Genomic DNA, 57,671 nt, shown 5'->3' with positions numbered 1-57,671 from the left:
GGCCCGTCTTGATCATACTTTGCGATTCTATAGAGATAATACATCACTAGCTCTTTTGAAGTTAGCTTTCCAGATTCCATTTCATTTTGAATATCTTGAATTGTTAATTCCTTTTTTAAGATTGGATTAAACTGAATTTCCATTTATATTCTCCCTTATATGAACTTTTTTTAGCATATACCCCTTACTTTTTCAATTTTTCATCTCAACACATCCTAAATTAATATCCCTTTAAAGAAATTCAATATCCTTATTTAAACACCTTTAATTTCCCGAAAAATAAAAAAAGTCTGAAACGGATTAGCCTTCGCTTCAGACTCTTACATTACTGTGCGTATACTTCATCTAATAAATGTAAAAACTCACCTTGTTTTCCAGCTAATTCAGGGCATTTTGCAATATCAACCCATTCGTAGCAAAATACTAATCCTTTATCTTCCTCACCAGCACTTACAATATGTTCCCAAGTATCCTTTACATCTGTTAGTAAAGTTACATGGAAAAAGTGGCGTTTTTCATACTCCTGTTTTTCTTTCATATGTATAATGTAATCTGCTAAAAAACGCTCTATGCATAAATGACGCAATCCGGATTCTTCCTGTACTTCACGCAATATAGCAGCTTCTAACGTTTCACCTTCATCAACCGTTCCCCCTGGCACTTGAATACCAGCTTCATGTATATCACGATGTTTAAAAACAAGTAATTGCATAACCCCCTCTTGTTCTCTTGTAATATATGCATGTACTTTTTTCTTATATAACATCGTCATTGTACGTCTCTCCCCTCAATTGTTCACTCTGTTACTTCTTCAAGTGTCAGTTGATTATCATACAAATATGTAGCTTGTGGATTTCCCACATACCTTACGTGCCATGGTTCATACCGATAGCCCGTAATCGTTTCTTTCGCTTTTGTGTATCGAACCACAAAACCAAATTTATGGGCATTTTCAGAAAGCCACTGACCTTCTTTCGTTTCCCCAAAAACTGTCTCTAACTGAAATTTAGCAGATTGAGACGTAATATCCATAGCTAGTCCAGTTTGATGCTCACTTGTGCCAGGAACCGCGCTAGACATTGCTGTTTTTGCTTCCCCGTCTTGTTTTTTATACATCGTATTTAATGCTTTTTGTCGATCAAAAGATCTAAATCCAGAAACTGCAAAAAGAAAAATACGCTCGTTGTCAGCCTGCTGAAACATATCCTCAAGCGCCCTCGCTGCCTCTTTTCTCATCTTTTTCTTTTCTTGATCCCCTTCACTAGAGTAGCGCACTTTCGGAATAACTAAATCTGGCGGTCTATACCCATCTGGTAAACGCCTACTTTTATTTACAAGTACAAGCATTGAATTCGGATTATTAATTACCGCAATATCCCCATCCATATTAGCAATCGTTTCTTTCGCTTTCGGAAATATGCTATTTACACTTACTTCCCGCGCCTGCTTATCCTTATACATTTTATAATTGATTCCTGCTACTCCAATAATAATTATTGCAGCTACAATACCAAGTAGTGCCCATCTTTTTTTCATATAACGACCTCTTATTTTAATAATTTGGCCATTTCATACTCATCGATGCCCTTTCCATCGATAATAAGAGCAGCTTTTTTGACACCTTCTTTCTCAAATCCAGCTTTTTTATATAGTGCCTGAGCTCTTGTATTGTGGGCCATTACTGTTAATTCTAAACGCCATACATCATGTAATTTTGCCCACTTCTCAACCTCTTTAAACAATCTCGTCCCAATACCTCGCCCGTTATACTCTTGTAAAATACCAATTACAATGGTTGCCACATGCCTCTTTCTTTGAATGTTATTTCCATTCACTAATATAAAACCTACTATCCTCTCATCTTCAACTGCTACAAATATTGTTGCATATTCATTTTCTATAAAGCGATGGATCATTTTTTCTTGTTGCTCAGCTGTAGTTTTTCTTTCTCCTGGTTCATATAACATAAACTTCGTTTCTTCATCTAATTGCTTACTTAATTGCAAAAATGATGATGCATCTTCTATTTCGATCTCCCTAATCACTTCAATCACCCTACCAGTTTCATCATAAAAAGTTTTCCTTATAAAAAGATTTTCTCTACTTTCCTGAAAATCCCTTTGTAAATCTCCTGCTATAAATTGACAAATTTCGATATTACTATAACAACGACAAATTATGTCTATTCTGTGACGTCTCATCATTACAAAGAAAAAACGCAAGCATTACACTTACGTTTTTTCAAAAATACTGTGAATTCCTCCTCATCAGGTGAGGTCTCTCACCAATTTAAATTTCACTTTATCCATTCACTTTTTCTGCCTGCCAAAAATATTCACCAAATGCTTTAGCAAGTGCATCAATTGATCGATTCAATTCTTCCTCTGTATTATCTACACCGCCAACTTCTATTAATATCGCTTGTCCTGATAGGTCTTGATTATAGATTCCATTTCCTGTCTGGAACCCTTTTTGAATGACCCCACGGCTCACTCCTGGATATTTCTTATTAATCGCCTCATGTAAAGCTGTCGCTAATTGTAAGTTTTTTTCATAGTTTTTATTTCCTTTCCCTACTACAAATGCAAGCTTTGCATATGATTTATCTCCAATTGTTTTTGTCGTTACATTCTTTCGGGCACTATCACGATGCAAATCAAAAAAGTATTGAAGATCTTTATTTCCAGCCATAGCTTGCTGCACAATTTCTCGTGACATTTTATACGAACTATTACTGTTTAAACCTTTACTTATTAACTTTTGACCAACATCACTCTTATCGTTAGTAGCCCCAATCCCTTCACCTTCTAGTTGTTCACGGAAACGATCTCCTAATATAGAAATATTCGACACAGAACTCGTTGCTTTATTCGGATTCGGGTCATTCGTTAAGTTAAGTAAAGGTAAATAAGATTCCCAGCTATGTGTATGATAAATAAACGCAACTTGTCTCTTCCCAGTCGTTTGGGACGGCTGTTTTTTCTCTTTATTCGTATCTTGTTTAGGTGCTTGTCCAGTTCCACTAGTCCGTTCCTTCACTACTTCTTCAAGAGGAACACTCGACTCTATCGGTAAGTTAGAATAATTTGTACCCTCACCCGCAATAACAATTTCTGTATCGTACTTACCAAATCCCGGGAGCTCTTTCCCGACAAAACTGCGTACATCATTAAAGCGAATATTTGTAGCCATAGAAAAGAGAAAAGAAGAAATTGAAAAATCTTGATTCAAATTTCGATACTCCTGTGTAAAATAATGATTCTCTTTTCCAAGTACATACATGTAACCATTCATCGATAACTCATTTAACCAATTATATAAATACGTTGACTTTGTCTCTTTCATAGAGGTTACCATCAGACTAATAAGAAAAAAAGTCGCTAGCACTGTAGTAATAACAAATAAAACTAACTTACGCATATTTGTAAACTTCATAAAAAAAAAGCCCCGATTCATACTATCACCTCTCTATTTCAAGTTATGTACAAGCCCTAGAGAATAGACCGTTAAAATTTCGGCTATATTGTTAATGAGGTGAAATGAATTGAAGCTATTAATAGGAATATTACCAATCGCTCTATCATTCATTTTTTATTTGTCCGCTAAGCAACCAAAAATCTCTATTGTGCTACATATTTCTGCGTACTTGGCACTATATGTACTTGGTACAATTATTTCCATTAATATATACGATGTTTTAATACAAGATTTAGTTTTCATGACGAGCATTCATGGAATTTTACTGAATCCATTTTTCCTTATTGCAGGAGCGTATATAGGAACATACACTTTGTACCTACTTTTGTCTCACATTATTATGAAAATAAAAAATGGAGCGTAATGAAATGCAACCACCATTTATCTGTCATACATGCAAAAAAAGAATTGTGAGAAAGAAAGACCTTATTACAGCCACATGGTACTTCCGCTTTTATTTATTCCACAGTGATTGTTTTAAACGACAGCAAGTGTTCGTCTCACGATTTCTCCCTGTGAATACACTTTTCAATTTCTTTCTTATTATATATGGACTTATTTTTGGCAGTATTCTTATGATTACAGAACCATCTATTATTTGGCTGACTTTCTTTTTTCCTATTTTTTATCGGTTTCTTTCTTATTATTATGTTGAACGTTTTTTCTCTACATAACGCGCAGACTGACCTCTCGGAATACTTAAACATTCCCACTCATTTTCTTTTAACATCTTCCCAATGTAAATAATCTGACCAATATGCAATGCATAATGAGAAATTTGCCTTTCAATTGCTTGCATGACAGTATGTGCTTCACCGCGAATGTATACCGTCTTCAATAAGTGTTCCGGCGTTAAAGTATTCATCGTATTAAAAACATATTTCCATCCTTCTTGCCAAGCTATAAGGGTTTCTTCTTTTGAATGATAGCATCCTTCAAATTCACCATCTCGATTACGATCTGTTTTTTCACCATCAGACGTTAAAAAATCCGTCCATCTAGAACGCATATTACCGTGCAGATGCTTAATAATAATCGCTATACTATTTGTTTCTTCATGAGAAGACCATTGTATTTGTTCATATGATAATTGAGAAAGTGCCCGTTCCCCTTGTTTCTTTGTTGCTTTAAAGTTCGAAATCGCACATTGCAAATATTCTCGTCCGATATCCATATTAGCCCCTACCTTCACCCTAGCTAATTTTTGTTCCATTTGGCAATTCCATATTAGGCTGAAGTAACACAACATCATCAGCTTCAGGAACACCACCAAGCACAAGCACTTCTGATTTGAATCCAGCTACACGCTTTGGTGGAAAGTTTACAACAGCAACGATTTGTTGACCGATTAAATCTTCTGGAATATACCTTTTCGTAATTTGAGCACTTGACTGCTTTATCCCGATTTCTCCAAAATCTATTGCTAGTTTAATCGCTGGTACTCTCGCTTCTTTAAATTCCTCTGCATGTATTACAGTTCCAATTCTCAAATCCAAATTTAAAAAATCTTCAAAATTAGCCATTTATCATTCCCCCCAATTATTACTTAGACAAAATACAAAAATCCCCTTCAAAAAAAGAAAGGTGCCTAAGCACCTTTCTTTTGTAATTCACTTGATTCATTTGATTTATAGAAGAAGAAACCGAGAATCCCGCCAATACATGATGGAATTAACCATCCGATTCCTTCGTTATATAACGGTAACATTTGTAGTACATTAGAAATCGCGTCAATTTTAATTTTCGCACTTTCTAAACCGTTAAAGAAACTAATTAACAATGCACCTAAAATAGCTCCAATATAAATTGTATTACGCTTCCCAATCCACTTATGGAAATACGAAAGTACGATTAATACAATTGCAACTGGATAAATGATCATTAACACAGGTAATGTTACTGCGATTAATTGTGTTAAACCTAGGTTAGATACAATTAAACTAAATACACATACCATTGTTACAATCGTTTTATGCGAAAGTTTTGGGAATAAGTTTGTAAAGAAACCTGCACACGCAGATGTTAACCCAACAGAAGTTGTTAAACAAGCGAGTATAATAACAAGCCCTAATAAAATTTTACCACTCGTCCCATATAGCTCATTTACAACATTCGTTAAAATAAGGCCACCGTTTTCTGAGATACCAAGTGATGTACTTGTTGAACCAAGATAAGCAAGTGATAAATAAATTAACGTTAAACCAAGTACAGCAATAATACCTGATACTACTGTTATTTTTGCAATTTGACTACTCTCTTTTATCCCTTTAGAGCGGATAACTTGTACAACGACAATTCCGAATACGAGCGCGCTAATTGCATCCATCGTTAAATATCCTTGAATAAATCCACCAAAGAAAGCATTTTCTTTGTAAGCAGCTAACGGCGCAGCTGGCTCTCCAATTGGATCAATAATTGCCTTTCCGACAATAACAGCGACAATTAATACTAATAATGGTGTAAGAAACTTTCCGAACCAATCCACTAATTTAGATGGATTTAATGATAAATACCACGTTATTCCGAAGAAAACTATCGTGAAAAGAAATAGCATGTACCACTCTGAAACCATTGCCTCTGATAAAAACGGCTTCATACCCATTTCAAACGAAACAGCTCCAGTACGAGGAATCGCGAAAAATGGTCCAATTGCTAAATAACTAATCAATGGGAAAATAAACGCAAATATAGGGTGGACTCTAGAAGATAGCGCTTTCAAGTCCCCCTCTACAAACGCGACAGCTGTTACAGCTAGTAGGGGTAATCCGACTCCCGTTACAAGGAATCCTATTGTAGCAATCCAAACATTCTCTCCTGCTTGTTGACCTAAAACTGGCGGAAAAATTAAATTTCCTGCTCCTAAAAATAATGCAAATAGCATTAAACCAATTGCTACCGTATCACCTGGCCTTAAACGTCCTTTCATGCTCTTCATTTGCATAGCACTTTTTCATTGTTTATCTCTATATTTTACAATATGCTATGCATCCTCCTCTCTGCTCAAGATGATAAAATATGCCCCTTACAAAGCAGTGTCTTTCTCCATAATTTCTCCATTCCCCTTATTTTTACTCTAATCATTAATACAATTATTATTTTGAATTTTGATTTTTTTGAATTTTTAAATCATTAGAGTGTTATTACGTGGAGTGTAGATGTCAGACCTCTTTGTTTTTATCACACATATAGTAACATATTTAGTTGCAAAATAAAAACATATTTTCAAATTGATTTTTTTGAAAATCGAAATTATCTACATTTTTTATTCTCTTACACAAATATTGTTACAATCTCACCTATTATTCGATTGTTATTTTCAAATAACTTTATACACGTAACATACAAAAGCCATCTAATATATAATTAGATGGCTTTTGTATGTTACTCTATCGTTTCAACTTCACGTGGATTTTTCATCTCTTCCACATACACAACTCTAAATCCGTGATCTTCTAAATCTTTCAATAATGTCTCTAATTCACCGTCGTTAAACTCTTCTCCTAATGTAAACATAATTCTACGAACTAATAAGGCATCATTATCAAAAGTCATCAAACTTTGAATACCAGTGTATTTCTTTAAAACTGTCGATAATTTTTGGATTGCTCCATTGTAGTCTTGCGTTCCAATCATGACAGAGTATTTACTAGAGTGAACGCCCCATGCATCCTCTAATAACTCAAAAACTTTTTTATGCGTTAAAATTCCAAGGAAAACCCCTTTTTCGTCAACTACTGATAAATAAGGCAATTTTTTTATTGTAAAAAATACTTTAAAGAAAGATGAATCTTCTCTCACAAATCCTTCTTTATCGTTTAATAATTGTATTACACTCTCATCAAGTGATCCTTTATATTCTAAAATATCTACTTTATATATATTCCCTAAAAATTTCTCTTTTTTTTCATCTAAAACTGGTACACAGCGATACCCCGTTTTATTTAAATGCTCTAACGCTTCCCCAATCGTAATCGAACTTGAGCACAGTAAAACTTCCCTTTTCGGCACGTAATTCCCTTTAATCCTCATAAAAAGCCTCCTTATGTTAAAATACTTTCTGTGCCATAACTATATTATATTTTCAGAAAAAAATAAATAATTTATTTTATTTTTCTGAAAATTATTCATTTTCTTGTCATAATTTATTCATGAATCCTTCACTTGTATATTTTTGCTATCAAATCTTCTCTCTGAATTACTAAATGAAAAATATATTGTAACTTCTTTCAAAAAAAGCTAAAATAAGAATAAGAATTTTCTGAATATTCTAAGAGTAGGTGGTTATATGTCCTTATTACGCTCACATATATGTAAATTTATAATTGGTGTTATTGTTATTTTTGCCATAAGTCCTATTCCAGCTCTTTTTATTACACACAATTACTCTTATCAAAATGGATTTATTAGCATTTTTCAAAACTTCGCACAGCTTTCTTCTATATCAATTCCAAAGGTTGATTGGATGCATGAATCTATCTTTTTCTCAGCAAACCAAATGATACATACTTCTAATCATTCAACACCATTATTCCCTTACATATGGGAAATATATTTTATATCGATTGTTCGTTTTACTTTTACCCTTGCGATCGGATTTTTCATAAGTTTGGGTATCGGCCATTTATTTTTCAAAGTACCTAACTCGTTTAAAAAGTTTACTATTGTATTGAAATGGATACCTTACTCTTTTTGCACTGTAGTATTACAATGTTCAGTCTTATTACCACTTCTATACATCGCACAATTTATAAACCTTCCTTACTACTCATCATTTATCATCGTATGTAGTACTTCCATGATTATCGTTATGCAAGCAGTAAAAAAATGGATTCCTTTCTTAAAAAACACAAATGAATATGAAATAAAACATGATTCTTTTCTTGTAGACACATTGTTTTTAGCGCTTACTTCAAATCATAAATCAATTTTAGGTTCCATTATTCTTTCATTCGTTTTTATGGAATGCGTTTTTCATGCAAATGGTCTGTTACAATTTATCGTTCAATTTGGCGGAAATTCACCCATAATTGTTACAATCGGCTTATTACTACTCTATATCCCATATAGCATACTTTCTTTCCTTCAAACACTATGGACCACAAACTACTCCAAGCAACAGTCATACACTTTAACGAGAAGTGTTCCAAAACCTTAATTTAAAATAACCCTCTATAATCTAAAAGTAGGGGGTTATTCCTTTTGTATAGCGGACAAAATAACAGCAAATTCAAAAACTATTACAGAAACATACCAATATTTACCCTTTTCCTTTGACTATTCTTTTCATTTGGATTTATTATAAAAGTATAACATAATTGCAGGAGGTGACATCTTTATTCCAAACCTTGGAATGGAGAACACGCTTGGACATATTAAATATTTTTCTCATCTTTGTACTTATTCTTATTTCTGGCTTTTTCGTTGCATCAGAATTCGCTGTTGTAAAAGTACGAAAAAGTCGAATTGACCAACTTGCAAATGAAGGTAATAAACAAGCTTTAGCTGCAAGAAGCGTCCTATCTAATTTAGATGTTTATTTATCAGCTTGTCAGCTCGGAATTACAATCACTTCTTTAGGGCTTGGTTGGCTTGGTGAACCGACTGTGGAACATATACTACGACCGCTCTTTGAAAAAATTAATATTACTGGAACAATGGCTAACACTTTATCTTTTGTTATTGCTTTTAGTGTTATTACATTTTTCCACGTTGTATTAGGTGAATTAGTTCCAAAGTCTTTCGCAATTCAAAAAGCAGAAGCAATCACACTCAAATTTGCAAGACCGCTTATTTTATTTGATAAAATTATGTATCCATTCATTTGGCTACTCAATAGTACAGCTATATTTTTCACAAAACTACTCGGATTAGAACCTGCGAAGGAAAGTGAACTTGCTCATTCTGAAGAGGAATTGCGACTCATTTTAGGTGAAAGTTTTAAAAGCGGTGAAATAAACCAAACCGAATATAAATATGTAAATAACATTTTTGAATTTGATGATCGAGTTGCGAAAGAAATTATGGTTCCTCGTACCGAAATGATTTGCTTGTCTACTGAAAATACGTTAGAAGAAAATATGGATATCGTCGCTACTGAAAAATATACACGCTATCCAATCATTGAAAAAGATAAAGATGATATCATTGGGATGATCAATACGAAAGAAGTATTCCATGATCAAACGAAAGGTATTTATAAACCACTTGAATCTTATATACATCCTGTTCTAACTGTATTTGAAACAGTTCCAATTCGTAAAACGTTAGTCCACCTTCAAAAAAATCGCGTTCAGATGGCAATCGTTATGGATGAATATGGTGGTACTGCCGGACTTTTAACGATGGAAGATATTCTTGAAGAAATCATTGGAGAAATTCAAGATGAATTCGATGCTGATGAATCACCTATGATTGAAAAGCGTACACCTAAGCTTACTGTTTTAGATGGAAAGGTGCTTATTTCTGAAGTAAATGATATGTTTGGCCTACATATTGATGATAGTGATTTAGATACAATCGGAGGATGGCTTCTCTCTCAAGCAGTTGACTTAAATATTGAAGCTGGCTATTCCATTGAATACGCTGGTTTTCAATTTAAAGTATTAGAACTTGATGGACATCAAGTCAAAAAAGTTGCTGTACATAAACTAGATATTAAAAAGGAGCTATAAAGTGACTGTTTTATTAACAATTTGTATCATTGCCTGTTTCGTTGTTTCATTTCTCGCCTTTATTTATCCAATTATCCCTGGCATACTAGCTGTCTGGGCTGGATATTTGATTTACCATTTCGGTATAAATGGAGGCGAATTAACAACTTCTTTTTGGATTATTCAAGTCATTTTCACTCTTTTCATTTTCGTTGCTGATTTTATTGCAAATGGATATTTCTTAAAAAAATACGGTAGTTCTAAATGGGGTGAACGTGTCGGAATGATTTCTATCATTGTCGGCTCGTTCTTCTTCCCACCATTCGGACTTATTATCATACCGTTCTTATCAGTATTTATAACAGAACTAGTACATAAAAAATCGCCAAAAGATGCTTTTCTAGTTGGAGTCGCTACTGTAGTTGGTTTTTTAAGCAGTACAGTAGCGAAAGCAATTCTCCAAATCATTATGATTATCATCTTCTTGTGTTATATCATCTTTTAACCATCCCGACTTCGGGATGGTTTTTTAATATGCAATACCTACTCGACTATTTTCATATATATTTTTCTTACATAGATCCCATGCAAAGTGTGCTGTATCACCCACTGTAATTTTTGATCCACCCTCTGGCAATATATCTTTTTCAGTTCGATATACCTCTGTCGCCTCACCATCTATTAAATGTGTCGGACAAACAACTGTCCAACATAAATTATTACTATTACTTAGTACCTTATATGCAGCCAAATGATCTTCCGCTGCCGTTGTCGTTTTCCTTTTTGATTCCGTTGATTGAAAACGATATAAATTTAGATCTGTTCTTGCTTGTAAAATACCAGCTGTTCCTATTGTTATGATCCTACGAACCCCATCTTCTTCCATTTTCTTTATAATTTGTGGCATACTCTTCGCTAATGTTCCATTTTGATCCGTTCCAAGTGCACTAATTACTATATCACTTCCTTCTATCGCTTTCTTTATATCATTTTCGTTCAATACATTCCCTTCTATCACTCTTAACCTTTCATGTTGTATTTCTATTCTATTTAAATCACGCGCTAATGCAGTCACTTCAGCTGAATCCTTTAATGCTAAATTAATTATGTTTGAACCTACTCGTCCTGTTGCTCCCAATATACATACTTTCATTTGTTTTCCCCCTCTTTCATTCTCTTTCTATTTTTCAATAATCTCAGTCAATTTACAACAAAAAAACTTCCTCATATATAAGAGGAAGCTTTATTATTACTTTATTTCTTTTCTTTAGAATCAGTAGACTTCTCGGTTCCGCTTGTTTCTTTATCCTTTTTGTCCTCTTGTTGTGTTGTTGTGTCGTCTTCTTTCTTCTTGTCCTCACCTTTACTACAACCTACCATTAATAAAGAACTTGCAAGTGCCATAGCAGTTAATGATTTAACCCATTTGTTCATTTGCGTTTCCTCCTTGTGATAGAATATGTACAACCTCATATTACTCTCTATTTTTAAAGGAGAGATTGAAAAACAGTAAATATACGGTAAATTTTTGTAAATTTTCCGATAACAAAACCTAATTTTAATTTATATATTTCATTTCCAATCGATACACAATAAAACTAGTTTTTTCTCTCAATAGACGTAAAAAAAACTAAGGCGCATACCATTTCGCCTTAGTTTCTCATGCAAACTTTTCATTTTCATATAGATGTGTAATCTTATATTCCTTCTTCATAACATATTGCCACACACTATAAGCGTAACGGTTCATTTTCAGGAAACAATTTTCCAAAAATGAGCGAAACTCTGGGTTAGCAACTTCCACTGCAACTTGAGCAAACTTTAAAGCTAATCGTTTCAAATGCGCAATATAACTGGTTGCAATATGAATATCCCCTGTATATTTACTAACTGTTTCCTTTCCCATTTCATGCAAATCAAACTCCATTGTTTCACAGGTTATATGCTGCACATTCTCTCCTTCTTGAAAATTTACTTGTTCATTATATGCTTGTAACATATATGGTAAATGGTGCTGTAATAGATTTTTTAATTCTTCGTCTCTGACCTTTCCAGCATACTCTCCAACCTTGTATATTAGCATATAACTATATTTCATTAATTCTTTCATACAGTCCATTAAAGCGCCTCCCTTCTCTTTTGTCCATATACTATAAATATGATGCTAAAACATTCGCTATTCTCGCTAAAAACCAATCCCATCTACTAATTTTCTCAAAATCTTCTTCAGAAAATCGTTTTGATTTATGAAAGTCTACCTGTAATCGACTCCATACTTCATCAACAACTGTTTTATCATATATGATACAGTTAGACTCACAATTTAAATAAAAACTTCTATTATCAAAATTCGCTGTCCCAATATCAACAATTTCTCCATCAATAATTGTTACTTTCCCATGAAAAAATCCATTTCGATATTGATAAATCTCCGCTCCAGCATGTAACATATCTTTCAAATATGGATAGGCAGCTTGTTTTAACAATATGGCATCACTTTTAAATGGCACGAGAATTTTCACATTAACACCACGATTTAATGCAGCTTTTAACTCTTGCACCATTTCTTTACTTGGTACAAAATATGGTGTAGCGATAATTAAAGACTTTTTAGCCTTTTTTAAAAGTGCCCCATACTTTTCCCATAAGCCTTTTCCATTTGAAAATAAATATTGATATTTCACATTCCCTAATGTAGGTATACTTTCATGTATAGGCATTTTTTCTCCTGTATCTTCTTTCCAATCTTCGGCGAACTTTCTTTCCATATCCGCTGCACCCTCACCATGGATGCGCACGTGATAATCACGCCATGGCCCAAACTTTGGATTTTGTCCAAGGTACTCCTTTCCGATATTAAAACCACCGACGTATGATACCTTTCCATCTATCGTAACAATACGTCTATGATTCCGTTGATGCAAAGAATAGAACACATTTTTCAGTTTCGGTTTTTTACTAAATGTAAACTTCACACCGTTTTCCTTTAATCGGCTAATTACCTTTTTCTTCAGCTTATATCCACCTATCCGATCGACTGACAATTTCACTTCTACTCCGCTAGATGCTTTTTTCTCTAATAACTGTAAAAACTCTTGGCTTATTTCATCTTTTCCTACAATATAAAAATGGATATATATATACTTTTCTGCATCGTTTATATCCTCAAATAATTTTCTATATAACTCTTCACCGTTCGTATATAATTGAAATTCACCTAATCGAACTTGTCCTAATTCATATTCACTAGCCATTTCCTTCCCCATTTCCACATCGATGTTCATCCAAATGAATACACCTATTAAACAAAGGATTATAGCGAAAAAGTGCTTCATGGATAAATTCCTTTCTCCACTTACTGTTATTTCTATATCTTCCCTTTTTTATTACATTATCATTCAAGAAAATATGTCATTGCATGATATATGTCCATATCAAACAATAGCTCATTTGCATATTGTATGTTGTATCTTAAAATAAAAGGAGGAAATAACAATGGGCTTCGCACATGGTAATGGATTTGCGCTATTAGTCGTATTATTTATCCTCTTAATCATCGTCGGTGCTGCTTGCTTCTGCTAAGTAGCTACTGTCATATGATATGTGGATGAAAAAACTATAAAAGCGGACACCTATTTTTAGGTGTCCGCTTTTCATTTTAAAACCATTTCCGACTGCTATAGTAACTTAAATGGCTAAATATTCATCTCAAAAGGTTAACAATGTGGCTACTTTCTTACTCTCTGCCTTACGTATATGACGCTGTTCTGCACGTAACACAGCAATACGATGTAATTCTTTCTCTTCTTCTGTTTCAGGGATAACACGCGGTACTGGAACTGGATTATTTTCCTTACTAAGTGCCACAAAAGTAACGAATGACGTTGCCGCTATACGCTTCTCACCTGAAATTAAATCTTCAGCTACTACCTTCACAAACACTTCCATCGAAGTTCTTCCCGTCCAAATTACGAAAGATTCATAACTAACACAATCTGAAGAACGAACAGGATGTAAGAAATCGACCCAGTCCATAGATGCTGTGACACATTCCTTTCTCGAATGTCTGGATGCTGAAATAGAAGCAACCATATCCATCTCCGCTAATATCTTCCCACCAAATAGCGTGTTATGATCATTTAAATCTGTTGGGAATACTCGGCTCGTTTTGAACACCCTTGACTCATTGGCTGTTTTCCCCTTTACTTCTGTCATTGTTATCACCCCTTTAATGATTTATCCCTAATATTTCAATAATCACTATACTAAATGAACTACACGTTTAATATTAACAACATTCAGAACTTTTAGTCCACAAAAAAGAACCGATTTTATCAATCGGCTCCTCTAAATACATATTGTTCTTTCGGCTGTTCAACTTTATTCCATTTTGTTACTTCTAATACAGGAATATTCGCATGAAACGGCTGATAAAACTCAGTAGTTATCTCTCCTTCTACTTGAATCCAGTCATCATTATTCCACTCTACGCCTTCTGGCTTTTTCACTAACATACCATACACACCAGAATCTGCTACGCAATGTATAATACCGAAACGGAATAAGAAGTATTGTTCTTTTTTAGAAGAATCATCCCTAAAAACAAACCCTTTAAAAGATAATTTTTTCCCAGTAAACTCGCCAGGATAATTATAAATTGTTTCCATACCCTTTAGGAAGTCTTCATCTTTCAAATTAATATTGTCTTTCGTAACAAACTCTTTCTTCCCTTTTTCCATTACACCACGGTATCCTTCTTTCCCGTAATAAATGCTCGTATCAGGTCTTAGAAATTGTCTTGTCATAAATGGATCCTTACTTTCTGCTTGTGCAACAGGAAAGTGAAATCCTTTCGCTTTAACAATATCCGAATCTAACGTCGCAATTGGGAAAAATAACCCTGAGATAATTGGAAAACAAAACAAGGAGTACGAAAATGCTTTTTTCCACCATGTATTCTCATCTTTTGAATGATCATGCCCGCAATGGCTATGGTCACAACTGCAATCATTTTTCTCTTTTTCCTTTTGGTGCTCTTTTTGGAAAACGACGATAATTTGTATAATCGTTAAGAAACCTAAAATAATTGCTGCTGTTGTTGATAAATAGGCATACTTCATATTGATATACTTCGTAATGTTACCGGAAATATGAAGCTGCGCAATTAATATTGTAAAACCTAATAATATATATGCTCGAAACATAACCTACCACCCCATCGCATAAATGAGTAGTGAGCTTGCATAAACAACAAGAGTAACTGTAACTATAACAACAATTACAAATTTAGTTTTAAATGTCGCAAGCATCATAAACATATTTTTAATATCCACCATCGGTCCGTAAACGAGGAACGCGACAAGTGAAGCTGTTGAAAACGTACTTTGGAACGAAGAAGCGATAAATGCATCTGCCTCTGAACAAAGTGATAATATATAAGCAAGTCCCATCATAACAGCTGATGAAGAAAACGGACCTTGTCCAATAGCAAGAAGTGTTGAAGTTTGTACAAACGTTTGTACCGCTGCTGCAATTAACGCACCTAGTACTAAATATTTTCCCATTGAGAAGAATTCCTCAACAGCGTGTGTACATACATCCCACATTTTTTTACGCAGTGGACGCTTATTATTCACTTCTGGGAAGTGATCATCTCTTAATTGATGTTCTTTAAACATAAAGGATAATATAATTCCAACGATAATGGCTACGATAATCGCTACAATAGAACGATACCATACCATGTGCATACTACTCCCAAAGGCAACATAAGTAGCAAATAATACAACTGGATTAATAATAGGTCCAGTTAACATAAATGCAATCCCTGCGTATGGTGGAACGCCTTTTCCAATTAATCGTCTTACAATCGGAACAATTCCACATTCACAACCTGGAAACAACATACCTAAAAAAGTAGCTAATAAAACAGACAGAAATCGGTTCTTCGGCATCCATTTTGCCACCATATCTTCTGTCACGAACATTTGAATGAATCCTGAAATAAATACACCAATGAGCACGAAAGGAAGTGCTTCGATCAATATGGAGATAAAAATTGTATTCATTTGCAGGAATGCTTTCGGTAATTGAAACAATTCCATGATGTATTTCCTCCAACTTTTCATTAACAATATGTAATTTTAACCCCATTTCATTAATTGAACAAGGTTTATATGGCATACATACCCTTTATATACATTACATTGTACAAGTTATATTCTATTCAAAATTTGAGATTTCATAGCAAAAAAGCTGCTCTAGCGTAGTTATATAACTATGCTAGAGCAGCTTTCTTATCGTTAAAAGTAACGTTTCTTCCAAAAAACAAAAGCTAACGTGAAAGATAGTGTTACACATATGATGAGTACAATTACAAAACCGTGGGCTTCCCCTTCAAACGGAACCTTTACGTTCATTCCAAAGAAACTAGAAACCATCGTCGGTAAAGATAAAATGATCGTAATTGACGTTAACAGTTTCATAACACTATTTAAATTATTTGATATAACGGAGCTAAAAGTATTCATCATTCCACTTAAAATGTGACTATATATTTCCGCCATTTCAATAGCCTGTTTATTTTCAATTAATACATCTTCTAATAAATCTTGATCGTCTTCATACATTTTTAAAAATGTACTATTACGCATTAACTTTTGAATTACAATTTTATTAGCCTTTAATGACGTTGTAAAGTATACTAAACTTTTCTCAAGGCCTAACAATGTGAAAATCTCTTTATTTTTCATTGACTGATTTAATTGATGCTCTAAATCAATTGTTTTTCGATTTATTTGCTTTAAGTATCTTAAATAATAAGTAGAAATCGTATATAAGAGCTGAAGTGCAAAGCGCGTCTTCTTAAACGTATAAAATTCTTTAATACGTTGATTAATAAAACGTTCAAAAATTGGATTCTCTTCTAAGCAGATTGTAACAAAACAATCCGGCATCACAATCATACCTATTGGAATCGTGTCATAAATCGAATTTCCTTCTTCATCATGTCTAACTGTCGGAATATCCACGATAATTAAAGTATTATTGTCTTCCTTTTCAATACGAGAGCGTTCTTCATCATCCAAAGGGTCTTTAATGAAATCTAAGTCTACATTTAAAGTTTGTACTAGATATTGAATTTCTTCTTCTGTTGGATGAAGTACATTAATCCAGCACCCCTTTTGCATTTCCTCAATCTCTTGTAGTTTTCCGTTTCGGTCTGTTAAATATATATTTAACATACTATCACCCCGATTCTTTTTACATGTAGGAATCTACCTCTCTTAAATCACAGTTTTTAAACCGCCATTCTCAGCATATGAAACATACGTTTAAATTTCAATAGAAAAATTATTTTGAAAACGTTTTTATAAGAAAAATATTATAAAGTGAAACTTTAATCAGTGGGGGGCTTCATCCTCACCAATTATTAGCCCTTACAAATCGGGCTTTTACGGGTTATCCGCCCCCAACCAAACTTCTTTTTTTCGCTGAATTTTGAGGTGAGGGTCTCACTGCCCGTTAAAGCGGGATAAACATAGAAAAAGACAGAGTGCTCTCTGCCTTAAAAGCTTATGTTGCCTTTATAACATATTTAGAAAGCATCCACAAGTTAAACCCGACTGAAATCGTATAGCCCGCGTATGTTGAAATGATAAAACTTACATAATCGAAATACGGAAGCAATACAATATTTAAAACTATCTTCACAATAATTCCAATCACTAGTCCTAGCACCGTCTTCTGCTGTTGATTGATTCCTTGTAGCATAGCAGCCGTTACTGTAAAAAGAGAAAATAGTATGCAAGCAGGAGCATAATACTGTAAAATGATTCTCCCCATCTCTGGATCATTTCCAGCACCGAATAAAAGAGTATATACAGGTTTGGCTAACACCATCATTCCAATTGCCGCCGGTACCGTAATTGCTACTACTAATACATTTGTTCTCGTAAAATGTTTGTACAATAGCTTCGTATTTCCTGCTGTGTAAGCTTTCGTCATCTCTGGTACGAGAGACATACTAAAAGCTGTCGCAACGGATACCGGGATAAGCACAACCATTTGAACAAGACCAATTATCGCATTAATTTTTTCCGCTTCTCCTTGCATATACCCTATTTGTATAAGTAGTTTATTAATTGTAAATGTATCAATCGTCTGATACAACGGAATTGCTAAGCCCACCACAACAAAAGGAATAGAATATGTAAAGAGCTCCTTATACAATGAGAAAAAAGATTTCGTTGTTTGTGGTATACTTTCCATCTCTTTTTTCTTTAAGTGCCTTCTCCTTCTTATATAATACGCACTTAAAACAGTTAATCCACCTACAGCTCCCATAAATGCACCGAACGTTGAAATACCAACTGCTAGCGAAACAGAAGCTTTTAAAACATATAAAACGACAAAGCTTCCTATTAAAATGGTTAAAACCCGAAAAAATTGCTCTACAACTACACTTAATGCAGAAGGCCCCATCGATTGGAATCCTTGAAAGAAGCCCCTTAATAAACTCATTACTGGCACAAGTATTAACGCAAAACTTACAATTCGAATATTAGTAGTAACCGCTCCTACACTATTCCCCGTTTGATCATTCCCATCGATGACAAGTTTAGCTAAATGCGGAGCTAGCATATATAACGTAAAACACGAAATGACTCCCATTATAAACATAAACACGATTCCACTTTTCAACACTCTCTTAACCGTATGATAATCATTCAGTTGATCATATTTTGATACCATCTTTGAAACAGCTAGCGGTAATCCCATTGTTGCTATACTGAGCATGATGGTATAAGGACGATATGCATATGTGTATAGAACGTAACCACTCGTACCGACCATCGCTGTAAATGGTATAACATATATAAACCCTAACATTTTTGATATCATCGTTGCCATCGTTAAAAATATCGTTCCACGTATAAACGGTGACCCTTTCATCACATTCCTCCGCTACGCTTTATTATTACACATTATGGACAACTCCTTTTCTTTAGAACCGAAACAAACAAAAAAAGCCAATGAAAAATCATTGACTTTAACGCGCTGCTTTTTTCTTTTTGAAATACTTTAAACCAAAGTATAGAGCAATAAAAAGAACAGCTCCTATAATTATGTAATGTGTGTAATCAGATGCATACTCTTTAATTTGTCGCCAATTCCCACCAAGTTTTTCACCTAAGTATATAAATAGAATTGACCATGGAATGATCGCTACAACCGTATAAAGTGTAAATAGTTTTAATGGCATCTTAGCTAGCCCTGCTGGAATAGAGATCGCATGACGTACTACTGGGATAAAGCGCGCAGAAAATATTACGCCTGCTCCATAACGCTTAAACCAACCTTCCGCTATGTCTAAATGATGTTTATTAATAAGTAGATATTTCCCATATTTCTCTACAACCGGACGCCCTCCGTAGTATCCAAGCCAGTATAAAAAGATTTGCGCTAAAGTACCACCAATCGTTCCGGCGATAACTGCACCCACAAAACTAATTTTACCATTCGCTACTAAAAAGCCAGCATACGAAAGTACAATTTCACTCGGGATTACTTCAATCATTAAAGCAAGAGCTACTCCAAAGTAACCTAAGCTTGCAAAAAATTGCAATAACTGATCTATTATGTTTGCTAACATGTTCTTTTTTATCTCCTTTTTTCTTCACATACCATCCCATTATTACATAAAGGCTGCAATCTGCCAATATCTTCATTTTAACAATATGTACAATTCAAGCAGGATTAATCTATTAATTTCTCTTTCTGCGGGTCCTTCATGTAGGCAAACATCTCTTTAATTTGGTCTTCTGTATTTCTAGCAATTGATAAATTAGGCAATTCATTTTCACAAAAAAACTCCACCTCTTCTGTTTCAATACTAGTTTTCTTTTCTCCACCAATAATCTCGCATCCAATGAAAATCTTATATACATGCGTCGCCGATGGAGAGGGTTGATGTTTTTCTTTATCAAATATAGCTAGTAACTTAAAATGATCTACCTCATAACCAGTCTCTTCGAAAACCTCTTTTGCTGCAACTTCGGTTGGCGTATAACCGACATCAGCCCATCCACCTGGCAATGCCCATTTCCCATCGCTTTTTTCTTTCACAAATAATAACTTTTCATTTTGAAAAACAACCGCTCTTATATCAACTTTAGGTGTTTGATAGCCTGTCTCACGTGCAAATAATTTCTCTACGACTTCCCAATCTGTTTTCGTGTAATGTGACATCATTGAAATAGAAATATCTCGTAATTGCTGGAAACGCTCAATATCATACACATCCTTAGAATACGTTAAACCCGCTTGAGCTATAGATTGTATTTGTTTTACCCAATCAATCCATTTAATCGTCATATATCCGCATCCCCATTCTCTATCAAATATATTACTTCATTTTTATTGATACATCTTTATTATACAAAAAAAAGAGATTGATAACGTTTCAATCTCTTTCAAAATTAATCTAATTCATGTAAGTGGTCTTGTATATACTTTCTTCTTTTATTTATATATTCATAAATCATATCAGCCTCTTGATCAAATGTTTCTAATTTTTCTTTCATGTATGGATCTTGTAGTAAATATGGGCGAATCAATTCACACAACCCTTCTACTTTCGGCCTCATAAACGAAACTGTGAATTGATTTTCTAATATTTCTTCCAAAATACTTCGATACTGCTTTCTAAATACAGGTATGTCTAGCAATCTTGCACTTAACGTATTATACCCTTGAATGCGAATATATTCATGATTAAGTGGTCTCCCTTGTACATCTCGCCCCCAAGTCGCATCATAATCCCACGGTATAACTTCAAATAAATTTGTTTCATCGTTATGATATAGTGCATAGTTATGAACGAAACCATCAAAGTTTTGCGTAAAAATAACTCCTGCTAACCATCGTAAATATTTATCTACATGTAGAAACTTCCCAATTTCTTTTTCATAGGCTTCCCTCGTCAAAGTATTCGCTTGAAATACAAATTCACTCAGTTGTTCTTCACTATTTTTATTCGAATATTTAAATTCATAACCCGCAAAGAGCTCTGTCTTAACATCTTTATCTCGTTCACTCATTAATGAAAAATTCGCATCATCATCTATCGCATAATAAATAGAACCACTCGGTAATCCTCTATTTTTCAAAAAATTTTCATCAACCGATTCTAACTGTAAATACACACCTTGAATTTGACCATTAATTTTTATAAATACATGTTGTGATTTTGGCGAAAGTACACCAATATCATGAAAAAAATCTAAAGATAATTTATTTCGTATGAGAGACGGATCCATAAACTCCGAATTCAAATGAAACTCTTTCGCACCTTGAAATTTTTTAGGCTTATAAAACATAACATGATAAGACTTTTTCTCAAATTCGCGAATATGAGCTCCTCGGTATACGATATCAATATCATACTTCTTTTTTCCATAAGTTAATTTTGCTGGCACTGGACTATCTGACCAAATGTCCTTTTTCAATTCCACTAAGTACATTGGATGAACAAAAAAATCATATGAAGGCAGCATGTTTTCTCATCCCTTCTCAGTTCTCTTCATTCAATGTATGCGCCTTGTCTTGTCCATACATCCGCAATCATCTATTTATATAAAATTACACTCTTGTCCTGTTCAGAAAGATGCCTACATACATATCATGTTAAGGAAAAAGAATACCTTTTCACTTTAATACATGATAAGGAGGATTTCTATGAAACGTGATATTAGAAAAGCTGTTGAAGAAATCAAAAGTGCTGGGATGGAGGATTTCTTACACCAAGATCCAAGTACTTTTGAATGCGATGATGATAAATTCACTCATCATCATTGTACAACTGGATGTAAATGTACAACTGGGGGTAAATGTCCAAGAACAAGATGTACTCGCGTGAAACATTGTACGTTCGTTACAAAATGTACGCACGTAAAAAAATGGACATTTGTTACGAAATGTACACGTGTACGTGTTCAAAAATGGACGTTCGTTACGAAAGTAACGCGTAGAAAAGAATGCGTATTAGTTACAAAACGTACTCGCAGAAAACATTGTACATTCATTACAAAATGCATACGCTTTGAAAAGAAATTTTTCTGGACAAAACGAAGTTTCTGTAAAAAATGCGAATTCTTCCCTAACAGACACGGTCACTCTTGCGATGATTCATGTGATCATGGTAAAGACTGTCACGATAGCGGACACAAATGGAATGATTGCAAAGGCGGACATAAATTCCCATCTTGCAAAAATAAGAAATTCGATCACTTCTGGTATAAAAAACGTAACTGCTAGTTTTTATACCACCCAAAAAAGGCCGTTTTGCGGCCTTTTTTACATTTATTGAAAGTGACTTATATCTGCAAATTGTTTCACTTTACCAATACCCTCTTCAAATTCTATTATGCTCAAACTGGCACTATGCATAAATGGATCATCCCACACATTTTCTATTTCAATTCCCGCGAAATGCCCTACAAGTAATTTTGCTGCTGCCGCATGAGAAACAATCAATATGTTTTGTCCTTTATGCTTCTCTAAAAGAAGCTGCATCCCTTCAATTACTCTTTCATAAACGGCCTCAAAATTTTCGCCTGATGTTGACTGAAAAAGATGTGGCTCATTCCAAAACAGATGCACTTCTTCTGGAAATTGGTTTTCTATATCCGCGATTGTTTGTCCTTCCCATATACCCATGTTGATTTCATAGAAATGCTCATCCGCTATAATGGGTATATCACGTTCCCCCTTTATTAACTCTGCCGTATGAAGTGTTCTTTCGCTCGGACTACTATAGATCGCATGGATTGGTAAATCTTTCATTCGATTCCCTAATTGTTTCGCCTGAACTATACCATTTTCAGTTAAAGCAGAATTTTTCCGTCCCTGCATTCGCTTCGCTACATTCCACTCTGTTTCACCATGCCTTGTTACATATATAGTTGTTTTCATTTCTTACTCCCCCTCACCATGTTGGTCGTAATTCCCACGGTTCAACTCTCCCTACAATCCACTCCGCTCGTTTACTTTCAAATCCCTTTTATAACTCCATCAGCTATCTCTTCATGAGTAAGCCATCTTCCATATGTATCTTCTAAAATAAAACCTAAAATAATTCTATGATAAATACATCGCGTACTCCCTATTTTTTGTGCAGGCATACGTGATGCTTTACTACCTAAAATATGAAATAAACTATATGTTTTAAACGACAAATCTAGTTCTTTACAAATATTTGATAGTACATGCTTTGCACTTGTGTGTACCCATGCAACAACTAATGTGATTGGGCCATTTTTCTCAATTGTACTTTTAATAGCTAGCTTTACATCTTCATCATTATGATAATCTAACGAAAGGCATGTAATATTTTCTGGTGCAGAACTCATTCGCTTAACATTTTCTAATTTCACTTCATCTCGCCCGATAATAGAAACATAAAATCCTTTCTCACAAAACCACATAGAAACTTTCTTTAGCATTCCTGTTCCACCAATTACAAGTGCATGCAAATGCTATCCCTCCCTAATAAAATGTCATATGAGGTTTCTCATCTCTATAATAATTTAAACGGTCTTGGAGTGTCCCTGAGTGAAACTCAAATTTATGACCGTCAGGATCAACAAAGTATATAGATTCGCAATCTCTTACATCACGTTCTCTTCCTTGTAAAATATGAACATCATTTTCTTCTAATCGCTGTATTAGACATTTAAAGTCTTCTTGTTCAACAGAAAATGCAATGTGCGTATAAGATTGATGAATCTCATTTCTCGAAATATGCGTCTCTTCATTAAGCGCTATCCATACTCCACATATGTTAAAATAAGCCAATTTTCTTCCTTTAACTAATAATTCTCCTTCTAATACTTTTTCATAAAACATAATAGAGTTTTCTAAATTAGATACCGAAAAACAAATATGATTGATTCCCCTTAACAACTATAATTCCTCCTTATACAAATAAAAGATGAGCGAAAATTCACTCACCTTTCATTATACTATTTTTTTGTAATATATGCCCATTTATAACTGAAGTCCCCGCCAAACGTATGGTTAGCAATGCCTTTTACAAACGGCTTCTCTAAATAAGCTGTACTTTGTTGGTACGTAGGAGAAATTGCTGCGTCTTGACCAATTAAGATTTTTTCAGCTTCCGCAAGTGCATTCCAGCGTGCTTTATCATCTTTTAATAGCTCTCCTTTTGATTTCGCTACTAAATCATCATACTTCGGATTAGAATAATCCATTTCATTAAATGAGCTTCCAGTAACAAACATATCAATATAAGTCATTGGATCCGGATAATCAGGGCTCCATGCAGATAATGAGAATTCGTATTGGAATTTCTTTTCTAAATCTAGCTTCTGCTTGTATGGTTGCTGTTTCAAATTTACTTTAATACCAGGCAAGTTTTTCTCTAGTTCTTCCTTAATAAAGTCGCCTACTTTTTTCCGGCTACCGTTATCATCGTTTAGTAATTCAACCGTAATTGTATCTTGACCAAGCTCTTTCTTCGCTTCTTCCCATAATTTTTTTGCTTTCTCTGCATTATCTTTACTATCACGGAAGTTTTTATTTACAGAGCGGAAATCTTTTCCATCCGGACCTGTCGTGAATTTTTCAGGTACTAAGAAATATGCTGGCAATGAACCGTCATTTAAAATGACATCAGCAATTCCTTTTTTATCGTATGCTAAATCAATCGCTTCACGTACTTTTTGGTTTTTAAATGTTGCATTTTTTTGGTTAAAACGTAAGAAATATATGCGTGGATCTAACTTCGTTTTAAATTCATCTGGCTTATTCTTTTTATATTTATCAACAAATTCAGAAGTTAAAATAACTCGATCTGCTTGATCACTATCATATAAATTTACTCCCGTGCTTGTTTCCTTCACAATACTTACATTAATTTCGTCTAATTTTACAGTATCTTTATCCCAATAATTAGGATTTTTCTTCAACTGATAATTTTGTTCATGTTTCCATTGACTCATTGTAAATGGTCCATTATATACTAATTTATCTGCTTCTAATCCGTATTTATCTCCTTGCTCTTTCACATATTTTTCATTTAATGGGAAAAATGTAGGGAACGACGTAAGCTCAAGAAAATAAGGTGCTGGTTGCTCTAATTCTACTACCAACGTTTTATCATCCTTCGCTTTAACACCCAATTGATCTGCTGGTAATTCACCTTTATTTACTTTCTGTGCATTTTTCACATCAAATAAAATGAATGCATATTCTGCCGCTAATGCTTTATCTAATGTACGTTGCCATGCATATACAAAATCTTGTGCTCGAACTGGATCACCATTTGACCATTTCGCATCACGTAATTCAAATGTATATGTCTTTTTATCTTCACTAATCTTCACATCTTTTGCCATACCTGGTGTTGGTTTATTATCTTTATCTAGACGATATAAACCTTCCATTGCATTTACAAATACACGGAAAGATACAGAATCCGTTGATTTAGATGTATCCATTGAAGGAATTTCAGCTGTTTCTAGCAAATTTAAAACTTGTTTATCGGCCATTCCCTTATTCGATTCTTTCTTCGTTGTCGAAGCCTTCTCACCATTCCCACATCCTGCAACCAATACACTTGTCGTTAACGCAAGTGCAGCAATTGTTGTTGTCTTTCTCTTCATTCTTCCTTCCCCCAATCTATATGTATAAGTTAAATCCTATATAATATATTTCATTATACAAAAGATTCTGATTATTTTAAATATTTATTTTAACAAACATAGAAAAAAGCGATCGGAAATTTCTTTCCAGCCGCTTTCTTGAATAGCATTTACTTGTAATCCATCCTCTATATCAAATGGATTTTGAACTTTAAATATTTCTTCCATCAGCTTCAAAAACTCTTCTTCAGTTTTAGATTCACCATTAACCATAAGTGAGTATGGTTCCACTTCACCTAATTTATAATCGACAACAAATTGAATCTTCACCTTTTGTCTTGGCGTTCCGGTGTTATATCCTTGGAATTCTACTAATTCTAACCCTTCCGTTCCACGATAATATATCCAACCTGAATTTTGAAAATAATTTTCGAAAGATTCACCTATTGAAAAGAAAGGATATTCATAAAGCGAGCTTGTACGAACCTTTTGAATAACGTCTCGATCAGTCGGAAAAAAGAAATGACTAAAAAATATGCTAGCAACTGCTAAAATAGTAACAATTGTCGCTCCCATTTTGCTCGTTCCGCCGCTATCATTGATTAGATAGTTTTCAACTGATTTATCTTTTATTTCTCTTGCTTTTATTCGGTATATACGTCTTTCCGCAAATTGATAGTATAATCCATTTGCAAAAATCCCCATTCCAAACAGAATAAAAATGAGTAATAAAAACGTAAGAGGCACCATATTAATGATTGGCAACGCTACATTAAATCCCATATAATACGAAAATGCATCACACGCTACTAATAACAACATAAATAAAGCAGCTGGTACATAATACTTACGATATCCTAGCCAGCCTATATTGAAAATAGCAGCCCAACCATTCCAGCTCCACCTAGCAATCCGCTTATTCTCAAGATCCCATTTCCTTTTGTAATACGGATATTGTCTCCCTACATATACTTCCAGTTCTTTATCTATTAACGAGCTACCTTCCTCTTGTTCATTATCCAAGTTTCGCTGACAACTTGCACAATTTAACTGTTCCTCCTCGCAAGGTTGCCCACAATTTATACATTTCAAAACAATCCCTCTTCCCATCCATACGTCATTTCAAAATACCTTCGTGTTTTAATAACCACTCTTTCCTCCATAAACCACCAGCATATCCAACAAGCTTTCCACTCTTTCCTATTACACGGTGACATGGAACAATTATTGAAATTGGATTCCGACTATTTGCCCCTCCTATTGCCCGTACAGCTTTTATATTTCCAACTTTCTCTGCAATATCTAAATATGAAGCACTTACGCCGTATGGAATAGTATAAAGTGCATCCCATACATTTTTTTGAAATGCTGTTCCCTCCGCAGACAGCGGGACCGTAAACTCTTTTCTTTTCCCTTTAAAATATTCATCTAACTCATTTATACATTGTTCTATCATTTCATTTTTATTTTCTTCTTGTCGTTCATCAACAAATATAACAGACGTAATTCCTTCTTGATTCGCTGTAATTTCAAGCAAACCTAATTCGCTTTCATAATAAGCCTGGTACATATGCCATCCTCCAATTCAGTTCATATTAGTCATTGTAACACGAATATACAAAATTTTTCGTATAAGCGTTTTATTAGAGAAACAAAAAAGAGAATGGTAAAATATAAGAAAATTCAATCAAGGAGGCTATTTGATGAATTCCAAGCTTTTTTCACCTTATACAATTAAGAACGTTACACTAAAAAATCGTATCGTTATGTCGCCTATGTGTATGTATTCCTCGGGGAATGAGGATGGCAGCGTTACGAATTTTCATCTCATTCATTATGGAACTCGCGCTGCTGGCCAAGTAGGTTTAGTTATGGTTGAAGCAACTGCGGTGTTAGCTGAAGGACGAATTTCTAACAAAGACTTAGGTATTTGGGATGACAACCTAATTGAAGGCTTACATAAAACGACTACTTTTATACATGATAACGGCGCAAAAGCTGCCATTCAACTCGCTCACGCCGGAAGAAAAGCAGAATTAGAAACAGATGCGTTAGCTCCTTCAGCCATTCCATTTAATGAAACAATGAAAATGCCAATAGAAATGAGCAAACACCAAATTAAAAATACTGTATTAGCTTTTCAGCAAGCTGCAGTACGATCAAAACAAGCTGGATTTGATGTTATTGAAATACATGGCGCTCACGGTTACCTTATCAATGAATTCCTATCACCACTTACTAATAAACGGACGGATAAATACGGCGGCTCACCTGAAAACTGCTATCGTTTCTTACGCGAAATCATTGACTCGATAAATGAAGTTTGGAACGGACCGTTATTTGTCCGTATTTCAGCAAATGATTATCATCCTGAAGGGTTAACAGTTCAAGATTATGTTCAGTATACAAAATGGATGAAAGAACAAGGAGTAGATTTAATCGATTGTAGCTCTGGAGCTGTTGTCCCTGCAAGCATCGATGTTTATCCTGGGTATCAAGTACAATATGCTAAACATATTAAAGAGCATGCTAACATTGCAACTGGTGCAGTTGGATTAATTACGACCGGAGTACAAGCAAAGCAAATTTTAAACAATAACGAAGCTGATTTAATTTTCATCGGACGTGAGTTACTTCGCAATCCGTACTTCCCGAGAATAGCGGCCAATGAACTTGGCTTTGAATTGCAAGAACCATATCAATACAAGCGAGCGCCAGGGAAAATTCATACGAATAAATAAAACCGAGAAGTCATTCTTCTCGGTTTTATTTATTCTATCGTTGTAATTTCATTTGAATTATAAGTATGGATACCCGATTCTTCTCGCAGCGCGGTTATATACATCCCTTTCGCCACATCTTTAGCTGAAATTGGTTTATACTTTTTGAAAGCCCCTTTAAAGATAAAAGGAATAATACGAGATAACTTTTCAGCCATTTGTTCGCCGAAACGAAATTCTTGTCGATTTCCTACTAATAATGATGGTCTAAAAATGTGAATACCACCGATCACTAACTTTTGCAATTCTTCTTCCATTTTCCCTTTCACTTGTGAATAAAAGAAAAATGATTTAGGATTCGCTCCCATAGAAGACACGACAAGGAAATTTTGTACCCCTTGTTTTTCAGCTAAACAAGCAGCTCGTAACGTATATTCATAATCTACTTTTTTAAAATTTGCTTTTGTTTTTGCTTTTTTTATTGTTGTTCCTAAGCAACTAAAAACATCATCCACAGCAAAGAACTCTTTATATTCCTCTAATACCGAAAAATCAACTTGTTTCTGCTGTAACTTCTCATGTTGCAATTGCATTGGCTCTCTTACAAAAATAGTAACCGAATCGTAGTAATCTGATTCAAGTAATAGACGCGTTATCTCTTGTCCAACTAAACCACTTGCACCAAGTATTAACGCTGTTCGCTTATTCATATATACATATACCTCTTATTTTACTTTTCTCTCCTTCAGTAAAATACAACCTTTAGGAGTTTCCTGCTCTTATTTTACCACAAGTAAAACACTATGCGTACGCATAGTGCTTTACTCACTCTTTTTTCTCATTTCTCTCTTGTAATTTCGTTATTGTTGTAGCGTCCCCTAAATTACTTATTAATCTTCTTAAAAAAATTAATACGAAAGATAATGGCAATACTACCGCTAATATTAATAAAATAGCTTCCATTAAGTAACCCAAGCGCTCATCCCCCTCTTTACCTCCTTTTCAATATATGAAAACAGCGTTGTCACATATGCATGCATTTGCAAAATAATACACCTATATTTGACAACTTTATAACAAAAACAAATCGGAATGATTATTATTTATTGCAACTTTATTAAAGATGTATTATACTAAGTTCGCAAACTAAAACGTAATTATTCCGTTTTGTATTAAAATGATATTTTTCTTCTATAATTGGGGAAAATATATCCGTAAAAAAGAAAAGAGGAGAACTTCATGCCTAAAAGATTGACTATATTTTCATTCTTACTTATTTTTACCTTAATTTTCGCTGGCTGCTCAAATAAAAAAGAAAGTAATGCCAAGAAAGATGGAAAGCTAACAGTTTATACAACGATTTTCCCACTTGCTGATTTCGCAAAGAAAATTGGTGGCGACTATGTAAATGTTGAAGCAATTTACCCACCTGGTGCAGATTCACATACATTTGAACCAAGTCAAAAACAAACAGTACAAGTTGCAAAAGCCGATTTATTTGTTTATAACGGCGCTGAATTAGAACCATTTGCTGAAAAAATGGAAAAAACATTACAAAAAGAAAATGTTAAAATTGTAAATGCATCTAAAGGTATTGAGCTTCGTGCTTCTACTGAAGAAGAGCATCATGATCATGGAGATGGCCATAAAGAAGATGAACATCATCACGATAAAGACCCACATGTTTGGTTAGATCCTACTCTAGCAATGAAACAAGCAGAAAAAATTAAAAATGCACTTGTAGAATTACAACCTGAACATAAAAAAGAATTCGAAAAAAACTTTGCAGCACTTCAAACTAAATTTACTGATTTAGACGATGGATTTAAGGCAGCTGTAGCGAACGCAAAAACGAAAGAAATTTTAGTTTCTCATGCTGCCTATGGTTACTGGGAACAACGATACGGCCTAAAACAAATTCCTATCGCTGGAATTTCAGCTTCTGATGAACCATCTCAAAAGCAGCTTGCTGACATTACAAAAACAGTAAAAGAACATAATCTAAAATATATTTTATTCGAAACGTTCTCTACTCCAAAAGTAGCATCCGTAATTCAAAAAGAAACTGGTACAAAAGTTTTACGCTTAAATCACTTAGCTACTATTTCTGAAGATGATGCAAAAAATAATAAAGATTACTTCACTTTAATGGAAGAAAACGTAAATACATTGAAAGAAGCAACAAACTAATCCATTATATTTTCTAGGCAGCTGAATCTGTTATTCAGCTGCCTTTTTATGTATTTATCCTTGACTTGACCAAAATAACAAGTAAAATTATCCATATTAGCTTGAAAGCTATATTAATTTAGAAGGTGAGTTGGAATTATGAATCTTCACATTTGTGAAGTAACAGCAAAAAATTGGCGTTCAATAGTTGCTTTAGACGTCGCAAAAGATCAGCAACAATTTATTGAAAGTAACGCGTTTTCTTTAGCAGAATCATTATATGAAGGAAACGGAACGTCAGTAGGTTTATATGATGGCGAAACAATTGTAGGATACGCAATGTATGGATGGTATTCAGTAAAACATAAAAGTGTATGGCTCGATCGCTTTATGATTGACCAACAATATCAAGGAAAAGGATACGCAAAACGTTTCCTTCGCTTACTCATTCAATTCTTACAAGAAAAATTTGAATGTAAAATAATTTACTTAAGTTTACATCCAGACAACAAACTTGCAATGGGACTGTATGAATCATTTGGTTTCCGCTTAAATGGGGATATTGATGATGAAGGTCCAGTTGTAGGTGTTGTAATGGAGTTACTAATAGACGAAAATAAAAGCCTGTGAAAACAGGCTTTTTATTATACAGTTATCAATTTTTAGTTTCTTTCCCTTATTTAATTCTGTTTTACAATCTAATAGAATGCTCATAAAAAATAAGCCTACAATTTACGCAGACTTATTTCACACACTCCTCGAAATGTTCTTGGAACCACTCTTTATTAATATCTCTTCCGATAAAAACTACTTCACTTACTCGCTCTTCGCCCTCTTGCCACTCTCTATCGTACGAAGCAGCAAATAACGTATGTACGCCTTGGAAAACGATACGTTTATCTACTCCGTCTATCGATAAAATTCCTTTGTAACGATATAAATATTCCCCTAGCTCTTGCACGACAGCTGACATCCACTCATTAAGCTTTTGTAAATCCAGCGGACGTTCTTCACGTAATACAAATGATTTCACACCTTCTAAGTGGTTATGTTCTTTATGAGGGTAAATTTGCAACGTATCTTTCGTTTTAAACGTTTGGATTTGTAATAAAGATGGTATATCTACCTCACAGTTAGTCGCCTCAATTAACTTTGCAGTCGGGTTAATTCCTTGAATTTCATGCAAGAGATTTTCTTTCTCATTCTCTTCAATTAAATCTAATTTATTTACTAAAACAACATCAGCAAACGCAATTTGCTCTTTTGCTTCTAATCCTTTTTCAAAATGTTTATGTATATGATAACTATCTACCACCGTTACAACACCGTTAATTTGGTAAGCAGATTGGATGACTGGATCTAAAAAGAATGTTTGAATAATCGGGCCTGGATTTGCAAGGCCAGTCGTTTCAATTACTAAACCATCAAAATCCATTTTCCCTTCTGCTTTTACGTCCAATAACTGTTTTAAAGCAACAAGTAAGTCTTCACGTACAGTACAGCATAAACAGCCATTTGTCATTTCCATAATTTCTTCTTCCACATTCATAATCAACTGATTATCAATGCCAATTTGCCCTATTTCATTTACAATCACCGCTAATTTCTTACCGTGATTTTCTGATAAAATACGATTTAATAATGTCGTTTTCCCCGATCCAAGAAAACCAGTTAATATTGTTACTGGAATCATTTCGTACATCTCCTTATAGCTATATGTTTCTACATTATAACATATAGAGAAAATCATTTTTGTAGCAAAACATATTTATTGTCTGTACACCTAATTAACTATATAATAATATGTAGTAAGAAAGCCTTTTCAAAACATTATTATTCATCAAGGGGGTACTTATAATGGAGCGAGTTCAAATGGCTGAAACGCTAGAATTTTCTCGTATTATTCAAGGATTTTGGCGTTTAGCAGAATGGAATATGACAAAACAAGAATTACTTTCTTTCATTGAAGATTGTATGGATATGGGAATTACTACTTTTGATCACGCTGATATTTACGGCGCATATACGTGTGAAGGGTTATTTGGCGAAGCTTTACAATTAAAGCCTTCCTTACGAGAAAACATGCAAATTATTACAAAGTGTGGAATCGCTCCCCCATCACCGAAATTTCCAGAACGATATGTTCCTCACTACAATACTAGTACAGAGCATATTATGCAAAGTGTAGAAGCATCACTTAACAATTTACATACAGATTATATTGACGTATTACTTATTCATCGTCCCGATCCTTTTATGGATCCAAATGAAGTGGCAAAGGCATTTTCACAATTAAAACAAGAAGGAAAAGTTCGTCACTTCGGTGTATCTAACTTCTTACCTTCACAATTTAATATGTTAAATTCGTACTTAGATTTTCCACTTATTACGAACCAAATTGAAGTTTCTGCATTGCAGCTTGAGCATTTTGAAAAAGGAACAATTGACTTATGCCAAGAAAAACGAATCAATCCAATGATTTGGTCACCTCTTGCTGGTGGTGAGATCTTTACTGGTCAATCAGAACGTGCTGTACGTGTACGCGAAACTGTGCAAAAAGTTGCTACTGAGCTAGGTGTTTCTAATATCGATACGGTTATGTATGCTTGGTTACTTGCTCATCCAGCTAATATGATGCCAATCGTTGGCTCTGGTAAATTAGATCGCGTAAAAACTGCCGCTCTTGCTACAAAAGTTAACTTAGACCGTCAACAATGGTTTACAATTTTCGAAAGCTCTAATGGACATCCTGTACCATAATGCATAAAAAGAAGAGCTATTTTCTTACAGCTCTTCTTTTTCATATGTATTTCTAGTCATGGCAAATACACACATATCCCTTAATCCGTTTCCATCTACCGCAACACTCGCACTTTCTAACGTACCTTCTAACTTAAAACCTAATTTCTCAGGTATCGCTCTACTCTTCTTATTTAAAGAATCACAACGAATTTCTACACGGTTTGCTTTCAATTCAGAAAAAGCGTAATCCGTTATACCTTTCGCAGCCTCTACCATATAGCCTTTTCCGCTAAACCTTGTATCAATCCAATATCCGATTTCAAATTGAGGTATATCCCAATTAATACGATGTAATCCGGCTGAAGCAATAAATTCACCTGTTTCTTTCGAAAATACTAGTAATCTTAAATCCTCACGTTGCAAAAATTGAATATGTGATTTTCTAATACTTTCTTCTACTTCTTGCTCTGTTTGCTCTTTTTGTGCAAACACCATCCAAGGTTTTAGTTCTTCTATTGAAGCCTGAATTGCATCATATACAACTTTACCATCTCCTGGTTTCGGCATTCGAATAAAAAGCCTGTCAGTATAAAATTCAGAAGGAAAATCGAATAATAACGGATTCACTGTAAACACTCCCTATATTTCTTTTATATATAATAATATCCATCTCAAGTTATATAGTAAAGAATTTTCTGAATTGAAAACCTTTTACTCATTCACTTCCACCGCTACACGAATTCCAGATTCAATCGCACCTTGAATCCATCCGTGATATAGCGTTGTATGATCTCCAGCGAAGAATATTCTCCCCTCTGGTTTGACAATCGCTGGTTGCAACTCAGATTCTTGACCTGCTTGAAAAAGTGCAAATCCTCCAAGCGCATACGGATCCAATGTCCAGCTTTTTGATATTCCAGATATGAACTCATCATACACTTGACCACCTAATATTGTTGCTAAGTTGTGTAATGCGTAATAAATACGATCACCTTTTGATAAACCATCCCATAACAACGCGTCATAAGACCATGTATAGCTACCTAACATCATAGCCGGTCCTTTCTGCCCAATTCCATAACTTGGATAATAGGCATAACGAATTGGCAAATCTGTTATAATTCTGCCGCCTAATTGTCCTTGTTCTTCCCAAAATCGGCTTTTAAATTGAATTCCTATTTTCGTCGCAGGCATATAATGTAATTCACGAATTGCTTTCCATTTTTCATGAGATATAGAATCAAACGGATCTACTTCTACAAAACGCATTGTCGAAAACGGAATGGTAACAATAACTAAATCTCCTGTAATACTACTATATTCAAAAGTTTCCTCGTTCCGATAGAAAGCTGTCACACCATTATCGTGTTGATGTAGCTTCATTAATTTTTGATTATATATAATATTCTCTTCTAATTGCGGTAAAAATGACTTTGGCAATCTATCGTTCCCGCCCACAATTTCACAAAATCCGCTCTCCTCTTGCATAATGTATAGAAAGCGTAAAGTCTCTACAAACGATCGTTCCAAAAAACCTTCTAAATCTAATAGAACACCAATCATCTCAATTGTTACTGGCGAAAAGTAAGTATTATACTGATAAGGATGATACTTTAAAAATTGCCCAGTAGAGTATCTTCCAAAATCCTTTACTACAACGTCCCAATTTTTTTCTGGGTTCTTTTTTATAAAATTTATAATGGGCTGTACCGCTAACAATAATAATTCCTCTGACGTTTTTCCAACTTCATTCATTTCCACAGGATATCTTAGAATACTTGGATCTTTTTCATATTGTTTTAACGTCGTTTTCCGTCCATTTACGTATATAATATCCGTCTCATTCCTATTAATAAAAGGTCTCACCTGTAGCCCAAATTTTCTTATATATGTCATCGTTAATGTATGCGAATATGGAATCCTCATTGCTCCAACATCTAAATATAATCCGGTATCTTCCATTCTAACCGTTTCTATACGGCCACCTACCCGGTTATTTGCTTCAAAAATTTTCACATCATGTCCTGCAGCCTTTAATAAAGAGGCTGAAACTAACCCAGCCATACCAGCTCCCACTACAATAATCTGTTTTGGGCTTGTCGTCTTATTCAATCCTTTATCTATAACTTTTAACGCTTCATCCATTTCAGTGTTATACATTATATCTTTCTGCACAATTCCACCCCTTACTTCATCAAATGGACGTTAGTGGTTTAGTGCATTTTATTCATACATCCCCATAAACATAACACCATTGCAATTTGAATATTCACTAAAAGTACATAAGAGACAGATCTCACTTTTCTTTATACTTCGTATAATATAGCAACTACAAAGAAGGAGTGGTTAAAAATGAAACATACCTATGACTATGATGCTACAAAAAAACATTTAGAATTAAAGAAACAAAACTTATGTAAAAAACTTAGCAATATGACACTATCTGAAAAAGAACGTGAACAACTAAAACGTGAAATTGACAACTATGAATATATTTTAAATCTAGTCGAAATGAATCATTATGAACGCGGATTTTCTCGTTAAAAGCGGAAATAAGATTATCCGCTTTTCATTTTGAGCATTTCACTACGCATTTTTCATAAGTAAATATATAATAGGATGTACATTAAGATTGAGAGGTATATTCTATGATCAAGTTAAGTGTATTAGACCAATCACCTATTTCAGATGGTAGCACAGCAGCCCAAGCTTTTTCACATACAGTTACGCTTGCACAAGAAGTTGAAAAACTCGGATTCACACGTTTTTGGGTATCCGAACATCATAATTCCGTAAGCTTAGCTGGTTCAAGTCCAGAAATACTTATTTCTCATATTGCCGCAAAAACGGACCGTATTAGAGTCGGTTCAGGTGGTGTTATGTTACCGCATTATAGCCCATATAAAGTTGCTGAGAATTTCCGTGTTCTAGAAGCATTGTATCCGAACCGCATCGATCTCGGTGTTGGTAGAGCTCCTGGTGGTATGCCAATAGCAACTCGCGCACTTCAAGAAGGGAAAATGGTCTCACTTGATCAATATCCAGAACAAATTGCAGACGTTGCAATGTACTTACATGATCAAGTACCAGAAAACCATCACTATGCAAACTTAAAAGCCACTCCAGTTATCCCAACGTCTCCTGAAATGTGGATGCTCGGTTCTAGCGGAGAGAGCGCTAAAATTGCTGCAAACAACGGAGCTTCTTTCGCATTTGCACAATTTATTAACGGCTTCGGAGGCCCTGAAGTTATGAGGGCTTACCAAGAACAATATCAGCCTTCATTTTTAGGAGATAAGCCTAATTCAATCGTTGCCATCTTTGTTATATGCGGAGAAACAAATGAAGAAGCGGAAAAAATTGCTTCTAGTTTAGATTTATCAATCTTATTATTAGAGCAAGGAAAACGAACTACTGGTACACCTTCTATTGAAACTGCTCAAAATTATTCATACAGCGCTTATGATTTATTCCGTATAAAAGAAAATCGTCAACGTATGATTGTTGGTGATCCGTCTTCTGTAAAAGAAAAAATAATAAACTTAAGCAAAGCATACAATACTGACGAATTTATGATTGTCACGATTACCCATCAATTTGAACATAAATTAACGTCTTATCGCTTACTAGCAAATGCTTTTAATTTATAATTCTAAAAAGAGATGCATCACATGTGATGCATCTCTTTTTCTTACTACTTATTGTTTTCATTTCCTATATATTCAATAGCTTCTTTTAATAGCTCATCAAAGTTAATAGGATAATCATGATCTAAGTTAGGCACAACTTTATACTTATGTTCTATATTCTTATCTCTTAATAATCGTACAAATTGCTGCGTGGATTCGAAACAATCTTCATCTTGATCCCCGCATACTATATATCCTTTTATATGTTTATCCTGCAGCACTCTTAGCAACTCATCCCATTCTTCAATCTCGGGAAGCCATGGTGCCATAAAAACAAAACCATCTACATTTATATCTTGTTGTAAAATCGTATATAAAGCTACTCTCGCCCCTGCAGAAAAACCACCAATGATTACACTTTCTACTGTATGATTTTCTATAAACTTATTGTAATGCTCTTTTAATTCCTCTTTCCCTCTCTCTATATCATCCCAAACAAATCCATCTGAAAACTCAATTTGTGAAGACTGTGGTAAAGCTAACATATAATCTTGTGTCAACACAGATTTCCAATATGGTTCTACTATTTGTATATTTTCTTGGTCACCGTGCAATGTAAGTAGTAGATTTCCCTCTTTCTTGCTGTATATATATTTCACATCTGGTCTTTCCTTTTTATGTGCTAATTCTTCTCTTTCTTTACATAATTGCACCATTGTATGAAATTCTTCAAATTTATGTAGTGATTTTAAATCTTCGTCGGAAATTAAATACTCATTTCCATACCAGAATCCCTTTTCTATAATGGCCTCTCTCATTAAATGTAATGCTTCTTTTTCAAGTCCCGATGCACTTGCGAGTGCATACTTAAAATTATATATTTGCGCCTCATTCCCTATTACACCTGTAGCGTTTTCCATTATATAATTGTACGCTTCAAAACTTCCTTTATTTGCATAACAACGTAACGTTTCATTTAATAATTGAATGTAAGTCATGCTATTTTTCATGTACCAATTCCCCCGAAACCTTTTATAATATTTTTTGCGAATCTTTATACCACTTTGTATAACCCACGCTAACAATACCTTATTCTCAAAATGATGCTTAATAGTTACTCTTCCCTGTCCAATACATTTAGTATAAATAATAATAGACTGAAAAATCAATATTTTAACAAACAAAAAAAGACAACAATATATGTATTGTTGTTTTCATTACATCTACCCGCTCTTTTGTTTTTTTCTATCTGGTTTACTTGAAACTAAATAATGTTTTTCTGAAATATATAAGTCTCTTTTTAAGCTACGATTTAAGTAAGGTCCTAGCTTCATTCCGCATATGAGGCGATCTTCGCTACCTTCAACAATTGGGAACATTTCTTTTTCTGTTACGTATTGGTCTACTGCTTTTTGTACGACATCAATTTCTTTCACTAGGCTTAAATTTTCTGCTGTATGTTCAAATACCTCAAGCGTTTCCTTCGTTATGAGAAAATCATTTGTTGGAAATGCAGGTAAATACGGTTTTAACAAATCATAATTTACTGTATAATCTTCATTTACTAATACTGTATAAACGATATTAGCATTCGTTTCTAAAAACTGAGCCATCGCTTGTTCTAATTCATCTTTCGTAATTTCCCGCTCTTCTTTTCCAGTTCTGAAAAAGCGAAACATCGCATCGCCTCCTTTTTACTATATTATAGCATAAAAGAAAACTGAAAAATCATAAAAAACCCATTGAAATAATTTTTCAATGGGTTTCTATTATATTTATCGTTATTTTAAGAATGCACTTAGCATCCATACATGCTGTTCTAATGTTGTATGAATTGCTAACAACATGTCAGCTGATGTTTCATCGCCAGCTTCACCTGCAACTTCCATACCTTCTTTTAATTCTTGAATAAGTGCAGAATAATCATTCACTAATGTTTGCACCATTTCTTCTGCAGATTCTTTGCTTGTCCCTTCGCTGACACTAGATGTTGCGAGATATTCTTTCATTGTCGCTAATGGTTTACCTTCTAAAGCTAAAATACGTTCTGCTAACTCATCAATATACGTTCCAGCCTCATTATAAAACTCTTCAAATTTCTCATGTAATGTAAAGAAGTGTGGCCCTGTCACATACCAGTGATAATTATGTAGTTTCACATATAACACATTCCAGTTTGCTACCTGCTTGTTTAATACTTCAACAACATTTGTTTTCGTACTCATACAATCACTCCTCTTATCATTTTGTAATGTTTATCTTTTAATAACCTAATTACATTTTACCATACATTCCCTTTCCTTTCGAACAATTGGCTTATATGTAACAAAGTTTTAACACCTTTAATGCTTCCCTAATATCATTAAATTCATGTATTTTTTCAAACACTTCATACGTCTAATTGTCCAAGCTCATACATATGCATAATAGTACATCAAGCTCATCATAGTAGAAAGAGGGATAACATGGACAATCAACAATGGCAAGTAGCAAAGAAAGTAGCCGCTACTTATATCGGAACTGTCGTTGGAGCTGGATTTGCTACTGGACGAGAAATTGTTGAATTTTTCACAGTGAATGGATTATACGGGACAATTGGCATATGTGTAAGTGGATTTTTTTTTATTTGGCTTGGCACAAAGATGATGTTACTTTCATCACAAATCGGGGCATTTTCAGCGCAAGAATTTAACAAATATTTATTTGGGGATGTATTTGGGAATGTTGTAAACACATTATTATTACTCGTTTTATTCGGCGTAACGAGCGTTATGTTATCAGGGGCTGGTGCAGTATTTGAAGAGCAACTTCGCTTACCAAGACAACTCGGTATTCTTATTACAGTTATCGCTTGTCTCATTATAAGTAGCCGCGGATTACAAGGTGTTTTTGAAGTAAATACACTTGTCGTACCTATTATGATGATTTTTATTATCGGACTTGCTATTACAACCTTTTTTCACGGTACAACTCCTATTAACAACACTATTCCTGCAGAGAGCTGGAATATGAAATGGATTACTAGCCCTATTACATATGTCGCCTTAAATCTTTCTCTCGCCCAAAGTGTTCTCGTCCCATTAGCCAGTGAAGTAAAGGATCGAAAAGCTATTTTTTGGGGTGGGATTTTAGGTGGTGCTGGACTTTCTTTAATTTTATTATGCAGCCATTTAGCAATCTTATCAGTCGATCAATTTTACCAATATAACATCCCAATGGCTGAAGTCATAAGAAGATTTAATGCAACTTTTCACTTCTTTTTCGTTCTCATTATTTTCGGTGAAGTTTTCACAACTTTAGTTGGTAATGTGTTCGGAATGACAAAACAGATGCAATCTATTACTGGGTGGAAAAATAACAATATTATTTTCTTCATTTTACTAATTAGTTATTGCTTTAGCTACATCGGTTACAGTGACTTACTTCACATTCTATATCCTATCATCGGATGGGTAAGTATTGTTATACTGCCAATCATTGCGTTTAAACAACTTCAAAAAACATAAAAAAGCATCCATGTTATTGGATGCTTTTTTATGCTCATTCACAATCATCACATACTTCCCAATACGGTCCCATTTCTAATGCTAAATATGGCTTTAACTGCAACCGAATCATTCGACTAGGCATGCGCTCTAAAACAAATTGAATACCTTCTTCATCTTCGTCTAATTCAACTTTTGAAATCGCAATTCTTTGCATAGTCGTAATGGGAATTCCATCTTTATATAAAGCGATTTTCACCTCATCGTATTCATTAAAATATAATTCGACACTCATTTGATTTTTCAGTATTTCATCAACAATTTTAAATGTATTATTTTGTTCTTGGATTATATATTTCCATCCGCCTCTATCTTCTTTCGGAGCTGTTTGAAATAATGTCTCCAAATCCTCGTATAGCATAAGATAACCCCTCTCTTACTAAAAAACGATGAGTATTTTATATACCCTTTATCTCTATCACTATCCATAGCTATTGTACCATATATCAACGCTCTTACCGTATTCATTTGCTTCATACATACTTATAAAATAACTAATTCTATCTCCATTATTATGTATATTACCTCATTACTCCATACACTCTTACAAGTTCAAATAACGACAGACTTTAATCCATGCAAATATTGTCTACTCTCTACTTTTATTAGCTCACAGCATTCACACTTTTACATATAGTAAGACTACCACAAATAAAAAAGGAGAGTGACTTATACCACTCCCCTCAAAAGACCTTCCCTATAGCTGCTAAAACTAATACGATTATTAAAATTGCAAATAATAATGAGACAATGAAACTAAAAATAGGTAACGCTTTCTTTTCATTCTTCTTAAATAGTAACTTTAAACTAAGAAAAATATTTACTGGTACAAATATAAAATAAAAATATTTAACAATTTGCACCGAGCTATTCGAAAGTGTTTTTAATATAAACACTTCAATTAGAAAAACAATAAAAAATGAAATACTTAGCCAAAATGAGACGTAACTAAGCCAAGAATGTCTTTTTGTCCCCCAATACACTCCCATAATACTCTCCTTTTATTTGTATTCTATACGTTAATAATTATACACAAAGCTAACAAATACCTCTATTTTTCGACAAACATTATGCAAAATACCATTTTAAACGTCATAAAGGAAGTTTACATCTCCATTTGATTTTACACAATAAAACAGACTACCCTCTATTGGCATAATGCTACTAGGGGATAGTCTGTTCTCTATTAAACTTTAAATCTCTCAATTAGTCCTTGCAACTCTTCAGCCATTTGAGATAACGTGCCTGCTGCAGATCCAATTTCCTCCATCGAAGCTAGCTGTTCTTCAGCTGAAGCCGCAACATTTTGTGTGCTTGTCGCATTATTTTGTGCTGTCATTGCAATTTGTCCTACCGAAATAGATACTTCATTTGCCCCTTTTGACATTCCATTAGCCGTTTCAACCATCGTCTTAATTTGATTAGCTATTTCATTTGTAGATTGTAAGATTTCAGCAAAGTTTTGCTTCGTTTCATTTGCGATAACAAGTCCAGATTGAACTTCCTCATTTACATGATTCATAGATTTGACTGTCTTACCCATATCATCTTGTATTTCACATATTAATTTACTAATTTCACTAGAAGATACGCTAGACTGCTCTGCCAATTTACGCACTTCATCTGCAACAATTGCGAAACCTCTTCCATGCTCACCGGCTCTTGCGGCTTCAATCGCCGCATTTAGAGCTAGAAGGTTTGTTTGATCTGCAATATTTTGAATTACTTCTAAAATATCACCAATTTGTTTTGATTTATTATTTAGTAATTGTATAACTGCATCTGATTGTGAAACCGATTCTGCAATAGACTGCATCTGGTTTACTGTTCTTCCTACTAGTTTCCCACCATCTTCTGCTTTTTCACGAGTATGTGCAGAAGCCGTATTAATAGATGATGAACTATTTGCTACATGTTGAATTCCTTCCGTTACATCAAACAGTAACATAGCGCCATTTTCTACGCTTGTTGTTTGCGTCGTTGCCCCACTTGATATTTCATCCATTGCGATTGTGATTTGCTCAGTCGCTTCACTCGCTTGCCTTACACTTGCAGTTAGCTCTTCTGATGCCGCTGCAACATGCCCAGCTGAATCGTTAATTCTTCCAATTAACGTCCGTAACGAATTCGTCATCTCATTAAAGCCTTTAGCAAGTTGGCCGATTTCATCATTAGAATGAATTTCAATTGTTTGCGTTAAATCCCCTTCGCTTATTTCTTTAGAGGTAACAACTAATCTCTTTAAAGGCTTCGTAATTGAAAGTGTTACAAAATAAATAAGTGCCCCGCCTACTACTAATGAGATAAGCATAACAATTAACATATTATAAAATACAGGTTGAGCAGCTTCAATTACTTCACTTGAGTACATCGTCCCACCAATTTTCCAACCTGTTTTTACATTTGTAGCAAATACCATATTCTTTTCACTACCGCCATAAGAATATGAAAAAGCACCGTGATTATCTTCATAAATTTTCTTTGCCCAAGAATCAGCCGCTTTTTCCCCTGATTTTTCTTGTGGATGAGCAATTATTTTTTGCTTTCCATCTAAAATGAAGGCATATCCTTTTTTACCAATATTAATTAACTTTGATGTTTTTAATAAATTATCTAAACTTAAATCTAGCGCAACAACTCCATTTTTATCTTCTGTTTGTTTTGCGATTGTTACGACAATATGTCCATTTCCTTTTGCCTTATATGGCTCAGTAACAACAATACCACCTTGTTTTGCAACCGCATCTTTATACCAAGAACGCTCTGTTGGATCATAGTCTGCTGCCATTTGTATATTTGGTTCTTGTACAAATTTTTTATCATTTCCGGCAACATATACTTGTTCAATATCTTTATTTAAATTTATATATTGAGATAACATTTTTCTTAATTCATCCTGATTATCTCCTTGATACATATTCCCCTGAATCACCCGTGCAAAATTATTCACATCATTAAATTTTGCATCAATCATTTGATTGATTAAATTATCCAGTATTTTTATATTGTCGTTGGCACTACTCTTAATTTGCGATTCAAAATTCTTTTTGGCTGTTTGATAAGACATGCCTCCGATAATAGACACAGCCGCAATTAAAATTACAAAGAATGAAATTAATAGCTTTTTTGCTACTTTCATATCACGAAACAAATTTAATAGTTTACCCATTATGAACCTCCTAATTTTCAAATTTAAAAGTTAAATTGAGTTAATTATGAATATTTCCCAATCCCTAATTATTATTTTCATAACCTATTATGATGAATACTTTGTAAAGTTTAAACAATTAATTTCCCTTTGTCTATATATATAAATAATATTATTATAAAATTTACAAATAGAAAAAACCAAAGGGGCACCCTTTGGTTTTTACATTTTTTTATGTTGTTTAGAAAGTTTTTTCCACTTATCACGCTCTGCTCTGGCAAGGATTGCATCTTGTTTTCTTATAAAATACGCCAGTTCTCTTTGTAATTTTTTATAGCTTTTCAAACGATCTATCGTAATAAGTCCGTTTTCAATTGCACTATACACCGCGCACCCTGGTTCATTCTCATGCTTACAATCACGGAAACGGCATGTTGTCGCAAGTTCTTCAATATCAGAGAATGTTGTTTGAATCGCTTCGCTTCCTTCCCAAAGTTGCAATTCCCTCATACCGGGAGTATCAATTACGAGAGCGCCACTTGGCAATTGAAATAACTCTCGATGCGTTGTCGTATGCCTTCCCCTACTATCCTCCTCACGTATATCTCCCGTTTTTGCTACCTCAATTCCTATTAGCGCATTTAACAAAGTTGACTTTCCTACCCCTGATGACCCAACTAAAGCAATTGTTTTCCCTGAAGAAACGAATTGTTTCAACGAATCAATACCTGTATGCTCTAAACTATCAACAACAAAAATAGGAACACCAATTGCTATAGCTTCCGTTTCTACAATTTTTTGTTCTATATCATTACATATACTACTCTTTGTTAAAACAATAACTGGCATAGCGCCACTTTCATACGCTAATAATAAATAACGTTCCATCCTTCTAACATTAAAATCATGATTAAGTGCATTCACTAAAAATAAATAATCTACATTTGCTGCTATAATCTGTTCTTCTGTTCTTGTTCCAGCCTCTTGTCTTGAGAAAGAGCTTCTTCGCTGGAAAATACGATGAATAATCGCTTTCTTTTCATCTTCTATTTTCTTTATATACACCCAATCACCAACTGCTGGATAATCGCCTTTCGTAACTGCTTCATGCCGAAACTTCCCAGACAGTTCTGCCATATATTCACCATCATTACAAATAATTCGATATATATGCTTATGCTCAAGTAAAATACGCCCTACTTCAAAGTTCTCTACAGCTTGTTCCTCAAAAAAAGAATCCCAGCCATACGATTCTAAAATATTTTGATTCAAATTGATATCCTCCCTAGTGTAAGCTAAGTGGAAGGATAGTGCGCTCACTTATATCGTTTCGCCCTTTCCATCCACCTTTGTATTTGGTTTATTATTCATATAAGTTATTTTCGCCATAATACATCACCCCGTTCTTATTTTAATTACCCTCATTATATGGAATTCTCCTATAAAAAGCTACATCATTTAACGTAATTTTCAAACAACTTGTTTTTGAGCATTCTAATTTGTCCTCGGTGACTAATTTCATCTTCTAGCACATGAAACCAAAGATAGTGCTGGTTATATACTACACCGTTAGGCCACTTTCTTTCTGACATGAGCCACTCATTACCTTGTTCACTTAAATACTTCAGAGATTCTTCTCGAACACTTTGTAGAAGTTGTACATAATACTGTATTTCATGACCACGGATCGCTCTACCCGCTTCCCCTAAATACAGTGCATCTTCCCATATTTCTAATTCTTCTTTTGTAAAGTCACGATTTTGAAATGAAATAAGCTGATGAACTTTTTCAATAGCTGCTATATGCTTTAATAAGGCGCCAATTGAATTTCCGCTGCTCTGCATAATTAAATCTAATTGCTCAACTGATAAATTTTTTACTTCGCCTAATGTTACAGCTCTCGTATGCTCCAGCATGCTTACTAATTCCCCTATATTTTTTGTATAACCATCTACACTTCTTATTCGATAATCTATCTTCATATCACGCACCCCTTTCTGCATTCATATTATTGTAAAAATGATTCATATAATAGACTGAAACCTTTCGAAATTTTCTGTTATAATTAAATTGAATACAAAATATACCCAAACAAACTTTCTCAATATGCTTATATGAAATATTAAAAGGAATCAATATAAAATAATCGAATCTTATTCACTAAAAGGAGTGGATTCGATGGAAATGTATCAATGGCTAACCGCTGTTCTCGTTGGTGGCATTACCGGCTTCGTTTCCCATCTAATCAATAACCAAGGTAAGTTATTGCTTCCACGCCGTTTGAAAACATTTTTTCATTTTGGATTTTTAACTGATATTTTTACTGGTAGCCTAGCCGCACTTCTTGGGCTCGTTTTATTCGATGTCACCGCGATAAAAGAAATTATAAAAGTATCCATTGTAACTGCTATTTCTGGCCAAACTTTCTTACTACATCAAGCTCTTGGTGGCGAACAGGCTAAAAATACGCAAATTGGGAAAGCTGATGAGAAGATTCAAGAAATTGACAAATTATTGCGACGTTAGTGTATACTTTCTTTTAAAATTATTGTTATAATGAGAAATAAATATTTTCTATTGCGTCGTTTGTCAGGAGAAAGGGTGTTTCGTATGACAAAAAAGAAAATAGAAGATTTCTTAACAAACTCCGAAAAAGAGGAACTGCTAGAAAACTATAAATGTTTACGAGAAGCCCGCACAAAAAGCGAAGCTAACTATTTTGGTGAAGCAGTAAACCATCTATTAAATAAAGCAAAACAACGAATTATTAAAGATGCAGGTATACATGATGAAAATGCTGCAACTGTTCAATCAAAGAGAAAAGCACTGTTTTAGCTACATTAGCTAAAACAGTGCTTTTTATTTAGAATTTTTTTCTTTCCATGCTATATTCTCTCCGCCTTTATCTTTCCATTTTTACAGTTTCAAAAGTCATCTAGACCTAAAGATCAACCTAATAATATTAGCCCACGCAAACCATTTTAATAATAGATAAAATAATTGAACTAGTAATGCTACAAACTAAATAAGTTTATTAAATCGCTTCTTTTAAATCTGAATGCGGATTTGGTCCGTATTGATTGTCATTTTCTTCACTTTCAATGATAAAAAATACAAGTAAAACAACGCTACCAAACGGTACAAAATTTAATAGTTGCCACCATCCCGTTTTCCCAATATCATGTAATCGTCGTGCACCAACCGAAAAACTTGGTATAATCATTACTAACATAAATAGCAACGCAATAATAGCAACTAACACCTCTGAAAATGATGATAAAAATAACAGTAGCCAAAAAATTACGATATTGGATAAACTAAAAATCCAGTACTCTTTTCGCGTAGCTCTACCACTAAAATTCCCATAATTCTTTAGAGCTTTCAAATACCATTGCATTTAAACCTCTCCCTTTTATCCCTAATAAAATTAAAATATGTAATTATTAACAGATAAGTAGAAATATAACACAACATTTATGTAAAATCCATATCCCCATCTAAATTGCCCTCTATTTAAATAGTTTTTTCCTTCGGCATTTTTCACATTACTTTCACATCTATTTCACAAATATAAGTAGTCCGATATGCTAAACTAAGTATATCCTTTTCCAAGGAACTATATGCCGATATATAAATCCCTATCTTTATAGGGATTTTTATTTTTTGATTCCTCATAACTTTGTTACAATACATTTCTTCTACTATTTCTATACTTTTAGTAACTACTTTAATTAAAAGCACATTCATGTATTCACACTCTTATTAATTCTGATTTGCGAAATATTTATACAAGCTTTATGATGCAATTCCTGTTTCACTATTTTCAGTAAGTTTTTCACTTTTTCTAAACAAAAATAAAGCTCCTATATATAGTAACGCAGTAAAACTACCTATAAGTATAAAATTGTGAGATACTGCAAATAACATTCCTGCTATTGCCGCACCAATCATTTGACCAATATACATAGAAGCATTTGCAAGCGCGGCTCCTGTTCCTCTTGCTGCACTAGATATGTTTTGTAAGTGCCTCATCATTAATACAAACAAAATTCCTGTCCAAAAAAACAAAGCAAAGAACGATAACTCCACCAATACAATGTTCTTTACATGTGGAAGTAATACATATAGCACTGCTGTAAATATAATTCCACCATAGAAAGAAAGGTTATAACCAATTTTATTTACGATTCTAGGACCAAAAATATTACCAGTTAAATTTCCTAACCCTAATACGAGCATAGCTGTACCTACTTCATGAACTTGTAAGCCAAATTGAATGGAAAGCCATACACCAAAAAATGAAAATGCAGCAAAATTTCCGGTTTGAAAAACAAAGTATGCAAAATAAGAAAGTGAAACCTTTGAATCTGTAAGTAATTGTTTATAACGCTGTAAAATCGCTTTTTTATTTCCACCTATATGAACCGACTGTATTTCTGGTAATACAACATAAATAAGAATGACAAGTAGTGCTGATAATATACCAATGAAATAGAATGGGATTGTATAATGTATCGTTGCTAAATAAGCTCCCAGTGGCAGCCCTAAAATTTGAGAGATTGATAACCCTGCTGTTGCAACCCCAATTGCTTTCACAATTTGCTTCTTCTCTATAAGGAGCGGAATAGATGCCCACACTTGTGGAGATACAAAAGCTGCACTTACACCTGCTAAAAATCTAAATGTTAGCATCCATAAAAAACTCGGTGCAATTCCACACAAAAACGTACTTATTGCAAAAAAACTCATACCTAGTACCATCACTTTTTTTCTGTTTAATCCATCTGATATAGGACCAGCAATAAGCGCAAATCCAGCATACCCTAAAGCATACGAACTCACCATCCATCCTGACAACTCAGTTGAAACATGATACACCTGTTGCAATGTCGGCAACAGTGGTGAAATTAAGAAAGTATCTGTACCGATCATAAACATTATCATAAAAAATACAGCTAGTACTCTGTTCATTTAGACCTTCTCCTTATATAAACAGAGGGTACTCTCCCTCTGTTTAACTAATCTTCTAAAATAGATTGGATTTCTTTCATGACTCTTTCATTCAATGCAACGTCTACCGCTTTCACACTTTCTCTTACCTGCTCTGCCCGCTTTCCACCAGGTATAACAGTATCAATTCCTTCTTTATTTAATAACCATGCTAATGCTAAATGAGACACTTCAATATCATTTTCTTTAGCTAGCCCTTTTAACTTTTCCACTTTCTTAAAGTTACTCTTATATGTATTTTCTTCAAATAGATTTACACTTTGGCGCCAATCGACTTCATTCAATTTTAAATATTCTGTATATTTTCCGCCTAACATTCCAAAAGCAAGAGGTCCATACGGAATAAATGAAATACCCGCTTCTATACAATACGGCAAAAGTTCTTCCTCAGCCGTACGTTCTAACATATTGTACGGTGATTGTACAACATCTATATGACCATGTTGGTTCGCTTCTTTTAATTGTTCTATGTTTACGTTCGATATTCCAATTGAACGGATTTTCCCTTCTTCTTTTAAACGAGTAAGCTCTCCAATTGAATCTATGTAACTTGTTTCAGGGTTTGTAAAATGTAAATAATATAAATCAACATAATCAGTCTGTAATCTTCTTAAGCTATTTTCCACAGCATTTCTTAAATAACTTGGTTCATTGTTAATATAAGTTTCTCCATTTAACAACGGTTGAATTCCACCTTTTGTAGCAAGTATAATCTCATGGCGTTTTCTCTTTAATACCTCTCCTACTAATTCCTCAGATCTACCGACACCATATGAATCTGCTGTATCAAAAAATGTAATCCCTTGCTGAATAGCTTCTTCTACTAATTGCTTTCCTTCTTCTTCATTCACATTAGCATATAAATTATGTCCCCCCTACTGCATTTGTACCTAAACCCAGCCTTGAAATATTTAATCCTGCCTTTTGCAATTTTGTATACTTCATTTTTTCTCCCCCTATATTTCTATCGTTCGAATATATTCGAACAATAGAAATATACCACTTTATATGTTATAGTGCAAATATCTTAACTTATACAAGTAGGTGAAATATGCGTACACTCTATCATCCAAATCGAGAAGAAATTCAATTTTCTTCTGTCTTATATGCACTTAGCGATCAAATTCGTTTACAAATTGTAAATATGTTACTAGAGAAAAATGAACAATCTTGTGGTGCTTTAAACATCCCTGTTGCAAAATCAACTTTATCTCACCATTTCAAAGTTTTACGTGAGTCAGGTGTTATGTACACGCGCCTTGAAGGAACACAACGTTTCATTTCAATTCGTGAAGAAGATTTAAATGCTAGATTCCCAGGTTTATTACAAGTTGTATTACATGCGACAGAGCCATATTAAAAAAACATCTCATATTCATATGAGATGTTTTTTTAATATGGCTATTCTTTTAATAAATCTAATAATCCATTACCTTCGGATGTACGTTCATACCCTAAAGGTACAGTTCTTTTAATAAGTTGTGCATATATTTCCGGCTCTGATAACTTTCGACCGTATTCTTTCTCACACTGTTTAATGAGCAAGGCAAGCGCTCCAGCAACATGCGGCGTCGCCATGGAAGTTCCACTTAACACTGCATATTTCCCATCTGGATACGTAGATAATATTTCATCACCTGGCGCTACTAGATCAATTTCTTGATTTGAATTACTAAAACATGTGATTTTCCGTTCTAAATTGACAGCACCGACTTCAATTACTTCCGAGTAAGCACCTGGGTAATCTAGTTCCTCTGTATTATCATTACAATCTCCATTATTCCCAGCAGCACATACAACGAGAACATCCTGCTTTACCGCCTTTTGAATTGCTTCATGTAATTCTGGAACATCTTGCGGACCACCAAGTGACATTGAAATAATTCTCACTTTCTCTTGATTCGGCCCTCTCCAATTTACAGCATAATGAATTGCCTCAATAATTTGCTCGTAACTTCCAGAACCATCTCCCGCTAAAACTTTTAATACTAACATTTTAGCAAGCGGTGCAACTCCTAATACACCGACACCATTTTCAGTTGCTGCAATCGTCCCCGCGACATGAGTACCATGTCCGTTATTATCAAGATACACATTTGGATCAGCTTCATAATCTTTTGTGAAATTTCTTCCGCCGATAATACGATCTTTTAAATCTATATGATTAGTATCACACCCTGTATCTAATACGGCAACGACTACATCTTGCCCCTTCACACTCTTTTCCCATACTTGCGGAGCGTGAATCAGTTGTACACCTGGTGGAATTTCATTTACTTGTTCTACAACTTTATTTACGATAAATGGAATCAATTGTATACCTTTTTGTTTATTCACTGTACTACTCATCGTAATCCCTCCTGAAAATGTATTATTTTCATTTCAGACCACTTTTGAATACGTGTAAATGTAACATTCGTTTTATTCTTTTTGTTTTCCTTCTTTTCAAATATTTCTCAACATCATTTACTAACTCTATACTACTTTTGTATTTCCCCTATGATTTATAGGAAATAATAGCCTGGGTCATTCAACTAATAACCAAAATAAAAGGACCAATTAATGGTCCTCTTACAGTCTTTTAAAAGAATGATATGTAATTTGAAAAATAATATAAATTAAGACTAAACCTCACTCTTGTTTAAAAACTTTTCTATTTCTTTTACTAAATATTCCGCTCCCTCTATCCCAACAGTAATATTTCCATTTGCTAATGATATGTTCTGCTCTGAAACATCACCTGTGATTTGGCAAGCATTGTAAGGTTGATATTTTTGTAAAATGATTTTATCTGCTTCTACAAAAATTTCAAGCGGTGATTTGATTTGTATTCCCAATACATCGCGTAATTCTTTAGGGATAACAATTCGTCCTAATTCGTCTACTTTTCGAATAACTCCTGTTGCTTTCATATTTCTCCCCCCTTTCTCTCTATTAATTTTTTTCACCTCGCTTTTTCCATTTTATCACTTTTTGGCAATACTTGCCTCTTTTTAGAAAATTTTGTACTCGAGTTAAAAAAACACATTTAATGCATACGTAATCTCTCTTTCAATTGTTTTACATAACGGGATCTTATAAGTAAGAAGTATACAACTTGAATACCTATGAAAATACTTAATACAACTGTATTTTCTTTAAACAATGAGTACTCAAACATTTGCCCTAACGCCGTTAAGGCTACTGCCCCATGTAATGTTGCAACACCAATTGGAACGAAGAATAAAAGCGCCAATCGAATTGTAACTACCTTCGATAATTCCCTGCTTGTCAATCCAACTTTTCGAATCATTTCGAACAAGCGAACATCATCCTCCAAATCGGAGAATAAACGGAAGTAAAGGAAACTTCCTGCGCAAACGAAAAATACTATACCAATAAAGAAACCTACAAATAAAATCGGTCCTGCAATTTGTAAACTTTGGTTTTGCTCGTACTCTTCCGCACTAAACGTTGAATATTCTTGATACGGTTTAATTTGATGCGTAAGCTCTTTACCAATTTCAATCTCATCTTTCGTTCTTTCAGTTTTATACATATAATCTTTTGTCTCTATAAATCCATCTTGTAATGAATCATATTGATCATTAGAGATTACATAAACATTTCCTCTTAATATTTTCCCCAATGAAGATGAAGTAACTTTTTTCACCTTTAAACTTTCATTCATATTAGGTAAAGTAATTTCTTTTCTTTCTTTCATCGCTGGCCCTGGTATATCAGCTGACAAAAATACAACCTCTTTATTTGCTACAGTATTAAATGGTTCTCCCGTTAACTTTGCATATTCCTTATAGTCTAATTCTTTTATAAAAGTGGCGCTTCTTAACGACTGTTCCTCCGTTTTCTTTGTCGAAATATTAGTTTTTGAAGCTGCTATATTATGTTTCTTTAATCCTTTGTCAATCATTTGTATATGTTGTGATTCGTTACTATTCCCTTGCTTAGAATGGTAATGAAACGCAATTGGTCTCTCCATTATCCCTTTCGTCATGGATGCGAAGCCTACTAATGTCCCTATTGCGGAAAATGCTACAGTAGAAATAATGGTTACAATAAAGAACATTCTTGCGTTATCTCTCATACGATACGCTAAATCTGATAACGTAATAATATTAGTCTGTGTCCAATAGAAACGTTTACTTTTTTTACATAATCGAATAATAAAGACACTCAGCTGCTTGTACAAAAAATACGTCCCGATAATAACTACCGTTGTAACAGGAATCATCATAATAAATACCATTGCTCCATGTGATAGAAGAGCTCCTACATAGCCAGCACTAAGCAATACTACTGCTAATATTGAAGAAATGATTGATGCTTTCGGTTCCGGTTTCGCCTCTGCTGATCCTCTAAACAACTTCATAATCTTATTTTTACGAATCATTCCTGCACTAAACAATGATATGATCATAAATAAAATAAAAAACATAATACCCGTTACAACAATTGCTTTCATCGGTATGTAATAGGATAAGGAGATATCTAGTTTCAATATCATCGGAGCGACAAATAGTAATACCCCTGAAAATAACATACCTGAAAGAATACCAAAAATAATTGCCCCTATTCCAATCATAATATTTTCAAAAAAGATCAGACGCTTTAATTGATATTTCGTCATACCTAGCATCATTAAAATTCCTAGTTCACGCTTTCTCGTTTTTAAAAACATTCCCATCGAATATAAAATAAAGAAGAATGTAAATAAGTAAATAATAGACTGTGCAAAAGACATACTTACGAATACGTACTGACCTAATTCTCCTGCACTTAATGCCGGATGAAACGCAAAAAATGAATACACAAAAAAGGCCATAATTGCAAATGCACTACTCAAAAAATAGGCTGAGTATGTCCGTCTATTTCGGGTTACATTCCGATATGCTAGTTCTCTAATGTTCATATTACTTCTCCGCCCTTCTACTATCTATGTTTTTATATTAGTAAAGTGCGGAAATACCTTCCATCGATTCAAATGACAAAAACCTTACATTTTTGAAAGGTTTAAAAAAATTGCTTATACGTAGCACTTTATTTATAATGACTACATTCATATTCATACACACATCCTATTGTATATTCGTTAGTTTTGCGAAATAATAAAGGATAGAAGTATGTACCATTATACATATAAACTTATTTACCGCTTTAATATGAATAGGAGGAAAACATAATGACATTACAAGAACAGATTATGAAAGCATTACATGTTCAGCCTGTAATTGATCCAAAAGTTGAAATTCGTAAACGAGTTGATTTCCTAAAGGATTATGTAAAAAAAACAGGTGCAAAAGGATTTGTACTTGGTATTAGCGGCGGACAAGACTCTACATTAGCAGGACGCTTAGCACAACTTGCAGTTGAAGAAATTCGTAACGAAGGTGGTAATGCAACGTTTATCGCCGTGCGTCTTCCTTATAAAGTACAAAAAGATGAAGATGATGCACAATTAGCATTACAATTCATTCAAGCAGATCAATCTGTTGCATTTGATATTGCTTCAACTGTTGATGCTTTTTCAAATCAATATGAAAACTTATTGGGTGAATCATTAACAGATTTCAATAAAGGTAACGTGAAAGCACGTATCCGTATGGTTACTCAATATGCAATTGGTGGACAAAAAGGGCTACTTGTTATCGGAACAGATCACGCTGCAGAAGCTGTAACAGGGTTCTTTACAAAATTCGGAGATGGTGGTGCAGATTTATTACCATTAACGGGATTAACGAAGCGCCAAGGACGTGCATTATTACAAGAGTTAGGCGCAGACGAGCGACTGTACTTAAAAATGCCAACAGCTGATTTATTAGATGAAAAACCAGGTCAAGCTGATGAAACAGAGTTAGGTATTACTTATAATCAATTAGATGATTATTTAGAAGGTAAAGCAGTTCCAGCTGACGTTGCAGAGAAAATTGAAAAACGTTACACAGTGAGTGAGCATAAAAGACAAGTACCAGCGTCAATGTTTGATGATTGGTGGAAATAAATTAAACATAAAAAAGAAGCTAATCTTCATTTAGCTTCTTTTTTATATGTTAACGATATACCCCTACTCTTTTCTCCAATAAATCTTGCAGGCAATCTTCATGTTGTTTACAAAATAACGGTGGCATGTCGTCTAACGGGAAAAACTTCAAATCCAACGTTTCATCACCATCTACTTTTTTGTCACCTCCAACTATTGAGAATGAAAAGAACATCACAATTGACTGGGCCTTGTCTCCATTTGGATATGATTGAAAATATTTTGTATACACTCCAATAAGCTCATTTATTTCTACATCATACCCGGTTTCTTCTTTTATTTCCCGGATTGCAGTTTCCGCAGCTGATTCTCCTATCTCCATTGCACCACCTGGAAAGCCCCAAGCGTTAAAGTCTCCTCTTTTTTGCAGTAATACTTCTCCTTCTTTATTAAATACACAACCACCGGCAAAGTTTAAGAAAACATAATCATGTCCTACTTTTTCACGTAATTCTTTTATATAATTCGCCATTCTCATTCCCCTTTCATACCTCTTCTATCGCTATTTCTTATCTTTTTCAAGCAATTCAATGATTCGATCTAGCTTCTGGTTCATATTAATCACGTGGTGTTTCTTTGCAGCACTGCTTTGTAATACTCTTCTAATAAACAAAGTAAATGATATGAAAAACAAAACGATAAGTCCGATTACTAAACAAGTATATATCAATGTAAAAATATCGCTTTCGAACAAGTTCATTCCACATTCACATCCTTATCCTTTTATTTTATCACATAATTCTTAATATTCAAAAGTAATCAATCAATCAATAAATAAATAAAAAAAGCACCTTTTACAGGTGCTTTTCCCATTGCTTAATACGTAAATGTAATTGTCGCTAATGAATAACCCGCCAATGCACTATAAGGCGCTACTTGATAAGACACACGCTTTGCACCTTTTGGCCAATTTATTTCATTTAATACTTTCTTTATATCTTGCATCGTCCCATCCATGGACTGCTTATATCGCACTTCTACTTTTTCTGGTTTGGCTGCAAACTGTTGCTGCAACTTTTGCTTAAATTCATTATAATTTTCTGCTCCGTATTCTGCAGATAAGTATTGTAAATTTGTTTCTTTTAACATCTGCTCATATACGACAGTTTTTGAGCTACCAGCTTTTATTTTGTTTGTTAATTCACCAAAATAACTTGTAGTTGCTGCTGGATATTTACTACGATCCCAGTCGTGATCTTTACTTAACTGTTCGTCAGACATGTTAAAATATGAGTAAGTTACACGCCCTGCTTTATCTGGTACTGGATCATCAAATGTAGTATCTAGGTGATACCATTTGTTTTCAATGTTCACTAAATTCCACGCGTGAGCTTGTCCGTTTCCTGCGCCTGTTACAATATGGTTTTGAATACCTGCCTCTTTTAACAACTCATACGTTAATAATGTATATCCTTGGCAAACGGCAGAACGATTCGCTAATGCTTCATATGCTGTATACGCTTGATAAGACGTATCATAAGACACATGCTTAACAACGTAATCGTGAATAGCTTTTACTTTCTCATGCTCATCCATCCCTGGTTTTACAATTGATCCAACAATTGATTTCGCCTGAGCTTTTACATATTGAGTTTGTTCTTTTGATTCACGGTATTTTACTTGCAGTGTAAACGTATAGTCCCCTGGCATTCCTTTAATAGAATATCTAGTAGACGCTACATTATATTTTACATACTCATCAGCATCTACAATTTTATTAAACTCACCATACAATTGATCCATAATATTTCTAGCATTTCTATCTTTTGTTTTATATGTGATTGTAATATTTTCTTCTCGATTATCAATCTGTTTTTTTAATTCTTTTCTGAAATCATCTAATAACTTTACATCTGATTGTGCTGTCACTGTAGTCGGATTTGTAGCTGCATAAGATACAGATGACGCTTGCAAGCCTCCCATTACTATAGTTGAACAAAGTGCGGCAGCTGTCACATACTTACTTGTCTTTCCCATCTTGTCACTCCTTATATTCTATAACTATACGAAAAAGTATCGTATAGTTTCAGAGTATACAATACTTTTTCGTATAGGTCATATGAGATTATGCATATTAACTAATTCACATAAAAAGGTTGTTCTTTTTAAAAGAACAACCTTTTTTCATTAGCATGTTTGTAATACACAGCATGTATTTTCAAAACGTTGATTTTTCAAATCTTCATTACTAATACAGAAATATAGCATACCTAGTTCTCCCCAAACCATATTACAATTTTTATGATCTGAATCAATTTGGAATAAAAGAGTCATTTGCTGCGGGTCTACCCCCATATATTCTCCTGTCTCATATAACACTTCTTCTTGTACAGAGAATGGCTCACCAAACATTTGATGGTTATCGTAGTTATCTGGAATTAGCTCTTCAAGTAATTGCAAGAAACGATCTGAATCAGCCTCATCTTCAATGAAAAGTTCTGGTAATTTGTATGTCAGTTCAAAAGTAATTGCACACTGGTTATATTTCGCTTGTATTTCATTTTCTCTTCGTAATTGCTCTACAGGAACATCATAATAAAGTACACGCCCAGCTTCTGTTAGATTCACATTTTCTTCAAAATAATTTTCAATGCAAAAGAAATACAGCATCCCCGTCTTAGGAAGATTGTGATTCATACCAACGTTTTGTAAATCACTTAAGTTAAATTGCGCGATAAATTGTAGTGGATTTCCTTTATGCTTTGGATATTCAAATAAAGCTGGTAGATCAGGAACTCCTCCCATTTTCGAACTACCTATCGCAACAGTTCCCTGCTGCTTTGGCACAACTTTTATACAAGGAAATACAGTATTAATAAGTTCTTCTTTCAAGTGTGTTAGTTCATATTTATCAATTAATACTTCAATTTTTTTATTCA

The 57,671-nt window shown here is 34.1% G+C and carries 67 protein-coding genes and 2 pseudogenes (2 of these 69 running past the window's edge); 18 read left to right on the top strand and 51 right to left on the bottom strand.

Annotated elements, in window-relative coordinates; genetic code table 11:
* The 5 genes from NST90_RS10040 to NST90_RS10020 all read right to left on the bottom strand — a co-directional run.
* Nucleotides 1-143, bottom strand: the start of a protein-coding gene (locus NST90_RS10040) for an amidase family protein (protein ID WP_048558197.1). The gene continues 1,333 nt to the left of window position 1, outside the view; the window shows 143 of its 1,476 coding nt (coding positions 1-143); it begins with the start codon at nt 141-143; its stop codon lies off the left edge, out of view.
* Nucleotides 144-325: 182 nt separating this feature from the next.
* Nucleotides 326-772, bottom strand: coding sequence for an NUDIX domain-containing protein (locus NST90_RS10035; protein WP_000178293.1), 447 nt, complete (start codon nt 770-772; stop codon nt 326-328).
* A gap of 23 nt (nt 773-795) precedes the next feature.
* Nucleotides 796-1,536, bottom strand: a complete 741-nt coding sequence (locus NST90_RS10030) for a M15 family metallopeptidase (RefSeq protein ID WP_000747647.1) — start codon at nt 1,534-1,536, stop codon at nt 796-798.
* A gap of 11 nt (nt 1,537-1,547) precedes the next feature.
* The gene (locus NST90_RS10025; RefSeq protein WP_000617576.1) at nt 1,548-2,045 is read right to left on the bottom strand and encodes a GNAT family N-acetyltransferase; all 498 of its coding nucleotides are present in this window, start codon (nt 2,043-2,045) and stop codon (nt 1,548-1,550) included.
* A 256-nt stretch (nt 2,046-2,301) separates the two neighbouring features.
* On the bottom strand, nt 2,302-3,456 hold the full coding sequence (locus NST90_RS10020) for a stage II sporulation protein P (protein WP_001079278.1): 1,155 nt from the start codon (nt 3,454-3,456) through the stop codon (nt 2,302-2,304).
* Nucleotides 3,457-3,544: 88 nt separating this feature from the next.
* Between NST90_RS10020 and NST90_RS10015 the strand changes: the two genes are divergently transcribed.
* Both NST90_RS10015 and NST90_RS10010 read left to right on the top strand, forming a co-directional pair.
* On the top strand, nt 3,545-3,841 hold the full coding sequence (locus NST90_RS10015) for a hypothetical protein (RefSeq protein ID WP_000770738.1): 297 nt from the start codon (nt 3,545-3,547) through the stop codon (nt 3,839-3,841).
* A 4-nt stretch (nt 3,842-3,845) separates the two neighbouring features.
* Nucleotides 3,846-4,151: a hypothetical protein gene (locus NST90_RS10010; protein WP_041183981.1), complete on the top strand. Its 306-nt coding sequence runs from the start codon at nt 3,846-3,848 to the stop codon at nt 4,149-4,151.
* Here the strand turns inward: NST90_RS10010 and NST90_RS10005 are convergent.
* From NST90_RS10005 to cbpA, 4 genes are all read right to left on the bottom strand, one after another.
* Nucleotides 4,124-4,690, bottom strand: a complete 567-nt coding sequence (locus tag NST90_RS10005) for a DUF1572 domain-containing protein (RefSeq protein ID WP_000435830.1) — start codon at nt 4,688-4,690, stop codon at nt 4,124-4,126. The two genes, NST90_RS10010 and NST90_RS10005, sit on opposite strands and share 28 nt — an antisense overlap.
* The gene (gene csaA / locus NST90_RS10000) at nt 4,671-5,000 is read right to left on the bottom strand and encodes a chaperone CsaA (protein ID WP_001263013.1); all 330 of its coding nucleotides are present in this window, start codon (nt 4,998-5,000) and stop codon (nt 4,671-4,673) included. The genes NST90_RS10005 and csaA overlap by 20 nt, the downstream gene beginning before the upstream one ends.
* Nucleotides 5,001-5,065: 65 nt before the next feature.
* Nucleotides 5,066-6,418, bottom strand: a complete 1,353-nt coding sequence (gene brnQ / locus NST90_RS09995; RefSeq protein ID WP_001999653.1) for a branched-chain amino acid transport system II carrier protein — start codon at nt 6,416-6,418, stop codon at nt 5,066-5,068.
* 440 nt (nt 6,419-6,858) lie between these two features.
* Nucleotides 6,859-7,506, bottom strand: a complete 648-nt coding sequence (cbpA, locus tag NST90_RS09990; RefSeq protein WP_001220526.1) for a cyclic di-AMP binding protein CbpA — start codon at nt 7,504-7,506, stop codon at nt 6,859-6,861.
* A gap of 256 nt (nt 7,507-7,762) precedes the next feature.
* On the opposite strand from cbpA, the gene NST90_RS09985 reads away from it, so the two are divergent.
* The 3 genes from NST90_RS09985 to NST90_RS09975 all read left to right on the top strand — a co-directional run bounded on the left by NST90_RS09985 (nt 7,763) and on the right by NST90_RS09975 (nt 10,632).
* Entirely contained in the window at nt 7,763-8,632 is an 870-nt protein-coding gene (locus NST90_RS09985) for a hypothetical protein (RefSeq protein ID WP_283748203.1), read from the top strand.
* Nucleotides 8,633-8,840: 208 nt separating this feature from the next.
* Nucleotides 8,841-10,148: a hemolysin family protein gene (locus tag NST90_RS09980; protein WP_000353738.1), complete on the top strand. Its 1,308-nt coding sequence runs from the start codon at nt 8,841-8,843 to the stop codon at nt 10,146-10,148.
* 1 nt (nt 10,149) lies between these two features.
* Nucleotides 10,150-10,632 (top strand): DUF456 family protein, encoded by a 483-nt coding sequence (locus tag NST90_RS09975; RefSeq protein WP_000217339.1) that lies wholly within the window; start codon nt 10,150-10,152, stop codon nt 10,630-10,632.
* A 24-nt stretch (nt 10,633-10,656) separates the two neighbouring features.
* Here the strand turns inward: NST90_RS09975 and NST90_RS09970 are convergent, their stop codons facing one another.
* The 4 genes from NST90_RS09970 to cls all read right to left on the bottom strand — a co-directional run bounded on the left by NST90_RS09970 (nt 10,657) and on the right by cls (nt 13,462).
* The gene (locus NST90_RS09970; RefSeq protein ID WP_000861645.1) at nt 10,657-11,280 is read right to left on the bottom strand and encodes an SDR family oxidoreductase; all 624 of its coding nucleotides are present in this window, start codon (nt 11,278-11,280) and stop codon (nt 10,657-10,659) included.
* Nucleotides 11,281-11,381: 101 nt separating this feature from the next.
* Entirely contained in the window at nt 11,382-11,561 is a 180-nt protein-coding gene (locus NST90_RS09965) for a hypothetical protein (RefSeq protein ID WP_001045960.1), read from the bottom strand.
* Between the two features lie 226 nt (nt 11,562-11,787).
* Nucleotides 11,788-12,246, bottom strand: a complete 459-nt coding sequence (locus NST90_RS09960; protein WP_000340527.1) for a spore coat protein — start codon at nt 12,244-12,246, stop codon at nt 11,788-11,790.
* Between the two features lie 31 nt (nt 12,247-12,277).
* A complete protein-coding gene (gene cls / locus NST90_RS09955; protein ID WP_025710176.1) occupies nt 12,278-13,462 on the bottom strand; it encodes a cardiolipin synthase in 1,185 nt (394 codons plus the stop codon).
* Between the two features lie 160 nt (nt 13,463-13,622).
* Here cls and NST90_RS09950 point away from each other — a divergent pair, with 160 nt between their 5' ends.
* Entirely contained in the window at nt 13,623-13,709 is an 87-nt protein-coding gene (locus NST90_RS09950) for a YjcZ family sporulation protein (protein WP_000505094.1), read from the top strand.
* Between the two features lie 126 nt (nt 13,710-13,835).
* Here NST90_RS09950 and NST90_RS09945 read toward each other — a convergent pair whose 3' ends face one another.
* The 8 genes from NST90_RS09945 to cotH all read right to left on the bottom strand — a co-directional run bounded on the left by NST90_RS09945 (nt 13,836) and on the right by cotH (nt 21,685).
* Nucleotides 13,836-14,342: an acyl-CoA thioesterase gene (locus NST90_RS09945; protein WP_000141164.1), complete on the bottom strand. Its 507-nt coding sequence runs from the start codon at nt 14,340-14,342 to the stop codon at nt 13,836-13,838.
* Nucleotides 14,343-14,461: 119 nt separating this feature from the next.
* Entirely contained in the window at nt 14,462-15,331 is an 870-nt protein-coding gene (locus NST90_RS09940) for a TIGR03943 family protein (RefSeq protein ID WP_000488043.1), read from the bottom strand.
* Nucleotides 15,332-15,334: 3 nt separating this feature from the next.
* Nucleotides 15,335-16,231, bottom strand: a complete 897-nt coding sequence (locus NST90_RS09935) for a permease (protein WP_000418716.1) — start codon at nt 16,229-16,231, stop codon at nt 15,335-15,337.
* Nucleotides 16,232-16,429: 198 nt separating this feature from the next.
* Nucleotides 16,430-17,371, bottom strand: a complete 942-nt coding sequence (locus tag NST90_RS09930) for a magnesium transporter CorA family protein (RefSeq protein ID WP_000932389.1) — start codon at nt 17,369-17,371, stop codon at nt 16,430-16,432.
* Between the two features lie 331 nt (nt 17,372-17,702).
* Nucleotides 17,703-19,082 (bottom strand): polysaccharide biosynthesis protein, encoded by a 1,380-nt coding sequence (locus tag NST90_RS09925; RefSeq protein WP_000678845.1) that lies wholly within the window; start codon nt 19,080-19,082, stop codon nt 17,703-17,705.
* Nucleotides 19,083-19,179: 97 nt separating this feature from the next.
* Nucleotides 19,180-19,782 (bottom strand): DedA family protein, encoded by a 603-nt coding sequence (locus tag NST90_RS09920; RefSeq protein ID WP_000880691.1) that lies wholly within the window; start codon nt 19,780-19,782, stop codon nt 19,180-19,182.
* A gap of 104 nt (nt 19,783-19,886) precedes the next feature.
* The gene (locus NST90_RS09915; protein WP_000153582.1) at nt 19,887-20,504 is read right to left on the bottom strand and encodes an NUDIX hydrolase; all 618 of its coding nucleotides are present in this window, start codon (nt 20,502-20,504) and stop codon (nt 19,887-19,889) included.
* A 104-nt stretch (nt 20,505-20,608) separates the two neighbouring features.
* Nucleotides 20,609-21,685, bottom strand: coding sequence for a spore coat protein CotH (cotH, locus tag NST90_RS09910; protein WP_000938001.1), 1,077 nt, complete (start codon nt 21,683-21,685; stop codon nt 20,609-20,611).
* 181 nt (nt 21,686-21,866) lie between these two features.
* Here cotH and exsB point away from each other — a divergent pair, with 181 nt between their 5' ends.
* Nucleotides 21,867-22,445: an exosporium protein ExsB gene (gene exsB / locus NST90_RS09905; RefSeq protein ID WP_000817498.1), complete on the top strand. Its 579-nt coding sequence runs from the start codon at nt 21,867-21,869 to the stop codon at nt 22,443-22,445.
* A gap of 45 nt (nt 22,446-22,490) precedes the next feature.
* On the opposite strand, the gene NST90_RS09900 is transcribed toward exsB, so the two are convergent.
* The 6 genes and pseudogenes from NST90_RS09900 to NST90_RS09875 all read right to left on the bottom strand — a co-directional run bounded on the left by NST90_RS09900 (nt 22,491) and on the right by NST90_RS09875 (nt 27,362).
* Nucleotides 22,491-23,102 carry a phosphoserine phosphatase 1 gene (locus NST90_RS09900; protein ID WP_000858832.1) on the bottom strand — a complete coding sequence of 204 codons (612 nt, stop codon included), beginning with the start codon at nt 23,100-23,102 and terminating at the stop codon, nt 22,491-22,493.
* A 13-nt stretch (nt 23,103-23,115) separates the two neighbouring features.
* Nucleotides 23,116-23,662, bottom strand: a pseudogene (locus NST90_RS09895) (short-chain dehydrogenase).
* A 13-nt stretch (nt 23,663-23,675) separates the two neighbouring features.
* Nucleotides 23,676-24,092 carry a FosBx1 family fosfomycin resistance bacillithiol transferase gene (gene fosB / locus NST90_RS09890; RefSeq protein WP_000943774.1) on the bottom strand — a complete coding sequence of 139 codons (417 nt, stop codon included), beginning with the start codon at nt 24,090-24,092 and terminating at the stop codon, nt 23,676-23,678.
* A 59-nt stretch (nt 24,093-24,151) separates the two neighbouring features.
* Entirely contained in the window at nt 24,152-25,813 is a 1,662-nt protein-coding gene (locus tag NST90_RS09885) for a peptide ABC transporter substrate-binding protein (RefSeq protein ID WP_000824278.1), read from the bottom strand.
* Between the two features lie 84 nt (nt 25,814-25,897).
* Nucleotides 25,898-26,884: a DUF2628 domain-containing protein gene (locus NST90_RS09880; protein WP_016122353.1), complete on the bottom strand. Its 987-nt coding sequence runs from the start codon at nt 26,882-26,884 to the stop codon at nt 25,898-25,900.
* Nucleotides 26,885-26,909: 25 nt separating this feature from the next.
* Nucleotides 26,910-27,362 carry a methylated-DNA--[protein]-cysteine S-methyltransferase gene (locus NST90_RS09875; RefSeq protein WP_000283907.1) on the bottom strand — a complete coding sequence of 151 codons (453 nt, stop codon included), beginning with the start codon at nt 27,360-27,362 and terminating at the stop codon, nt 26,910-26,912.
* A gap of 133 nt (nt 27,363-27,495) precedes the next feature.
* Between NST90_RS09875 and namA the strand changes: the two genes are divergently transcribed.
* Nucleotides 27,496-28,533: an NADPH dehydrogenase NamA gene (namA, locus tag NST90_RS09870; RefSeq protein WP_283748204.1), complete on the top strand. Its 1,038-nt coding sequence runs from the start codon at nt 27,496-27,498 to the stop codon at nt 28,531-28,533.
* 29 nt (nt 28,534-28,562) lie between these two features.
* On the opposite strand, the gene NST90_RS09865 is transcribed toward namA, so the two are convergent.
* Together NST90_RS09865 and NST90_RS09860 are read right to left on the bottom strand one after the other, a co-directional pair.
* Nucleotides 28,563-29,222, bottom strand: a complete 660-nt coding sequence (locus tag NST90_RS09865) for an oxidoreductase (RefSeq protein WP_001042735.1) — start codon at nt 29,220-29,222, stop codon at nt 28,563-28,565.
* Nucleotides 29,223-29,337: 115 nt separating this feature from the next.
* Nucleotides 29,338-29,487, bottom strand: a complete 150-nt coding sequence (locus NST90_RS09860; protein ID WP_000540933.1) for a hypothetical protein — start codon at nt 29,485-29,487, stop codon at nt 29,338-29,340.
* Between the two features lie 264 nt (nt 29,488-29,751).
* On the opposite strand from NST90_RS09860, the gene NST90_RS09855 reads away from it, so the two are divergent.
* The gene (locus tag NST90_RS09855) at nt 29,752-30,702 is read left to right on the top strand and encodes a metal ABC transporter substrate-binding protein (RefSeq protein ID WP_001126148.1); all 951 of its coding nucleotides are present in this window, start codon (nt 29,752-29,754) and stop codon (nt 30,700-30,702) included.
* Between the two features lie 138 nt (nt 30,703-30,840).
* Nucleotides 30,841-31,311 carry a GNAT family N-acetyltransferase gene (locus tag NST90_RS09850; RefSeq protein WP_283748205.1) on the top strand — a complete coding sequence of 157 codons (471 nt, stop codon included), beginning with the start codon at nt 30,841-30,843 and terminating at the stop codon, nt 31,309-31,311.
* Nucleotides 31,312-31,423: 112 nt separating this feature from the next.
* On the opposite strand, the gene NST90_RS09845 is transcribed toward NST90_RS09850, so the two are convergent.
* The gene (locus NST90_RS09845; protein ID WP_000613422.1) at nt 31,424-32,374 is read right to left on the bottom strand and encodes a GTP-binding protein; all 951 of its coding nucleotides are present in this window, start codon (nt 32,372-32,374) and stop codon (nt 31,424-31,426) included.
* Nucleotides 32,375-32,538: 164 nt separating this feature from the next.
* Here NST90_RS09845 and NST90_RS09840 point away from each other — a divergent pair, with 164 nt between their 5' ends.
* Nucleotides 32,539-33,441 (top strand): aldo/keto reductase, encoded by a 903-nt coding sequence (locus tag NST90_RS09840; RefSeq protein WP_016122350.1) that lies wholly within the window; start codon nt 32,539-32,541, stop codon nt 33,439-33,441.
* A 24-nt stretch (nt 33,442-33,465) separates the two neighbouring features.
* Here NST90_RS09840 and NST90_RS09835 read toward each other — a convergent pair whose 3' ends face one another.
* Together NST90_RS09835 and NST90_RS09830 are read right to left on the bottom strand one after the other, a co-directional pair.
* The gene (locus NST90_RS09835) at nt 33,466-34,050 is read right to left on the bottom strand and encodes a GNAT family N-acetyltransferase (protein ID WP_001068736.1); all 585 of its coding nucleotides are present in this window, start codon (nt 34,048-34,050) and stop codon (nt 33,466-33,468) included.
* An 84-nt stretch (nt 34,051-34,134) separates the two neighbouring features.
* A complete protein-coding gene (locus NST90_RS09830) occupies nt 34,135-35,598 on the bottom strand; it encodes an FAD-dependent oxidoreductase (RefSeq protein WP_001168130.1) in 1,464 nt (487 codons plus the stop codon).
* 177 nt (nt 35,599-35,775) lie between these two features.
* Here NST90_RS09830 and NST90_RS09825 point away from each other — a divergent pair, with 177 nt between their 5' ends.
* Together NST90_RS09825 and NST90_RS09820 are read left to right on the top strand one after the other, a co-directional pair.
* The gene (locus NST90_RS09825) at nt 35,776-35,967 is read left to right on the top strand and encodes a DUF3896 family protein (RefSeq protein WP_000683359.1); all 192 of its coding nucleotides are present in this window, start codon (nt 35,776-35,778) and stop codon (nt 35,965-35,967) included.
* A gap of 104 nt (nt 35,968-36,071) precedes the next feature.
* Nucleotides 36,072-37,073 (top strand): LLM class flavin-dependent oxidoreductase, encoded by a 1,002-nt coding sequence (locus tag NST90_RS09820; protein WP_044306612.1) that lies wholly within the window; start codon nt 36,072-36,074, stop codon nt 37,071-37,073.
* 44 nt (nt 37,074-37,117) lie between these two features.
* Here NST90_RS09820 and NST90_RS09815 read toward each other — a convergent pair whose 3' ends face one another.
* From NST90_RS09815 to NST90_RS09805, 3 genes are all read right to left on the bottom strand, one after another.
* On the bottom strand, nt 37,118-38,062 hold the full coding sequence (locus tag NST90_RS09815) for a hypothetical protein (RefSeq protein ID WP_044306613.1): 945 nt from the start codon (nt 38,060-38,062) through the stop codon (nt 37,118-37,120).
* 213 nt (nt 38,063-38,275) lie between these two features.
* On the bottom strand, nt 38,276-38,731 hold the full coding sequence (locus tag NST90_RS09810; RefSeq protein WP_000488210.1) for a DUF3939 domain-containing protein: 456 nt from the start codon (nt 38,729-38,731) through the stop codon (nt 38,276-38,278).
* Nucleotides 38,732-38,833: 102 nt separating this feature from the next.
* A complete protein-coding gene (locus tag NST90_RS09805) occupies nt 38,834-39,277 on the bottom strand; it encodes a Dps family protein (RefSeq protein ID WP_000105199.1) in 444 nt (147 codons plus the stop codon).
* 240 nt (nt 39,278-39,517) lie between these two features.
* Here NST90_RS09805 and NST90_RS09800 point away from each other — a divergent pair, with 240 nt between their 5' ends.
* Entirely contained in the window at nt 39,518-40,558 is a 1,041-nt protein-coding gene (locus NST90_RS09800) for a GerAB/ArcD/ProY family transporter (RefSeq protein ID WP_000370210.1), read from the top strand.
* Nucleotides 40,559-40,592: 34 nt separating this feature from the next.
* Here the strand turns inward: NST90_RS09800 and NST90_RS09795 are convergent, their stop codons facing one another.
* The 5 genes from NST90_RS09795 to NST90_RS09775 form a co-directional block, all read right to left on the bottom strand.
* Nucleotides 40,593-40,958 (bottom strand): DUF3979 family protein, encoded by a 366-nt coding sequence (locus tag NST90_RS09795; protein WP_044306614.1) that lies wholly within the window; start codon nt 40,956-40,958, stop codon nt 40,593-40,595.
* A gap of 322 nt (nt 40,959-41,280) precedes the next feature.
* Nucleotides 41,281-41,586, bottom strand: coding sequence for a hypothetical protein (locus NST90_RS09790; RefSeq protein ID WP_000539569.1), 306 nt, complete (start codon nt 41,584-41,586; stop codon nt 41,281-41,283).
* 197 nt (nt 41,587-41,783) lie between these two features.
* The gene (locus NST90_RS09785) at nt 41,784-43,766 is read right to left on the bottom strand and encodes a methyl-accepting chemotaxis protein (protein ID WP_016122348.1); all 1,983 of its coding nucleotides are present in this window, start codon (nt 43,764-43,766) and stop codon (nt 41,784-41,786) included.
* A 201-nt stretch (nt 43,767-43,967) separates the two neighbouring features.
* Nucleotides 43,968-45,017, bottom strand: a complete 1,050-nt coding sequence (rsgA, locus tag NST90_RS09780) for a ribosome small subunit-dependent GTPase A (RefSeq protein ID WP_001073088.1) — start codon at nt 45,015-45,017, stop codon at nt 43,968-43,970.
* 182 nt (nt 45,018-45,199) lie between these two features.
* Nucleotides 45,200-45,727, bottom strand: coding sequence for a DinB family protein (locus tag NST90_RS09775; RefSeq protein WP_000687337.1), 528 nt, complete (start codon nt 45,725-45,727; stop codon nt 45,200-45,202).
* Nucleotides 45,728-45,923: 196 nt separating this feature from the next.
* Between NST90_RS09775 and NST90_RS09770 the strand changes: the two genes are divergently transcribed.
* Entirely contained in the window at nt 45,924-46,271 is a 348-nt protein-coding gene (locus NST90_RS09770; protein WP_000426317.1) for a DUF4257 domain-containing protein, read from the top strand.
* An 84-nt stretch (nt 46,272-46,355) separates the two neighbouring features.
* A complete protein-coding gene (locus NST90_RS09765) occupies nt 46,356-46,580 on the top strand; it encodes a hypothetical protein (RefSeq protein WP_000162602.1) in 225 nt (74 codons plus the stop codon).
* Between the two features lie 199 nt (nt 46,581-46,779).
* On the opposite strand, the gene NST90_RS09760 is transcribed toward NST90_RS09765, so the two are convergent.
* From NST90_RS09760 to NST90_RS09745, 4 genes and pseudogenes are all read right to left on the bottom strand, one after another.
* Entirely contained in the window at nt 46,780-47,142 is a 363-nt protein-coding gene (locus NST90_RS09760; protein WP_001198796.1) for a DUF805 domain-containing protein, read from the bottom strand.
* Between the two features lie 143 nt (nt 47,143-47,285).
* Complete coding sequence (locus tag NST90_RS09755) at nt 47,286-47,492, bottom strand: hypothetical protein (protein ID WP_001101741.1); 207 nt, start codon at nt 47,490-47,492, stop codon at nt 47,286-47,288.
* Between the two features lie 48 nt (nt 47,493-47,540).
* Nucleotides 47,541-48,716 (bottom strand): MFS transporter, encoded by a 1,176-nt coding sequence (locus tag NST90_RS09750; protein WP_001082492.1) that lies wholly within the window; start codon nt 48,714-48,716, stop codon nt 47,541-47,543.
* A 47-nt stretch (nt 48,717-48,763) separates the two neighbouring features.
* Nucleotides 48,764-49,700, bottom strand: a pseudogene (locus tag NST90_RS09745) (aldo/keto reductase).
* Between the two features lie 106 nt (nt 49,701-49,806).
* Here NST90_RS09745 and NST90_RS09740 point away from each other — a divergent pair.
* Nucleotides 49,807-50,115 (top strand): helix-turn-helix transcriptional regulator, encoded by a 309-nt coding sequence (locus tag NST90_RS09740; protein WP_001259906.1) that lies wholly within the window; start codon nt 49,807-49,809, stop codon nt 50,113-50,115.
* Nucleotides 50,116-50,156: 41 nt separating this feature from the next.
* Here the strand turns inward: NST90_RS09740 and NST90_RS09735 are convergent, their stop codons facing one another.
* The 3 genes from NST90_RS09735 to NST90_RS09725 form a co-directional block, all read right to left on the bottom strand.
* Nucleotides 50,157-51,104, bottom strand: coding sequence for a serine protease (locus NST90_RS09735; protein ID WP_000099746.1), 948 nt, complete (start codon nt 51,102-51,104; stop codon nt 50,157-50,159).
* Nucleotides 51,105-51,379: 275 nt separating this feature from the next.
* A complete protein-coding gene (locus NST90_RS09730) occupies nt 51,380-51,667 on the bottom strand; it encodes an AbrB/MazE/SpoVT family DNA-binding domain-containing protein (protein ID WP_000648324.1) in 288 nt (95 codons plus the stop codon).
* A gap of 116 nt (nt 51,668-51,783) precedes the next feature.
* The gene (locus NST90_RS09725) at nt 51,784-53,664 is read right to left on the bottom strand and encodes an ABC transporter permease (RefSeq protein WP_044306615.1); all 1,881 of its coding nucleotides are present in this window, start codon (nt 53,662-53,664) and stop codon (nt 51,784-51,786) included.
* A gap of 270 nt (nt 53,665-53,934) precedes the next feature.
* Here NST90_RS09725 and nadE point away from each other — a divergent pair, with 270 nt between their 5' ends.
* Nucleotides 53,935-54,753: an ammonia-dependent NAD(+) synthetase gene (gene nadE / locus NST90_RS09720; protein WP_283748206.1), complete on the top strand. Its 819-nt coding sequence runs from the start codon at nt 53,935-53,937 to the stop codon at nt 54,751-54,753.
* A gap of 49 nt (nt 54,754-54,802) precedes the next feature.
* On the opposite strand, the gene NST90_RS09715 is transcribed toward nadE, so the two are convergent.
* The 4 genes from NST90_RS09715 to NST90_RS09700 all read right to left on the bottom strand — a co-directional run.
* Nucleotides 54,803-55,264: an NUDIX hydrolase gene (locus NST90_RS09715; RefSeq protein WP_000024999.1), complete on the bottom strand. Its 462-nt coding sequence runs from the start codon at nt 55,262-55,264 to the stop codon at nt 54,803-54,805.
* Between the two features lie 30 nt (nt 55,265-55,294).
* Entirely contained in the window at nt 55,295-55,492 is a 198-nt protein-coding gene (locus tag NST90_RS09710; protein WP_001048091.1) for a DUF4083 domain-containing protein, read from the bottom strand.
* A gap of 116 nt (nt 55,493-55,608) precedes the next feature.
* On the bottom strand, nt 55,609-56,769 hold the full coding sequence (locus tag NST90_RS09705) for a transglutaminase domain-containing protein (protein ID WP_044306616.1): 1,161 nt from the start codon (nt 56,767-56,769) through the stop codon (nt 55,609-55,611).
* A gap of 150 nt (nt 56,770-56,919) precedes the next feature.
* Nucleotides 56,920-57,671 carry the 3' portion of a YwqG family protein gene (locus tag NST90_RS09700; protein WP_001034846.1) on the bottom strand. Its footprint extends 1 nt past the window's final position, so the window shows 752 of its 753 coding nt (coding positions 2-753); its start codon straddles the right edge of the window (only 2 of its three bases are visible, at nt 57,670-57,671); the stop codon is at nt 56,920-56,922.

Source organism: Bacillus sp. FSL E2-8900 (assembly GCF_037966225.1).
GTDB classification, from domain to species: domain Bacteria; phylum Bacillota; class Bacilli; order Bacillales; family Bacillaceae_G; genus Bacillus_A; species Bacillus_A cereus.
The sequence above is the reverse complement of the archived record's forward strand: the minus strand, read 5'-3'. Positions and strand labels throughout refer to the sequence as shown.

Bases quoted from the DNA above. Each gene is read 5' to 3' on its own strand.
- nadE (WP_283748206.1), top strand. From the start codon at position 53,935: ATGACATTACAAGAACAGATTATGAAAGCATTACATGTTCAGCCTGTA.
- cotH (WP_000938001.1), bottom strand. From the start codon at position 21,685: ATGCTGCCTTCATATGATTTTTTTGTTCATCCAATGTACTTAGTGGAA.
- NST90_RS09705 (WP_044306616.1), bottom strand. From the start codon at position 56,769: ATGGGAAAGACAAGTAAGTATGTGACAGCTGCCGCACTTTGTTCAACT.
- NST90_RS09795 (WP_044306614.1), bottom strand. From the start codon at position 40,958: ATGCTATACGAGGATTTGGAGACATTATTTCAAACAGCTCCGAAAGAA.
- NST90_RS09940 (WP_000488043.1), bottom strand. From the start codon at position 15,331: ATGTTTCGAGCATATATATTATTAGGTTTTACAATATTAATTGCGCAG.
- NST90_RS09825 (WP_000683359.1), top strand. From the start codon at position 35,776: ATGAAACATACCTATGACTATGATGCTACAAAAAAACATTTAGAATTA.
- cls (WP_025710176.1), bottom strand. From the start codon at position 13,462: ATGAAGCACTTTTTCGCTATAATCCTTTGTTTAATAGGTGTATTCATT.
- NST90_RS09730 (WP_000648324.1), bottom strand. From the start codon at position 51,667: ATGAAAGCAACAGGAGTTATTCGAAAAGTAGACGAATTAGGACGAATT.
- NST90_RS09840 (WP_016122350.1), top strand. From the start codon at position 32,539: ATGGAGCGAGTTCAAATGGCTGAAACGCTAGAATTTTCTCGTATTATT.
- NST90_RS10020 (WP_001079278.1), bottom strand. From the start codon at position 3,456: ATGAATCGGGGCTTTTTTTTTATGAAGTTTACAAATATGCGTAAGTTA.
- NST90_RS09935 (WP_000418716.1), bottom strand. From the start codon at position 16,231: ATGGAATTGTTTCAATTACCGAAAGCATTCCTGCAAATGAATACAATT.
- NST90_RS09820 (WP_044306612.1), top strand. From the start codon at position 36,072: ATGATCAAGTTAAGTGTATTAGACCAATCACCTATTTCAGATGGTAGC.
- NST90_RS09960 (WP_000340527.1), bottom strand. From the start codon at position 12,246: ATGGACTGTATGAAAGAATTAATGAAATATAGTTATATGCTAATATAC.
- NST90_RS09750 (WP_001082492.1), bottom strand. From the start codon at position 48,716: ATGAACAGAGTACTAGCTGTATTTTTTATGATAATGTTTATGATCGGT.
- NST90_RS09800 (WP_000370210.1), top strand. From the start codon at position 39,518: ATGGACAATCAACAATGGCAAGTAGCAAAGAAAGTAGCCGCTACTTAT.
- NST90_RS09765 (WP_000162602.1), top strand. From the start codon at position 46,356: ATGACAAAAAAGAAAATAGAAGATTTCTTAACAAACTCCGAAAAAGAG.
- NST90_RS09760 (WP_001198796.1), bottom strand. From the start codon at position 47,142: ATGCAATGGTATTTGAAAGCTCTAAAGAATTATGGGAATTTTAGTGGT.
- NST90_RS09740 (WP_001259906.1), top strand. From the start codon at position 49,807: ATGCGTACACTCTATCATCCAAATCGAGAAGAAATTCAATTTTCTTCT.
- NST90_RS09810 (WP_000488210.1), bottom strand. From the start codon at position 38,731: ATGTTTCGCTTTTTCAGAACTGGAAAAGAAGAGCGGGAAATTACGAAA.
- NST90_RS09970 (WP_000861645.1), bottom strand. From the start codon at position 11,280: ATGAAAGTATGTATATTGGGAGCAACAGGACGAGTAGGTTCAAACATA.
- cbpA (WP_001220526.1), bottom strand. From the start codon at position 7,506: ATGAGGATTAAAGGGAATTACGTGCCGAAAAGGGAAGTTTTACTGTGC.
- NST90_RS09805 (WP_000105199.1), bottom strand. From the start codon at position 39,277: ATGAGTACGAAAACAAATGTTGTTGAAGTATTAAACAAGCAGGTAGCA.
- NST90_RS09985 (WP_283748203.1), top strand. From the start codon at position 7,763: ATGTCCTTATTACGCTCACATATATGTAAATTTATAATTGGTGTTATT.
- NST90_RS09945 (WP_000141164.1), bottom strand. From the start codon at position 14,342: ATGACAGAAGTAAAGGGGAAAACAGCCAATGAGTCAAGGGTGTTCAAA.
- NST90_RS10010 (WP_041183981.1), top strand. From the start codon at position 3,846: ATGCAACCACCATTTATCTGTCATACATGCAAAAAAAGAATTGTGAGA.
- NST90_RS10030 (WP_000747647.1), bottom strand. From the start codon at position 1,536: ATGAAAAAAAGATGGGCACTACTTGGTATTGTAGCTGCAATAATTATT.
- NST90_RS09885 (WP_000824278.1), bottom strand. From the start codon at position 25,813: ATGAAGAGAAAGACAACAACAATTGCTGCACTTGCGTTAACGACAAGT.
- NST90_RS09915 (WP_000153582.1), bottom strand. From the start codon at position 20,504: ATGACGATTAAATGGATTGATTGGGTAAAACAAATACAATCTATAGCT.
- NST90_RS09775 (WP_000687337.1), bottom strand. From the start codon at position 45,727: ATGAAGATAGATTATCGAATAAGAAGTGTAGATGGTTATACAAAAAAT.
- NST90_RS09930 (WP_000932389.1), bottom strand. From the start codon at position 17,371: ATGTTAAATATATATTTAACAGACCGAAACGGAAAACTACAAGAGATT.
- NST90_RS09925 (WP_000678845.1), bottom strand. From the start codon at position 19,082: ATGAAAGGGTCACCGTTTATACGTGGAACGATATTTTTAACGATGGCA.
- NST90_RS09920 (WP_000880691.1), bottom strand. From the start codon at position 19,782: ATGTTAGCAAACATAATAGATCAGTTATTGCAATTTTTTGCAAGCTTA.
- NST90_RS09875 (WP_000283907.1), bottom strand. From the start codon at position 27,362: ATGTACCAGGCTTATTATGAAAGCGAATTAGGTTTGCTTGAAATTACA.
- NST90_RS09735 (WP_000099746.1), bottom strand. From the start codon at position 51,104: ATGAGTAGTACAGTGAATAAACAAAAAGGTATACAATTGATTCCATTT.
- NST90_RS09725 (WP_044306615.1), bottom strand. From the start codon at position 53,664: ATGAACATTAGAGAACTAGCATATCGGAATGTAACCCGAAATAGACGG.
- NST90_RS09865 (WP_001042735.1), bottom strand. From the start codon at position 29,222: ATGAATAAGCGAACAGCGTTAATACTTGGTGCAAGTGGTTTAGTTGGA.
- NST90_RS09815 (WP_044306613.1), bottom strand. From the start codon at position 38,062: ATGAAAAATAGCATGACTTACATTCAATTATTAAATGAAACGTTACGT.
- csaA (WP_001263013.1), bottom strand. From the start codon at position 5,000: ATGGCTAATTTTGAAGATTTTTTAAATTTGGATTTGAGAATTGGAACT.
- NST90_RS09790 (WP_000539569.1), bottom strand. From the start codon at position 41,586: ATGGGAGTGTATTGGGGGACAAAAAGACATTCTTGGCTTAGTTACGTC.
- NST90_RS09900 (WP_000858832.1), bottom strand. From the start codon at position 23,102: ATGAAAACAACTATATATGTAACAAGGCATGGTGAAACAGAGTGGAAT.
- namA (WP_283748204.1), top strand. From the start codon at position 27,496: ATGAATTCCAAGCTTTTTTCACCTTATACAATTAAGAACGTTACACTA.
- NST90_RS09715 (WP_000024999.1), bottom strand. From the start codon at position 55,264: ATGGCGAATTATATAAAAGAATTACGTGAAAAAGTAGGACATGATTAT.
- NST90_RS09850 (WP_283748205.1), top strand. From the start codon at position 30,841: ATGAATCTTCACATTTGTGAAGTAACAGCAAAAAATTGGCGTTCAATA.
- NST90_RS09855 (WP_001126148.1), top strand. From the start codon at position 29,752: ATGCCTAAAAGATTGACTATATTTTCATTCTTACTTATTTTTACCTTA.
- NST90_RS09710 (WP_001048091.1), bottom strand. From the start codon at position 55,492: ATGAACTTGTTCGAAAGCGATATTTTTACATTGATATATACTTGTTTA.
- NST90_RS10035 (WP_000178293.1), bottom strand. From the start codon at position 772: ATGACGATGTTATATAAGAAAAAAGTACATGCATATATTACAAGAGAA.
- NST90_RS09770 (WP_000426317.1), top strand. From the start codon at position 45,924: ATGGAAATGTATCAATGGCTAACCGCTGTTCTCGTTGGTGGCATTACC.
- NST90_RS09755 (WP_001101741.1), bottom strand. From the start codon at position 47,492: ATGAATGTGCTTTTAATTAAAGTAGTTACTAAAAGTATAGAAATAGTA.
- NST90_RS10005 (WP_000435830.1), bottom strand. From the start codon at position 4,690: ATGGAACAAAAATTAGCTAGGGTGAAGGTAGGGGCTAATATGGATATC.
- brnQ (WP_001999653.1), bottom strand. From the start codon at position 6,418: ATGCAAATGAAGAGCATGAAAGGACGTTTAAGGCCAGGTGATACGGTA.
- exsB (WP_000817498.1), top strand. From the start codon at position 21,867: ATGAAACGTGATATTAGAAAAGCTGTTGAAGAAATCAAAAGTGCTGGG.
- NST90_RS09950 (WP_000505094.1), top strand. From the start codon at position 13,623: ATGGGCTTCGCACATGGTAATGGATTTGCGCTATTAGTCGTATTATTT.
- NST90_RS09845 (WP_000613422.1), bottom strand. From the start codon at position 32,374: ATGATTCCAGTAACAATATTAACTGGTTTTCTTGGATCGGGGAAAACG.
- NST90_RS09965 (WP_001045960.1), bottom strand. From the start codon at position 11,561: ATGAACAAATGGGTTAAATCATTAACTGCTATGGCACTTGCAAGTTCT.
- NST90_RS09785 (WP_016122348.1), bottom strand. From the start codon at position 43,766: ATGGGTAAACTATTAAATTTGTTTCGTGATATGAAAGTAGCAAAAAAG.